Consider the following 56,290-nt stretch of genomic DNA (forward strand, 5'->3'; position numbering starts at 1 on the left):
TGCAGCTGGGCGACGGCGATGGTGACGCCGATGCCGGCGAGCATGCCGTGGACGATCGCGGGGCTCACCGCGAGGGCGGTGCGGGCCACCCGGAGCCGGCCCAGCAGCAGCTGGGTGCAGCCGGCCAGGACCGTGATGGCGCAGGTCGTGCGCCAGCCGTACTGGTGGATGAGGTCGGCGGTGACCACGGTGAGCCCGGCGGCCGGGCCGCTGACCTGGAGCGGGGAGCCGCCGAGCAGACCGGCGACGACACCGCCCACCGCGGCGGCGACGAGACCGGCCTGCAACGGGGCGTCGGTGGCCAGGGCGATGCCCAGGGACAGCGGCAGGGCGATCAGGAAGACGGCGATCGAGGCGGACACATCGGCGCCCGCGATACGGAAGCGGCCGCGGCCCGGCGGCGGGCTGTGCGGGCGGTGGACGCGCCCGGCGGGCGGGGAACCGGCCGAGGACTGCTCCCCTGTGGGCGAGGGGGCGGCGGCCTGCGGGGCGGTGGCGTCGGCGGGCTGGGTGTGCGGGGGATCGGCAGGCTGTGCGTGCGAGGGGTCGAGGGGCTGCGGATGCGTGGGGACGCTGGCTGACATGTTCCCGTCTCCTCCGGGGCGGCGCGGTCGCGGAACAGGTGGCCCCCGCCTGGGCGGCGGGGTCGCGGCCGTGGGTCACGGCGTGCAGCGGCGGGATGAATCAACGCTCGGTAAACGGATCGTAATGCAGAGTAAAGGCCCAGCATGGTTTTTCCGTGCAAATGGACTAATACATCACTCGGCTGAGTGAATCGGCCTTTTGGTCGGCTTGTCGTACTAATTCCTTCTCTGTCTCGTGCGACGTTGTCCGGACTGTCGGCTCGTCCCGGCAGCGCAGCTCGCAGTCGTCGTCATCAGCGTTGGCCGAGAGAAGGAAGAAGGTGGGCGGAAGATGGCCGCCACCCAGAGGATCGCCGCGGGCGCCGTGGCCGTCGCGGCCTGTGCCGCGTCACTGGCCGGTTGCACGACCGGTAATGACGGTTCCAAGCAAGGGACGCCTGGGCCGCACAAGGTGAAGCCGGCTCCCGCACCCAAGAGCGTGGTCCGCCTCATCGGTGACGGCTCCACCGCCTACACCGGTGCCCAGCCGCACCTGCCGAGACCGGAGCGGCTGAAGCCCGGTCAGCGGCCGCCGCAGTTCGTGGTGTTCTCCTGGGACGGGGCCGGTGAGGACAGTCAGCGGCTGTTCTCCCACTTCCGCAAGGTCGCCAAGGACAACAACGCCACCATGACCTACTTCCTCAGTGGCGTGTACCTGCTCCCCGAGCACAAGCGCGACCTCTACCGGCCTCCGCAGCACTCTCCGGGCCGCTCCGACATCGGCTTCAACGACGAGAAGGGCATCGCCGACACCGTCAAGCAGCTGCGTCTGGCGTGGCTGGAGGGCAACGAGATCGGCACCCACTTCAACGGCCACTTCTGCGGCAAGGGCGGTGGCGTCGGCGAGTGGTCGGTCGAGGAGTGGAAGGACGAGATCGCCCAGGCCAAGCACTTCGTGAAGTCCTGGAAGACCAACACCGGGATGACCAAGGCGGCCCCGCTCCCCTTCGACTACGACAAGGAGCTCATCGGCGCCCGTACCCCCTGCCTGGAGGGTCAGCAGAACTTCCGCAAGGCCGCCCGCGATCTGGGCTTCCGTTATGACACCAGCGGCGTCAACAACCAGGTGTGGCCCGGCAAGAAGGAAGGGCTGTGGGACCTGTCCATGCAGCTGGTTCCCTTCGCCGGCCACTCCTTCGAGCAGCTCACCATGGACTACAACTTCATGGTCAACCAGTCCGGCACCACCACCCAGGGCGACCCGAGCAAGTACCGCTTCTGGGGCGACCAGATGCGCGACGGCCTGCTCGCCGGTTTCCAGCGGGCCTACGACGGCAACCGCGCACCCCTGATCATCGGCAACCACTTCGAGTCCTGGAACGGCGGCACGTACATGCGCGCCGTCCAGGAAGTCATCGAGCAGGTGTGCACCAAGCCGGAGGTCCGCTGCGTGTCCTTCCGGCAGCTCGCCGACTGGCTGGACGCCCAGGACCCCAGGACCCTGGCCAAGCTGCGCGGCCTCGGTGTCGGCGAGGCCCCGAAGCAGGGCTGGGCGTCCTTCCTGTCGGACCGCCCGGCGCCCGCCCCCAAGGGCGTACCGGGAGCACCGGCCGCCCGGCCGTGACCCCGGGCGCGGCAGCGGCCCCGCGCCCGGCAGCAGTCCCTGTTCCCGGCCGGGCCGGGGTCACGCGGGCTGCGTGACGCTCTCGCCGAGCACGAAGCCGGGGTCGACCTGCGCCGCCAGGTCGGCCCCGGTGCGCTCGTTGCCCCACGACTGGGCGTTCTTCAGGTGGAAGTGCACCATCTGGCGCGTGTACCGCTCCCAGTCGCGCCGCTCGTACGTCGCGTCGGCAGCCGTCTTCAGGGTGTCCAGCGCACGGCGGTTGTCGTCCTCCAGGAGCTCGAACCGGGGCGGCCGGCCCTTCTCCATGGCACGCACCCAGTCGGAGTGCCCCACCGTCACCAGCAGGTCGTCCCCCACCTCGGCGCGCAGGAAGTCGAGGTCGTCCTGGCCCTGCACCTTGTTGCCGACGACCTTCAGCTCGACACCGAAGTCGCGGGCGTACTCCTTGTACTGGCGATAGACGGAGACCCCCTTCCGGGTCGGCTCGGCGACGAGGAACGTGATGTCGAAGCGGGTGAACATGCCCGAGGCGAAGGAGTCCGAGCCCGCCGTCATGTCGACCACGACGTACTCGTCGGGGCCGTCGACGAGGTGGTTCAGGCACAGCTCCACCGCTCCGGTCTTGGAGTGGTAGCAGGCGACCCCCAGGTCGGCTTCGGTGAAGGGGCCGGTGACCATCAAACGGACGGCGCCGCCGTCGAGTTCCACCGGCCGGGCGCAGGCTTCGTAGACCGGGTTGTTCTCGCGCACGCGCAGCAGCCGCGAGCCCTCGCCGGGCGGGGTGGTCTTGATCATCGTCTCGGCGGAGGCGATACGCGGGTTGTCGCCGCGCAGGTAGTCCTTGATCAGCGGCAGCCGGTCGCCCATCGCGGGCAGTCCGGCGGCCTCCGCCTCGTCGAGGCCCAGCGCGGCGCCCAGATGCTGGTTGATGTCGGCGTCGATCGCGATGACGGGGGCTCCGGTGGCCGCCAGATGGCGGATGAACAGGGAGGACAGGGTCGTCTTGCCGCTGCCGCCCTTCCCGACGAAAGCAATTTTCATGTTCAGTAAGCGTAGTGGGACAGGGGAGGCCGAGGTGGGTGGGACGTGAAGAAGACCACTCCTTCGTGGGGTGTGCGCCCCGGTTGCGTACTGTCGTACCCATGAGTACGACAGGCGCGACCGCCGATCCGCTCGCGGCCCTGGGCGCACTGCCCGGCGTGGCCGACTCCGTCGAATCCGTGCGCAAGTCCGTGGACCGGGTCTACGGGCACCGCATCATGCGCCGCCGCAGCAACGAGATCACCTCGGAGGCCGCTCTGCGCGGCGCCCGCGGCACGGCGGCGCTCTCCGGCGCGGACTGGGCCCTGGAGGAGGTGCGCCGGCGCACCGACTTCAGCGGCGACGACGAGGCGCGGGTGATGGGCGGCGCGCTGCGGCTGACCGCCGAGGCGGGCCAGCTGCTGTCGATCTGGCGGCAGTCGCCGCTGCGCGTGCTGGCCAGGCTGCACCTGGTGGCCGCGGCCGACAAGGCCGAGCAGGTGGGTCGCCCGCGCCTGGCAGGCGAGCCGGTCGAGGAGCCGCTGGTGGAGCTGGAGCTGCCGGACGCGGACGAGGTCTCCGCGCGCCTTGAGGGTCTGTCCGAACTGATCGTGGCGGGCAGCTCGGCGCCGGCGCTGGTCACCGCCGCCGTGGTGCACGGCGAGCTGATGGCGCTGCGTCCCTTCGTCTCGCACAACGGGCTGGTCGCGCGCGCGGCCGAGCGGATCGTGCTGGTCGGCAGCGGACTGGACCCGAAGTCCGTGTGCCCGGCCGAGGTCGGCCACGCCGAGCTGGGCCGGGCGGCCTATCTGGCGGCTCTGGAGGGCTATGTCTCCGGTACGCCCGAGGGGATGGCGGCCTGGATCGCGCACTGCGGCAAGGCGGTCGAGCTGGGTGCGCGCGAGTCGACGGCGGTGTGCGAGGCGCTTCAGCGAGGTGCGGCGTAGTCGCGTCCACGCGCGCGGGAAAAGGGTTGCGGCGGTACGAGTCCTCGTACCGCCGCTGGCATGTTCACCCGGTTACCAAGCGTCCTCGATATGTCGCCCATCAGGTCGGGGTCTTTGCCCGTCACCTGGTGCGGCTGGCCCGTAATCGACGGGTCGACGTCGCGTGGGTGCCGGATGTCCATGCTCGGTCCGTGGGGCCACATGCGTATGGAAGGTGATCCTCTCGGATGTCCTTTGGTCTCGCGGGCCGTTGACTCCTTTGTACTCCAGGCGGGGACCAAGCGGAAGTCCTGCCCGCACTTCTTTACTTTTAGGTTCAAAGAGTAAGTAAACGGACGCGTGTCGGGCGGGTGGAGTGGGGCCCGGTCGCCCCTGGTGGTCGCCTGAGCGCGCCGCCCGGTCAGGCCGTCGTCGCGCGTCGGCGGCTGGCGTACCAGACGAGGCCCGCGGTGGCCGCCGCCGCCCCGATGGCCGCCGCCGCGACGAGTGCGGGCCGCGGCGGTACGGAGAAGTCGGGCAGCCGCTGCTTGAGTCGTACGGGACGGTGGAAGTCGAGAACCGGCCACCCGCGCCCGAGTGCCTCCCGCCGCAGCGCGCGGTCCGGGTTGACGGCGTGCGGATGGCCGACGGCCTCCAGCATCGGCAGGTCGGTCGCCGAATCGCTGTAGGCGTAGCACCGCGAGAGGTCGTAGCCCTCGGACTCCGCGAGCTCCCGGACCGCCTCCGCCTTGGTGGGCCCGTAGGCGTAGTACTCCACCTCTCCGGTGAAGCAGCCGTCGTCCCCTACGACCATCCGGGTGGCGACCACCCGGTCCGCGCCCAGCAGCTCGCCGATCGGCTCGACCACCTCCGCGCCCGAGGTGGAGACGATCACGACGTCGCGGCCGGCGAGGTGGTGCTCCTCGATGAGCGAGGCGGCCTCGTCGTAGATGATCGGGTCGACGATGTCGTGCAGGGTCTCGGCGACGATCTCCTTGACCTGCTGGACGTTCCAGCCGCGCACCATCTTGGAGAGGTACTCGCGAGTACGTTCCATCTGGTCGTGGTCCATGCCGCCCACGAGGAAGACGAACTGGGCATATGCGGTACGCAAGGCGGCCCGGCGGTTGATCAGACCGCCTTGGTAGAAGGACTTGCTGAAGGTGAGCGTGCTCGACTTCGCAATGACCGTCTTGTCCAGGTCAAAGAAGGCGGCTGTGCGGGGCATCGAGTGGTTTTCCACAACCCTGAGCATAGGGGCAGCCCATTCGGCGTAAGGTGGGGCGTGTGGGTTTGCCTGAGAAGGCTCTCGGGTACACCATGGAAGTCACGGATCGTTCGCGACCGTGCTAACCCGGTCCGACTCCTCCCCCCCCGAGTCGGCCGTGGGGACGACCCCCGCTCTCCCCCCCGGCGGGGGTCGTCGCATGTCCGGGTGGGTTTTCTCCTCAGTGCGCGGCCGTCGGGCCGTATCGGGGCGGCTGCGGCCGCCCTTTCGTCATGCCCATGATTCGTTACCGTGAGTAGCCGTCGGACTCCTCTGCGGAACTCGCACAGGAGATGGCGCAGGGGTCACCGGTATGGGTGACGGCGATATTCACAGGCTTCTGGTCGTCCACAGATATTGACCAAGATCCACTTCATTTCCGGGATCGCTGCACCGTGATTCCAGCGCGGCCCGATCGCGGCGAGTTCGTGACCTCTTCCGTTTGTCGGACGCGTTTGGCCGGTTTCTTCCGGCCGTTCATATGGAGGCCGGTCGACCGGTTCTTCACACGGATGGGAATCGCGTGGCCGCAGAGGCCACGCGGACGCGCAGCGAAGGGGGAAGGCCCGCCATGGCCGACGTCATCACCCATGATCCACCGCCCGCCGCCTCGGGGCGGCAGAGCGGACCGCTCATCGTCACCGAGGACCCGCAGCTCCTCGACGACCTGCTGCGGCTGTGCGCCGCCGCCGGCGCCACACCCGAGGTCCACCCCGCGCTGCCGGAGCGCCGGGGCGGCTGGGAGGCCGCACCGCTCGTCCTGGTCGGCGACGACGCCGCCCGCAGGGTGCGCGGGGCCGCCCGCAGACGCGGAGTGGTGCTGGTCGGCCGCGATCAGGACGACTCCGGCGTCTGGCGGCGCGCCGTCGAGATCGGCGCCGACCACGTCCTGATGCTCCCCGACGGCGAACAGTGGCTCGTGGACCGTATCGCCGACGTCGCCGAGGGCGTGGGCCGCCCCGCCCTCACCGTCGGGGTGATCGGCGGACGCGGCGGGGCCGGGGCGTCCACGCTCGCGTGTGCCCTCGCCGTCACCGCCGCGCGGGAAGGGGTGCGCACCCTGCTCGTGGACGCCGACCCCCTCGGCGGCGGGCTCGACGTGCTGCTCGGCGGGGAGACCACGGAGGGCCTGCGCTGGCCCGCCTTCGCCGGCTCGCGCGGCCGGGTGGGCAGCGGGGCACTGGAGGAGTCGCTGCCCGAACTGCACGCGCTGCGGGTGCTCAGCTGGGACCGCGGCGACCGCGTGGCCGTCCCGCCCCAGGCCGTCCGCGCGGTGCTCGCCGCCGCCCGGCGCCGCGGCGGCACGGTCGTCGTCGACCTGCCCCGCCGCTTCGACGACGGTGTCGCCGAGGCACTCGCCCAACTGGACCTCGGTGTCCTGGTGGTGCCCGCCGAACTGCGCGCCGTCGCGGCCGCCGGCCGGGTCGCGTCCGCCGTCGGCATGGTCCTGCGCGATCTCCGAGTGGCGGTACGCGGGCCCTACGCGCCCGGACTCGACGAGCGTGAGGTCGCCCGGCTCCTCGGGCTCCCTCTGGTCGGCGAGATCCCCCTGGAGTCCGCCCTGCTGCGGCCCAACGGCGGAAAGACCCCGCCGGCCGCGGGCGGACGCGGCCCCCTGGCCCGCTTCTGCAAGGAGTTCTGGGAGCGGGCGCTGATCGAGGCGAGGGCGGCATGACGACGTACGTTCCCGACCTCGATGGTGTGCCCCCGAGTGAGGTGTCGTCGGCCGGTGGCGGGGGCGGGCTCACACCCGCACTGCTGGAAGGGGTACGGCGGCGGCTCGCCGAGAGCGGTGCCGAACCGACGCCCGCGCGGGTCGCACAGGCCCTGCGGGAACAGGGACGCGTGCTCGGGGACGCCGAGGTGCTGGGCGCAGCGGAGCGGTTGCGCTCCGAACTGATCGGCAGCGGACCGCTGGAGCCGCTGCTGGCGGACCCGTCCGTGACCGATGTGCTGGTGTCGGCGCCCGACCGGGTCTGGGTCGACCGGGGCGGCGGCCTGGAGCTGACACGGGTCTCCTTCACCGACGCCGCGGCGGTACGGCGGCTCGCGCAGCGGCTGGCGGCGGTGGCGGGGCGGCGCCTCGACGACGCCCGGCCCTGGGTGGACGCCCGCCTGCCCGACGGCACCCGGCTGCACGCGGTGCTGCCACCGGTCGCCGTCGGCTGCACCTGCCTGGCGCTGCGGGTGGTGCGCCCGCGGGCGTTCACGCTCGACGAGCTGGTGGCGGCGCGGACGGTCCCGCCGGGCGGGGACCGCGTGCTGCGCGCGCTGCTGCGGGCGCGGCTGTCGTTCCTGATCAGCGGGGGCACCGGAAGCGGCAAGACGACGCTGCTCAGCGCCCTGCTCGGGCTCGTCGGGCCGGGGGAGCGGATCGTGCTCGCCGAGGACTCGGCGGAGCTGCGCCCGGACCATCCGCACGTCGTCCGTCTGGAGACCCGGCCCGCCAACCAGGAGGGCGCCGGTCTGGTGACGCTGGAGGACCTGGTGCGCCAGGCGCTGCGGATGCGGCCGGACCGGCTGGTCGTGGGCGAGGTGCGCGGACCCGAAGTGGTCCATCTGCTCGCGGCCTTGAACACCGGCCACGACGGCGGCGGAACCGTGCACGCCAACGCCGCCGCCGATGTACCCGCCCGACTGGAGGCCCTGGGCACGGCCGCCGGGCTGGACCGGGCCGCGCTGCACAGCCAGGTCGCGGCGGCGCTGTCGGTGGTGCTGCACCTGGCGCGCGACCACGCCGGACGGCGGCGGATCGCCGAGGTGCACGTCCTGGAGCGGGACGCGGCAGGGCTGGTGCGGACGGTGCCGGCGCTGCGCTGGGGCGAGCGCGCGTTCGTGCGGCAGCGAGGGTGGCCGCGGCTGCGGGAGCTGCTGCGGGAGGACTGCCTGGCGGGTTCCGCCGGCGAGGACGAGGGCGAGGGAGAGGGCGCGTGAACGGGATGAGCGAGATGGGGGTCGCGGCGGCCCTGGTGTGCGCGGCGGCGGCCGCCTGGCTGGCCGGCGAGTGGCAGTCCGGGGCCCGGCGGGCCCAGTTGTTGCTCGGGGGAGGCGGGGTGGTGGGGACGGGGCCGCCCGGGGGACTGGTGCTGGCCCTGCTGGGGGCGTCGGTGCTGCCGGCCGCCGCGGGAGCGGCGGGGCTGCCGGTGCTGCGGCGGGTACGGCTGGCCCGCGAGGCGCGACGGGAGCGGGAACGCCGGGGCGACGCGGTCATCGCCCTGTGCGGGGTGCTCGCCGGGGAGGTGCGGGCGGGGCGGCAGCCGGGCGAGGCGCTGCTGCTGGCCGCGCACGAGTCGGGTGGCCTCGGCGAGGCGCAGTCGGCGGTGCTGGCGGCGGCCCGGTTCGGCGGGGACGTGCCGCAGGCGCTCACCGTCGCGGCACGTCGGCCCGGCGCCGAGGGACTGCTGGGCCTCGCCGCGTGCTGGAAGGTGGCCGTCGACCAGGGCGCGGGGCTGGCCGCCGGACTCGACCGGCTCGAAGGGGCGTTGCGGGCTCAGCGCGACCAACGGGCCGATCTAAGGGCGCAGTTGGCGGGAGCGCGCTCCACCGCCGTGATGCTCGCCGGGCTGCCCGTTCTCGGGTTGCTGCTGGGCACGGCCCTCGGCACGGATCCCCTGCGGGTGCTGCTGCACACCGGCGCCGGGCTGGGCTGCCTGCTGGTCGGTGGGCTGCTGGAGGGCGTGGGCCTGTGGTGGGCGCTGCGGATCGTGCGGGGAGCGGAGGCGACATGAGCCAGGAGATCGTCCACAGGCTGTGGGTTGTGCTGGGGGTGGGCCTGGCGATGGTCTGGGCGGCGCACCGGCTGGCGGGAGTGCGGCGGGACCGCAGAGCCCGGCGCCGACTGGCTCAACTGCTCGCCGTGGAGCCGGTGGTGAGCCGTGGCTCACGTCCTCTCGTGCCCCTGGCGGTACGGCCGTGGCTGGCACCGGTCGGCGTGCTGGCCGCCGGGTGGGTGCTGGTCGGAGGGCTCGCGGGGGTCCTGGTCGGAGTCGTCGGCGCGGGCGTGGTGTGGCGGAGGTGGCTGCGGCGGGCGCGGTCCGGCGGTGCCACGCGCGGACGGGAGCCCGGACAGGGCGGCACACAGACCGGTCAACTGCCCCTCGCCGCCGATCTGCTGGCCGCCTGCATCGCGGCCGGCGGTGCCCCGGTGGCCGCGGCGCAGGCGGTGGGCGAGGCGCTGGGCGGGCCCGTCGGGGAGGCGCTCGCGCGCGGCGCCGCGGAGGTGCGGCTCGGTGGCGAACCGGCCGAGGCGTGGCGCGGGCTCGCCGCGCTGCCGGACGGGCAGGGCCTGGCGCGGCTGCTGGAGCGCGCCGACGTGTCCGGGCTCCCGGCGGCCGGGCCCGTCGCCCGGCTCGCGGCGGACGCCCGCGCCGACTGGGCACGCGCCGCCACCGCACGGGCGAGACGCGCGGCAGTCCTGGTCACCGCGCCCGTGGGGCTCTGCTTCCTGCCCGCCTTCATCGCGGTGGGCGTGCTGCCGATGGTCATCGGACTCGCGGGCGGGGTGCTGGCAGGAGGCGGATGACGGCAGGCGGCGACCACGGCGGTCGATCGGATCAGACGGACGGAACGAATCGAGAATCACCGGAGGTTGGGATGAACAAGGCGGTACGGGCGCGACTGGGCGCCCTGATGTGCGGGATGCGTGACTGGTGCCGGTCGCGGCGGCGCGACGCGGGAATGGTGACCTCGGAGTACGCCCTGGGCATCGTGGCGGCGGCGGCGTTCGCGGTGGTGCTGTACAAGGTCGTCACCAGTGGGCAGGTTGCCGCGGAGCTGCAGGCCATCGTGAAGAGGGCGCTCGATGCGGGGGCTTGAGCGAGGGTGGCGGTCGGACCGGGGGTTCGTGACGGCGGAGTCGGCCCTGGTGCTGCCGGTGCTGGTGGTGTTCTCGCTGGCGCTCGTGTGGGGGCTGCTCGTCGTGGCCGCGCAGATCCAGTGCATGGACGCGGCCAGGACGGGCGCGCGTGCGGCGGCCAGACAGGATCCCGAGGCGTCCGTGATCGCGGCGGCACGCGACGCGGCGCCCAAGGGGGCGACGGTGACGGTCACACGGGCGGGCGGCCTGGTCCGCGTGGTCGTGGTGGCCAAGCCGCGCGCCCTCACCGGGCTGCCCTTCGAGGTACGGGAGGAGGCCGTGGCGGCGTCGGAGGAGAGCGTGGGGACGGCGGGGGACCGCGTGGGGACGGTGGGGGACAGCGTGGGGACGGCGGGGGACAGCGTGGGGCCGGCGGAGGATCGCGTGGGCGCGGTCGGGGAGAGGGCGGGGGCGGTCTCGTGAAGGCGCACGGCGGCGACCGTGGATCGGCCACCGTCTGGAGCCTCGGGGCGATCGCCGTGCTGTGTGCCGTGTTCGGGATCGTGCTCGCCCTCGGACAGGCCGTCGTGGTCCGCCACCATGCGGCGCGCGGTGCCGACATGGCGGCGCTGGCCGCGGCCGACCACTGGCCCAAGGGCGGTGCGGCGGCCTGTGAGCACGCCGACCGGGTGGCCCGGGCCCAGGGCGTACGGCTCGTGCGGTGCGTCCTGGACGGTGAGATCTCGGATGTGACGGCCGCGTCCTCACGGGGGCCGTTCACCCTGGAGTCCAGGGCGCGAGCGGGGCCGGCGGGGGTGGATCCGGTGGGGGTGTTGGGCAGGGGGCCTACGGACCCTCCGGGGCGGAGCGTCCAGGGCCCGAGCTTTCAAGGCCCTCCGTCGTCCGGCCCTCCGCGTCCCCCTCGCCCGGCTTCTCCGGCGGAGCCCCCCGCAGCAGCACCGTGAGGAGCCGTACGGCCCCCCGTTTGTGCAGCGGGTCGTTGCCGTTGCCGCACTTGGGGGACTGGATGCAGGAGGGGCAGCCGGCGTCGCACTCGCAGGAGGCGATGGCCTCGCGGGTGGCGGTGAGCCAGGCGCGGGCGGTGTGGAAGGCGCGCTCGGCGAAGCCCGCGCCGCCGGGGTGGCCGTCGTAGACGAAGACGGTGGGCAGAAGGGTGTCGGGGTGGAGCGGGATGGACACGCCGCCGATGTCCCAGCGGTCGCAGGTCGCGAAGAGCGGCAGCATGCCGATGGAGGCGTGCTCGGCGGCGTGCAGGGCGCCGCCGAGGATCTCGGGGTTGATCCGTGCCTCGTCGAGCTGGTCCTCGGTGACCGTCCACCACACCGCGCGGGTGCGGAGCGTACGCGGAGGGAGGTCGAGCTTGGTCTCGCCCAGGACCTCGCCGGTGATCAGGCGCCGGCGGAGGAAGGAGACGACCTGGTTGGTGACTTCGACGGAGCCGTAGCACAGGCGGCCGTCGCCCCAGGGGATCTCGACGTCCGTCTCCAGCACGGAGATGGCGGTGGTGTCGCGGGCGACCGTGGAGTAGGGCGGGCTGGCCTCCTCGACCAGGGCGACCGAGTCGTCCAGGTCGAGGGAGCGGACGAGATAGGTGCGCCCCTGGTGGAGGTGGACGGCGCCCTCGTGGACGGTCGCGTGGGCGGAGCCGGCGTCGACCGTGCCGAGCAGGCGTCCGGTGCCCGCCTCGACGATCTGCACGGGGCTGCCGCCCTCGCCGCGGATGTCGGTGAGGTCGGCGGCCCGTTCCCGGCGGGTCCAGTGCCAGGCCCGCGTACGGCGGCGCAGCAGCTTGGCGGCCTCCAGCTGCGGCAGAAGATCGGCGCAGGCCGGTCCGAAGAGCTCAAGGTCCTCTTCGACCAGCGGGATCTCGGCGGCGGCCGCGCACAGGTGCGGGGCGAGGACGTAGGGGTTGTCGGGGTCGAGGACGGTCGACTCGACCGGGCGGTCGAAGAGGGCCTCGGGATGGTGGACGAGATACGTGTCCAGCGGGTCGTCGCGGGCGATCAGGACGGCCAGGGCGCCCTGGCCGGAGCGGCCCGCGCGGCCGGCCTGCTGCCACAGGGAGGCGCGCGTGCCGGGGTAGCCGGCGATCAGGACCGCGTCCAGGCCGGAGACGTCGACGCCGAGTTCGAGGGCGGTGGTCGCGGCGAGGCCGAGGAGCTCGCCAGAGTGCAGGGCGCGTTCGAGGGCGCGGCGCTCCTCGGGGAGGTAGCCGCCGCGGTAGGCCGCGACACGCCCGGCCAGCGAGCGGTCGATCTCGGCCAGCCGCTCCTGGGTGATCACCGAGATCAGCTCGGCGCCGCGCCGGGACCGCACGAAGGCGACGCTGCGCACGCCCTGGAGGGTGAGGTCGGTGAGCAGGTCGGCGGTCTCGGCGGTGGCCGTGCGGCGCACCGGGGCGCCCTTCTCGCCCTGGAGCTCGGTGAGCGGCGGCTCCCACAGGGCGAACACCAGTTCACCGCGGGGTGAGGCGTCGTCGGCGACCTCCACCACGGGCAGCCCGGTGAGGCGGCGGGCGGCCACCGCGGGCTCGGCGGCGGTCGCCGAGGCGAGCAGGAAGACGGGGGAGGAGCCGTAGCGGGCGCACAGGCGGCGCAGGCGGCGCAGCACCTGGGCGACATGGGAGCCGAAGACACCGCGGTAGGTGTGGCACTCGTCGATGACGACGTACTTCAGCGTCTTCAGGAAGGAGGACCAGCGGGGGTGGGACGGGAGTATGCCGCGGTGCAGCATGTCCGGGTTGGTCAGGACGTAGTTGGCGTACTGGCGGATCCACTCGCGTTCCTCGAACGGAGTATCGCCGTCGTACACGGCCGAGCGCACCGCGTTGCCCAGCGGCTGGGACAGGGCGCGCACGGAGCGGCACTGGTCGGCGGCCAGAGCCTTGGTGGGGGCGAGGTAGAGGGCGGTGGCGCCGCGGCCGTTCGGGGCCCTGGAACCCTCCAGAAGGGTGGAGAGCACGGGGGCGAGGTAGGCCAGCGACTTGCCGGAGGCGGTGCCGGTGGCGACGACCACCGAGCGGCCGTCCAGGGCGTGCTCGGCGGCCTGGGCCTGGTGCGCCCACGGGTGCTCGATGCCCGCGGCCTGCACCGCCGCCACGACCTCGGCCGAGATCCGGTCCGGCCAGACGGCATGGCGACCCGCGCGCGGGGGCAAGTGCTCCGTATGAGTGATGCGCGCAGCCCGGCTCGGACCCGAGGCGAGCCGGTCCAGGACCGTGCCAGGAGACAGGCGCGGCGCGGGGTCTGCCAGGGGTCGATCGGATCGGTGATTCTTGGCCATCGGCACCGAGTGTGTCACTGGCGTGACGGACAATGGGCTCAAGGCGTCGTGCACGCCCGCCCGTAAGTGATTGAATGCCATCGCGGCTGGCGAACCGTCCTGGGGGCTTCAAGCCGAGATGCCCCGAGGGGCGACCGCTCGATAGCAAGGTGCTGGAGGATCCGTGGACCTGTCCCTGTCGACCCGTACCGTCGGCGATCGTACGGTCGTCGAGGTCGGTGGCGAAATCGACGTATATACCGCGCCCAAGCTGCGCGAGCAGCTGGTCGAGCTGGTGAACGACGGGAATTTCCACCTCGTCGTCGACATGGAGGGCGTGGACTTCCTCGACTCCACCGGGCTCGGCGTGCTGGTCGGTGGTCTCAAGCGTGTGCGTGCCCATGAGGGCTCGCTGCGCCTGGTCTGCAACCAGGAGCGCATTCTCAAGATCTTCCGCATCACCGGTCTGACCAAGGTGTTCCCGATCCACACCTCGGTCGACGAAGCGGTGGCGGCCACCGACTGATCACCGGCGCCGGGCCGCAGGGCCCGGCGCGGCACAGTTCAACCGGGGGCCCGGACGCTCGGCGGACCGGGCCCCGACAGCACGCCCGTAGCCTTCGAGGGGGATGCATGGCCACCGTCGAACTCCGCTTCAGCGCGCTGCCCGAGCATGTGCGGACCGCCCGGTTGGTGGCGGCCGCGGTGGCACGCAGGGCCGGAGTGGACGAGGCCGTCCTGGACGAGGTGAGACTCGCCGTGGGCGAGGCGTGCAGCCGTGCGGTCGGGCTGCACCAGAGTTCCGGGATCACCGCGCCGGTGCAGGTGCTGCTGATCGAGGAGGAGAAGCAGTTCTCCATCGAGGTCGGCGACGAGGCGCCCCACGCCGTGCCCGGTGAACGGTCCTCCGGGGCCGACGGCGACGACACCGAGACCGAGGAGGACGAGATGGGCCTCGCGGTCATCAGCGGCCTCGTCGACGATGTGGAGGTCACCGCCGGCGAGCACGGCGGGCAGATCCGCATGACCTGGCCGACCACTCCGCCCGTGGTGACACCCCTGTCCTGACCCGCTTCACCCGAAGAGCCCCGCCTCGGCGGGGCTCTTCTGCGTGTGCGGGTGTCAGTGCCCCCGCCTACAGTGGTTGCGTCAGGAGTTGCTACCGATCCGTACTGTTCCCGGCGAAGCATGTCGTGAATTCCTTCACGATCTCGTGGGTCAATAAATGGATCACCCGGCAATGCTTTCAAGGCATTACTGAGTGAATGCAAATTCCATTTGCGGCGCACTGTTTTGATCAGGTCCGGGTACCTACAATCCGTCCACATCTTGAGCTCAGCCCAAGCGTCAAGGAGGACGAATGGCGGGGCTTTCTACCCCTCATCAGCTGGATCACCCCACAACCTTCGCGGCCGCGGTCCTGACGGACGGCAACCGCGTCCTCGTGGTGGTCATCGCGGCCGTTGCGCTGGCCGCCCTGGTGGTCGCGGGGATGTTGTTGCGCCAGGTACTCGCGGCGGGCGAGGGCACCGACAGCATGAAGAAGATCGCGGCGGCGGTCCAGGAAGGCGCGAACGCCTATCTGGCCCGGCAGTTGCGCACACTCGGCGTATTCGCCGTGATCGTCTTCTTCCTGCTCATGCTGCTGCCCGCGGACGACTGGAATCAGCGTGCCGGACGATCGGTGTTCTTCCTGATCGGCGCCGCGTTCTCGGCGGCCACCGGTTATATCGGCATGTGGCTCGCCGTACGGAGCAATGTGCGCGTCGCCGCGGCGGCGCGCGAGGCGACACCGGCGGAAGGCGAACCGGAAAAGGATCTCACCGAGGTCTCGCACAAGGCCATGAAGATCGCTTTCCGTACGGGTGGCGTCGTCGGCATGTTCACGGTGGGGCTCGGTCTGCTGGGCGCCTCCTGCGTGGTGCTGGTGTACGCGGCCGACGCGCCGAAGGTCCTGGAGGGCTTCGGTCTCGGTGCCGCCCTGATCGCGATGTTCATGCGGGTGGGCGGCGGCATCTTCACCAAGGCCGCCGACGTCGGCGCCGACCTGGTCGGCAAGGTCGAGCAGGGCATTCCGGAGGACGACCCGCGCAATGCCGCGACCATCGCCGACAACGTGGGCGACAACGTCGGCGACTGCGCCGGAATGGCCGCCGACCTCTTCGAGTCGTACGCCGTGACCCTGGTCGCCGCGCTGATCCTCGGCAAGGCGGCCTTCGGCGACTCCGGGCTCGCCTTCCCGCTGCTGGTGCCCGCGATCGGCGTGCTCACGGCCATGATCGGCATCTTCGCGGTCGCCCCGCGCCGGTCCGACCGCAGCGGCATGTCCGCGATCAACCGGGGCTTCTTCGTCTCCGCGGTGATCTCGCTCGTCCTCGTGGCGGCGGCCGTCTTCATCTATCTGCCGAGCTCGTACGCCGATCTGGACGGCGTCACCGACCCGGCGATCCTGGACAAGGGCGGCGACCCGCGGATCCTGGCGCTCGTCGCGGTGGCCATCGGCATCCTGCTGGCGGCTGTCATCCAGCAGCTGACCGGCTACTTCACCGAGACCAACCGCCGGCCGGTCAGGGACATCGGCAAGACCTCGCTCACCGGTCCGGCCACCGTCGTCCTCGCCGGTATCTCGGTCGGCCTGGAATCGGCCGTCTACACCGCGCTGTTGATCGGCCTGGGCGTCTACGGCGCCTTCCTGCTCGGCGGTACGTCGATCATGCTGGCGCTGTTCGCGGTGGCGCTCGCCGGCACCGGACTGCTCACCACGGTCGGTGTCATCGTCGCCATGGACACCTTCGGGCCGGTCTCCGACAACGCGCAGGGCATCGCCGAGATGTCCGGGGACGTCGAGGGCGCGGGCGCGCAGGTGCTCACCAACCTCGACGCCGTCGGCAACACCACCAAGGCCATCACCAAGGGCATCGCCATCGCCACCGCGGTCCTCGCGGCGGCGGCGCTCTTCGGGTCGTACCGCGACGCGATCATCACCGGCGCGCGGGACGTGGGGGAGAAACTCGGCGGCGAGGGCGCGGAGATGACGCTGTCGATGGACATCTCCCAGCCCAACAACCTCGTGGGTCTCATCGCGGGCGCCGCGGTCGTCTTCCTCTTCTCGGGGCTGGCGATCAACGCCGTGTCGCGGTCGGCGGGTTCGGTGGTCTTCGAGGTGCGCCGGCAGTTCCGGGAACGGCCCGGGATCATGGACTACAGCGAGAAACCGGAGTACGGCAAGGTCGTCGACATCTGCACCAGGGATGCGCTCAGAGAGCTGGCGACACCCGGTCTGCTGGCCGTGATGGCGCCGATCTTCGTCGGGTTCACCCTCGGTGTGGGCGCGCTCGGCGCGTATCTCGCGGGCGCGATCGGCGCGGGCACCCTGATGGCGGTCTTCCTCGCCAATTCCGGTGGCGCGTGGGACAACGCCAAGAAACTGGTGGAGGACGGTCACCACGGCGGCAAGGGCAGCGAGGCCCACGCGGCGACCGTCATCGGCGACACCGTCGGCGACCCCTTCAAGGACACCGCCGGTCCCGCCATCAACCCGCTGCTGAAGGTCATGAACCTGGTGTCGCTGCTCATCGCGCCGGCCGTCATCAAGTTCTCCTACGGCGCCGACGAGAACCTCGGTGTGCGGATCCTGATCGCCGGGCTGGCGTTCGTGGTGATCGTGGGGGCGGTGTACGTGTCGAAGCGGCGCGGCATCGCCATGGGTGACGAGGACCCGTCAGGGACCCCGTCCAAGTCGGCCGACCCGGCGGTGGTTTCGTAGTCCGTCGTACGGCATCCGCGCCAAGGGGCGGGCGGAGGGAGCGCTTTGACGCTCCGTCCGCCCGCCCCGCTGTGCGGAGTGGTGCCCTCCGGTGCCTGGTGAGCCTTCTCTCGCTTCGTGCAAATGGCTGCAATACCGGATAGAACGGATGCTTGTCATGCGGGTGTCGCCCGTTTGGCGTGTATGTTCCGGGGCCGAGAGCCATGGAAGGGACCAATCCGGTGAACAAGAAGCTCGCGGCCGCACTGTCCGGCGGTGCGGTACTGGTACTGGCGCTGTCGGGGTGCGGCGGTGACGACGGCGACGAGAAGCTGAACGCCTGGGCCAAGCAGGTCTGTGACGCCGTACAGCCGCAGGCCAAGAAGATCGAGGCCGCCAACGCCGCGATCAAGAAGGAAGCCTCGGACAACAGCACGCCGGAGGAGGTCCAGCGGGCCGACTCGCAGGCCTTCCAGGACATGTCCGACGCCTACAAGGCGATCGGGGCCGCGGTGAGCAGGGCCGGTGCGCCCGACGTCGAGGACGGCGAGAAGAAGCAGCAGGCCGCGGTCAAGGAACTGAACGCGATCTCCGCCTCCTACGCCTCGCTGAAGAAGCAGGTCGACGGTCTGAACACCAAGGACCAGGCGAAGTTCGCCGACGGTCTGAAGGACGTCGCCACCGAGCTGGACAAGCTCAGCAAGAGCGGCAACGACGCCCTGACGAACCTGGAGGAGGGCGAGGTCGGCCAGGCGATGGCCAAGCAGCAGAGCTGCCAGCGCGCCTCCGCCCCGGCGTCGTCCCCGGCCGCGAAGAGCTGAGCGTGCGGCGGAGGGCCGTCACAATGGGGACGTGAGTAACGCCACCCTGTCCCCCCTGCCCTCCGCCGATCGCACCGACATCGCCACCCGGCTGCGCGATGCCCTGCTCGCGGCCGACTTCACCGCCGACGGGCTGCTCGAACTGCTCGGCGCCCCCGCCTACGCGGCCCTCGCCCGCAGCGAGACCGTGCCCGCGCTGCGGGCGACCCGCGGGGACACTCCGCTGGAGCTGCTGACCCGGCTGTTCCTGCTCCAGCAGCCGGTTCCGCGGGCCCGCCTGGAGAGCGTGCTGCCCCTCGCCGAGTGCCTGGGCAGCGGATGGCTGCGGCCGGCCGGCGACGGCGAGGTGGCCGCCGCCGTGGACGTGCGGCCGTACGGCGGGCCCGGCGGCGAGGACTGGTTCATCGTGTCCGACCTGGGCTGCGCGGTCGGCGGAGCGGGCGGCATCGGCAGCCGGCACGAGGGCGTCGTGCTCGGCGTCGGCGGTGCCTCCACCACCCTGGCCGGCATCACCGTCCGTACGCCGGTCGCCTCCGCGCTGGACCTCGGCACCGGCTCCGGCATCCAGGCGCTGCACGCCGCGCAGCACGCCACGCGGGTGACGGCGACCGACCTCAACCCCCGTGCCCTGCACATCACCGCGCTCACGCTCGCGCTGTCCGGCGCGCCCGCCGCCGATCTGCGGGAGGGCTCGCTGTACTCCCCACTGCGGGACGACGAGACGTACGACCTGATCGTCTCCAACCCGCCGTTCGTGATCTCGCCCGGCGCCCGGCTGACGTACCGGGACGGTGGCATGTCCGGGGACGATCTGTGCCGCTCGCTCGTTCAAGGGGCGGGGGAACGGCTGAACGTGGGCGGGTTCGCGCAGTTCCTCGCCAACTGGCAGCACGTCGAAGGGGAGGACTGGCAGGACAGGCTCAGGTCATGGGTGCCGCGCGGGTGCGATGCCTGGATCGTGCAGCGCGAGGTGCAGGACATCACGCAGTACGCCGAGCTCTGGCTCCGGGACGCCGGTGACCACCGCGGCGACCCGGCCGAGTACCAGGCGCGGTACGACGCGTGGCTGGACGAGTTCGAGGCGCGCAAGGTGCGGTCCGTCGGGTTCGGCTGGATCACCCTGCGCAGGACGGACGCCGCCGAGCCCTCCGTCACGGTGGAGGAGTGGCCGCACCCGGTCGAGCAGCCGCTCGGCGACACCGTGCGCGCGCACTTCCGGCGACTCGACTATCTGCGGGAGCGCGACGACGCCGCGCTGCTCGAGGATCGCTTCAGGCTGGCGGCAGAGATCGTGCAGGAACAGGTGGGGCTGCCCGGCGCCGAGGACCCCGAACACGTCGTGCTGCGCCAGAACCGCGGCATGCGCCGGGCCACCAAGGTCGACACGGTCGGCGCGGGCTTCGCCGGCGTGTGCGACGGCTCCCTCAGCGCGGGCCGCATCCTCGACGCCATCGCCCAGCTGGTCGGCGAGGACCCGGTCCTGCTGCGCGACCGCACGCCCGCCCAGATCCGGCTGCTGGTGGAACAGGGCTTCCTGGAGCCCGAGGTCTGAGGTCCGGGGGCTTCCGGGTCCGGGGCACGGGTGCAGGGCTTGGGGGACCGAGCCCCAGGGCCCCAGGGCCCCAGACCCCCGGAGCCCCAGGGCCCCAGACCCCCGGAGCCCCGGCGCCCAGCGGCTTCCGCGTTCGGCCGACAGGGCGACGCACACCCCCGGCACCGTAGAGATCGCGTCGATCTGCGCCGCGAAGGGGTATGCATCGCTCCGTCGGCCGCCCGTTCACCTGGGCTTCGCCTGGGCGCAGCCCGGGCGTGTCAACCTCACGGCGGCTGGGCACGCGGCACGGAGAAAAGGGGCGAGGCGGCCATGGAGAGCGGACCGGCGATCTTCGCGGGAGTGGTGTTCGCCCTGTTCGGTGGCGGCCTGCTGGTGTGGACGGGGGTGCGGGTGAGCCGCGGCGAGCCGGTGGCGCACGGTGTGCGGCCCGCGGTGTCGGCGAGCGTGTCCGGCGCTGTCGCGGTGTGCGCGCTGGTTCTCGGGGTGTGGTGTTTCACTCGTATGTGAGGAGCGGTGCCCCCGGTCCGCGGCGGCACGCGGAGTGAGGGCGCCGCGTCGGTCATACGTGCAGGTCCGGGCGTCGGGGAGGTGTCCGGGAGATGGCGTGCGGAGGTCGCGGAACTGGCGGCTCCGCAGATATAGGGGAGACGCGTTCCGGAACGCCCGGAATGAGCCGGTGGGGAGTCCGGGCGGCAGGAAGGGCGGTAGTCGGGTTACCGTTCGAGTGGCCGTTGCGGGCTTTTCCCGTTTGACACGGGGGCGGGATGTACCGTCACACTCCGCAGCGTGACCACCCGACCCCGGGAGCAAGGCCTGGGGAGGCCCCAGCGTCGACCGGAGAGAAGAGCGAAGTTGTCCCCGACCAGCGAGACCGCGAAGGGCGGCCGCCGACTCGTCATCGTCGAGTCGCCTGCCAAGGCGAAGACGATCAAGGGCTATCTCGGCCCCGGATACATCGTCGAGGCGAGCGTCGGGCACATCCGCGACCTTCCGAACGGCGCCGCAGAGGTGCCGGAGAAGTACACGGGCGAGGTCCGCCGCCTCGGCGTGGACGTCGAACACGACTTCGAGCCGATCTATGTCGTCAACGCCGACAAGAAGGCCCAGGTCAAGAAGCTCAAGGACCTGCTGAAGGAGTCCGACGAGCTCTACCTCGCCACCGATGAGGACCGCGAGGGCGAGGCCATCGCCTGGCACCTCCAGGAGGTGCTCAAGCCCAAGGTCCCGGTCAAGCGGATGGTCTTCCACGAGATCACCAAGTCCGCGATCCAGGCCGCCGTGGCCAACCCGCGCCAGCTCAACCAGAAGCTCGTCGACGCCCAGGAGACCCGCCGCATCCTCGACCGCCTCTACGGCTACGAGGTCTCGCCGGTGCTGTGGAAGAAGGTCATGCCGAAGCTGTCGGCGGGCCGCGTCCAGTCCGTCGCGACACGCCTTGTGGTCGAGCGGGAACGCGAGCGCATCGCGTTTCGTTCTGCGGAGTACTGGGACCTGACGGGCACCTTCGCGACCGGCCGCGCGGGGGACCCGTCGGACCCGTCGTCGCTGGTCGCCCGCCTGCAGACCGTCGACGGCAGGCGGATCGCGCAGGGCCGCGACTTCGACTCCCTGGGACAACTCAAGAGCGCGAACACCCTTCACCTCGACGAGGCGACCGCCCGCGCCCTGGCCGCCGCCCTGGAGCAGACGCAGTTCTCCGTCCGCTCCGTCGAGTCCAAGCCGTACCGCCGCTCGCCGTACGCCCCGTTCCGTACGACGACGCTCCAGCAGGAGGCGTCGCGCAAGCTCGGCTTCGGCGCCAAGGCGACCATGCAGATCGCCCAGAAGCTGTACGAGAACGGCTTCATCACCTACATGCGTACGGACTCCACGACGCTGTCGGACACCGCGATCGCGGCCGCCCGCGCCCAGGTCACGCAGCTGTACGGCGCCGAGTACCTGCCGGACGCCCCGCGCACCTACGCGGGCAAGGTCAAGAACGCGCAGGAGGCGCACGAGGCGATCCGCCCCTCGGGTGATCGTTTCCGCACGCCCGCCGAGACCGGCCTGACCGGTGACCAGTTCAAGCTGTACGAGCTGATCTGGAAGCGGACCGTCGCCTCCCAGATGAAGGACGCCACCGGCAACTCCGTCACCGTGAAGATCGGTGGCACCGCCGCCGACGGCCGGGACGTCGAGTTCAGCGCGTCCGGCAAGACGATCACCTTCCACGGCTTCCTGAAGGCATACGTCGAGGGCGCCGACGACCCGAACGCCGAGCTCGACGACCGCGAGCGCCGGCTGCCGCAGGTCACCGAGGGCGACCGGCTCAGCGCCGAGGAGATCACCGCCGACGGCCACGCCACCAAGCCCCCGGCCCGCTACACCGAGGCGTCGCTGGTCAAGGAGCTGGAAGAGCGCGAGATCGGCCGCCCGTCGACGTACGCGTCGATCATCGGCACGATCCTCGACCGCGGCTATGTCTTCAAGAAGGGCACGGCCCTGGTGCCGTCCTTCCTGTCCTTCGCCGTGGTCAATCTGCTGGAGAAGCACTTCGGGCGGCTCGTCGACTACGACTTCACCGCCAAGATGGAGGACGACCTCGACCGCATCGCCCGCGGCGAGGCCCAGTCCGTGCCGTGGCTGAAGCGCTTCTACTTCGGTGAGGCCAACGGCATCGGCGGCGCGGCCGAGGCGGGCAACGGCGACGGGGACCACCTCGGTGGCCTCAAGGAGCTGGTGACCGACCTGGGCGCGATCGACGCCCGCGAGGTGTCGTCGTTCCCGGTGGGCAACGACATCGTGCTCCGCGTCGGCCGCTACGGCCCGTACATCGAGCGCGGCGAGAAGGACACCGAGCAGCACCAGCGCGCCGACATCCCGAACGACCTGGCGCCCGACGAGCTGACCGTCGAGCTGGCCGAGGAACTGCTGGCCAAGCCGAGCGGTGACTTCGAGCTGGGCACCGACCCGGCCACCGGCCACACGATCGTCGCCAAGGACGGCCGCTACGGCCCGTACGTCACCGAGGTGCTCCCCGAGGGCACCCCGAAGACCGGCAAGAACGCGGTCAAGCCGCGCACGGCCTCGCTGTTCAAGTCGATGTCCCTGGACACGGTGACGCTGGACGACGCGCTCAAGCTGATGTCGCTGCCGCGCGTGGTCGGCACCGACGCCGAGGGCCAGGAGATCACCGCGCAGAACGGCCGCTACGGCCCGTACCTGAAGAAGGGCACGGACTCGCGTTCGCTGCAGTCCGAGGAGCAGCTCTTCACGATCACCCTGGAAGAGGCGCTGGAGATCTACTCCCAGCCCAAGCAGCGGGGCCGCGCGGCCGCCAAGCCGCCGCTGAAGGAGCTGGGCGAGGACCCGGTGTCCGGCAAGCCGGTCGTGGTCAAGGACGGCCGCTTCGGGCCGTACGTCACCGACGGGGAGACCAACGCGACCCTGCGCTCCGGCGACAGCGTCGAGACGATCACCCCGGAGCGCGGCTACGAGCTGCTCGCCGAGAAGCGCGCCAAGGGCCCCGCCAAGAAGACGGCGAAGAAGGCGCCCGCGAAGAAGACGGCGACGAAGAAGACCGCCGCCAAGAAGACGACCACGGCCAAGAAGGCCACGGCCGCGAAGACGACGGCGAAGAAGACGACGACGGCGAAGAAGACGACGACGGCGAAGAAGACGGCCGCCGCCAAGACGTCCGCGGAGGACTGAGGCCGTACGGCCTGAGCAGGGGGCTGGGCCGGCCCCGAGCCTTCGCTGAGCGAACGCCCCGGTGCCACCGCGCGCCGGGGCGTTCGCGTGTTCGGGCGCCGCCTTTCGGTGTCGGTGCGTCCCGATAGGCTGAACGCATGACGCGAGCCGAGCAGCCAACGGCCCCCCACCCCGCCTCCGACGACGCCCTGGTCGCGGACTCCCGCGAGCGCGCGGTGCGCGCCCTGCTGCGCACTCCGCAGCTGAAGCGGCTGTGGAGCGCGCAGCTCGTGGGAGGTGTCGGCGACACCCTCGCCCTGCTGGTGCTGGTGCTTCTCGCGCTCCAGGCGGCCATCGCCGAGGGCTCCTTCGGCGGCGGCTACCGGGGCGTGGCGTTCGCAGTGGCGACCGTTTTCGCGACACGTGTGTTCGCGACGCTCCTGTTCGGCGCGGTCCTGCTCGGACCGCTCACCTCCCTCACCGGGAAGGACGGCCCGCTCGACCGCCGCTGGACCATGGTCGGCGCCGACGGAGTGCGGGCGGCGCTGCTGATCGTCGCGCCGCTGTGGATCGACTGGACGCCGGAGAACGCACTGGCGGCCCTGCTCGTCACGGTCTTCCTGACGGGCGTCGCCGAGCGCCTGTGGACGGTGTGCCGGGAGAGCGCGGCGCCCGCCCTGCTGCCGGCCCCGCCGCCGGAGGGCGCGACGGTACGGCCGCTGCCGGACCACATGGAGGCCCTGCGCCGCCTGTCCCTGCGCACCGGCGTCGTGGCGGTCCCCCTCGCGGCCGCCGCGCTGGTCCTCGCCGCGCTGCTGAACAACCTGCTGGGCTCGGGCCTTGAGTGGTTCGCCCAGCACCAGGCGGCCCTCGGCTCCTACGTCGCGGCCGGACTGTTCGCCGCGTCCCTGTCCGTGGTGACCTTCCTGGAGCTGCCCGACACCCGCACCCCGCGCGCGCGGTCGCCGCTGGAGGGGCTGCGCCGCCCGCGCACCGCCGAGGGCGCCGACAAGGGCCGTACCGGCGCGATCCCGCTGCTCGTCCTCACCTGCGCCGCCGTCGCCGGAGCGATCGCGGCCGCCGTCGCCGTCGCCGTGCTGCACGCCAAGGACCTGGGCGGCGGCCCGGTGACGTACGGCCTGCTGGTGCTGGGGCTGACCGGCGGAGTCGTCGTCGGTGTCCGTACGGCGCCCAAGGCGCTGGTGTCGCTGTCGCGGCGGCGCATGCTGGCGCTGGCGACCGCCTTCACCGGCGTCGCGCTGCTGGCCGCGGGTCTCGTGCCGGACGTGGCCACCGTGCTGCTGATCGTCGCCCTCGCGGGCGTGGGCGCGGGCATGGCCGCCAACATCGGACACGCGCTGCTCGACCAGGAGGTGGAGGACTTCCGCCGCACCCGCACGACCGAGCATCTGCACGCGGTGGTCCGGGTCCTCGTGGCGCTGGGCGTGCTGATCGCGCCCGTGGTCGCGGCGCTGATCGGGCCACACCGGCTGGAGAGCGGCAGGTTCGTGTTCGCGCACGGCGGGGCCGCGTTCACCCTGATGCTGGTCGGCGCGCTGCTGCTGCCGGTGGCCGCGCTGGTGCTGGCCAAGCTCGACGACCGCTCCGGTGTCCCGCTGCGGCACGATCTGCGCGACGCGCTGCTCGGCGGCGACGACCCCGTGCAGGCGCCCACCGGCAAGGGCTTCTTCATCGCCCTGGAGGGCGGTGACGGCGCCGGCAAGTCCACCCAGGCCGAGGCGCTCGCCGAGTGGATCCGGGCCAAGGGCCACGAGGTCGTGCTCACCCGCGAGCCGGGCGCCACACCGGTCGGCAAGCGGCTGCGGTCGATCCTGCTGGACGTGTCCTCGGCCGGCCTGTCCCACCGTGCGGAGGCCCTGCTGTACGCGGCCGACCGCGCCGAGCACGTCGACACCGTCGTACGGCCCGCCCTGGAGCGCGGCGCGGTGGTGATCTCCGACCGGTACATCGACTCCTCCGTGGCCTACCAGGGCGCGGGCCGCGACCTCTCGCCGGTCGAGATCGCGCGGATCAACCGGTGGGCGACCCATGGGCTCGTCCCGCACCTCACCGTGCTGCTGGACGTGTCGCCGGAGGCCGCCCGCGAGCGGTTCACGGAGGCGCCGGACCGGCTGGAGTCGGAGCCGGCGGAGTTCCACGCGCGCGTGCGGGCCGGTTTCCTGGCGCTGGCCGCCGCCGACCCCGGGCGCTACCTGGTGGTGGACGCCGGGCAGGAGCCCGAGGCCGTCACCACCGTGATCCGGCACCGGCTCGACACCGTGCTGCCGCTGTCCGAGGCCGAGATCGCCGCCCGGGAGGAGGCCCGCCGCAAGGCCGAGGAGGAGGCCCGCCGCAAGGCCGAGGAAGAGGCCGCCCGCAAGGCCGAGGAGGAGCGCCTGGAGCGCGAGCGCCAGGAGCAGCTCGCCAAGCTGCGCGCCGAGGAGGAGGAGCGCAAGCGGCGCGAGCTGGAGGAGGCCCAGCGCCGCGAGGCCGAGCGGCAGGCCGAGGAGGCCCGGCTGCGCGCCGAGGAAGCGGCTCGCCGCGCGGAGGAGGAGCGGCAGCGGCTGCTCGCCGAGGAGAAGGCCCGCGCGGAGGCCGAGGCCCGCCGCAAGGCCGAGGAGGAGCGGCGCCGGCAGCAGGCCGAGGAGGAGGCCCGGCTGCGTGCCGAGGCCGAGGCACGGCGGCTGGAGAAGCAGCGCAAGGCCGAGGAGGCCCTGCTGCGGGCCGAGCAGGCACGCCGGGCGGCCGAGCAGGCCGCGGCCGCCGCTGCGGCCGGTCCCAGGCCGCCGGCGCCCGCGGTGCCCTCGCCGGAGGCGGTGACCGTGCCGACGCCGGTGGTGACACCGGAGGAGGCGCGCGCGGCTCGGGAGGCGGCGGGCGCGGACGAGCGTTCGTCGCGGGCGGCTGAGGAGACGACGGTGCTGCGGGCGGTACGGGACCGGGCGGACCGGGCGTCCGGGGCGCCGGCGGAGGGCTCGGCCGGGTCCGCCGACGGCTCCGGGGCCGGGAGCCCCGACTCCGAGGTGACGGCGGAGCTTCCGCAGCCGCCGCTGCCGCATCCGGGGGTGGCGGAGGAGACGGCCGTGCTGCCTCCCGTTGCTCCGGGTGCGGCGGAGGAGACGGCCGTGCTGCCGCCCGTTGCTCCGGGTGCGGCTGATGAGACGGCCGTGCTGCCGCCCGTGGGGCCGGATGCCGGGGACGGGACCGGGACCGCCGTAACGCCTCCGGGTGCTGCGGACGCGACCGCTGGGCCGCATCCGGGGGCCGCGGACGAGACCGCTGTGCTGCCGCAGGTGCCGGGTGACGATCCGGCGGACCGTGTTCCGCCGGGGTTCTTCCGGGACGAGCGGCCGGTGTCCGGGCCGGACGGCTCCCAGGACCGTACGCGGGAGCTGCCGCAGGTCGACGCCGAGGGCGTGCCGCGCCGGCGCCCCCGGTCCGACTGGGCCGAGGAGACGCCGCTGGACGATCTGCCGACGCTGGCGGACGAACTGCTCGGTCCGCGCGAGGACGAGGAGCAGGACGACGAGCGGGGGCGGGGAGGCCGGGGTCGGCGGGGCTGAGGGCGCCCGTCGCCGACCCCGTGACGGCGGCCGGACCCCGTTGTCAGTGCGTGCCCCCACAATGGATGCAGCGATACGAAGCGTGACGGAAGGGGCGGGTGACCCATGAGCGTGTGGGACGACCTGGTGGGGCAGGAGAAGGTGAGCGAGCAGCTCGCCGCCGCCGCCCGGGACGCCGATGCCCTGGTCACCGCAGCCGCCACCGACGCCCCGCCGCCCGAGGCGTCGAAGATGACGCACGCGTGGCTGTTCACCGGCCCGCCGGGAGCGGGGCGTACGCAGACGGCGCGGGCGTTCGCCGCGGCGTTGCAGTGCGTGAGCCCCGACCGCGCCCTCGGCGGAGTCCCCGGCTGCGGCTTCTGCGACGGCTGTCACACGGCCCTGATCGGCACGCACGCCGACGTGACGACGGTCGCCGCCGTCGGCACGCAGATCCTCGCCGACGACATGCGCGACACGGTCCGCAAGTCGTTCACGTCCCCGGCGAACGGCCGCTGGCAGGTGATCCTCGTCGAGGACGCCGAGCGGCTGAACGAGAAGTCGGCGAACGCCGTCCTCAAGGCGGTGGAGGAACCCGCCCCGCGCACGGTGTGGCTGCTGTGCGCGCCCTCCATCGAGGACGTCCTGCCGACCATCCGCTCCCGCTGCCGTCACCTGAACCTGCGCACACCGTCCGTGGACGCGGTGGCCGACATGCTCGTACGACGGGAGGGCGTCGAGCCCGACGTGGCCGCCGCCGCGGCCCGCGCCACCCAGGGCCACGTCGACCGGGCCCGCCGCCTCGCCACCGACCCCGCCGCGCGCGAGCGCCGGGCCGCCGTGCTCAAGCTGCCGCTGCGGGTGGAGGACATCGGCGGCGCGCTCAGGGCCGCTCAGGAGCTCGTGGACGCGGCGGCCGAGGACGCCAAGCAACTCGCCGAGGAGCTCGACGCCAAGGAGACCGAGGAGCTGAAGGCGGCCCTGGGCGCGGCCCAGGGCGGCCGGCTGCCGCGCGGCACCGCCGGTGTCATGAAGGACCTTGAGGACAAGCAGAAGCGCCGCCGCACCCGCACCCAGCGCGACAGCCTCGACCTGGCCCTGACCGACCTGACCGCCTTCTACCGCGATGTCCTCGCCCTCCAGCTGGGCTCGCGCGTGGCCCTGGCCAACACCGACGCCGAGGACGTCCTGCAGCGCCTCGCCCGCTCCGGCACCCCCGAGTCCACCCTGCGCCGCATCGAGGCGATCACCGCGTGCCGTGAGGCGCTGGACCGCAATGTCGCGCCGCTGCTGGCGGTGGAGGCGATGACGATGGCCCTCAGATCGGGCTGACCCGCGCCGGGAGTCAGGTCCTGGCAGGTTGACGGCGGTAACTCGTCCGGGGCACCTTGCACACGGAGCGCATCCGGACGATCGCGGGCGGTTACGCTCGGTGGATGCACTCAAGGCGCCCCGCTCGCAGCTTCCGTACCGCCGCGCACCGCAGGCCCCGTACCGCCGCCGCCCTCCTGGCCGCCGCCGCCCTGCTGGTCTCCGCCTGTTCCAGCGGCAGCGCGTCGGGTTCGGCCTCGGCGGCGCAGGCGGGGCTGGCGGCCCTGCCCGCGGCCACCCCGTCCGCGCTGGCCCCGTACTACGGGCAGCGGCTGAGCTGGCGCAGCTGCGGTGTGCCGGGCTTCGAGTGCGCCACGCTGAAGGCGCCGCTCGACTACGCCGAGCCCGGCCGCGGGGACGTGCGTCTTGCGGTGGCCCGCAAGAAGGCCACGGGACCGGGCAAGCGGCTCGGGTCGCTGCTGGTCAACCCCGGCGGGCCCGGCGGCTCGGCGGTCGGCTACCTCCAGGCGTACGCGGGGATCGGCTACCCGGCCCCGGTCCGCGCCCGCTACGACATGGTCGCCGTGGACCCGCGCGGGGTGGCGCGCAGTGAGCCCGTCGAGTGCCTGGACGGGCGGGACATGGACGCGTACACGCAGACGGACAGCACACCGGACGACGGCAGGGAGGTGGACACGCTCGTCGGGGCGTACAGGAAGTTCGCGGAGGGGTGCGGGGCGGACGCGCCGAAGCTGCTGCGGCATGTCTCCACCGTCGAGGCGGCACGGGACATGGACATCCTGCGGGCCGTCCTGGGCGACGAGAAGCTGACCTATGTGGGGGCGTCGTACGGGACGTTCCTCGGCGCGACGTATGCCGGGCTGTTCCCGAAGCGGGCCGGGCGGCTGGTGCTGGACGGCGCGATGGATCCGTCGCTGCCCGCGCGCCGGCTGAACCTGGACCAGACGGCGGGCTTCGAGACGGCGTTCCGGGCGTTCGCGAAGGACTGCGTGCGCCGCGCGGACTGCCCGCTCGGCGGCCCGGGGACGACACCGGAGCGGGCGGGGCGCACACTGAAGGCGTTCTTCGACAGGCTGGACGCGCGGCCGATCCCGACCGGTGACGCGGACGGCCGCCGGCTCGGCGAGTCGCTGGCCACGACGGGCGTGATCGCGGCGATGTACGACGAGAGCGCCTGGGAACAGCTGCGGGAGGCGCTGACGACGGCGATGCGGGAGAACGACGGCGCGGGTCTGCTGGTGCTCTCCGACAGCTACTACGAGCGCGACGCCGACGGCGACTACGCGAACCTGATGTCCGCCAACGCCGCCGTGAACTGTCTCGACCTGCCGCCCGCCTTCGAGCGCCCCGACCAGGTGCGCGAGTCTCTGCCCGCCTTCGAGAAGGCATCCCCGGTCTTCGGCGAGGCCCTCGCCTGGGCCGCCCTGACCTGCGCGTACTGGCCGGTCGCCCCGACCGGCGAGCCGCACCGCATCGAGGCGAAGGGCGCGGCGCCCATCGTCGTGGTCGGCACCACCCGCGACCCGGCGACCCCCTACCGCTGGGCCCGCTCCCTGTCCCGCCAGCTCTCCTCCGGCCGCCTGCTCACCTACGACGGCGACGGCCACACCGCCTACGGCCGCGGCAGCGCCTGCATCGACTCCACGATCAACGCCTACCTGCTGCGCGGCACCCCGCCGAAGGACGGAAAGCGCTGCTCATAGCCCCTCCTCCGGCTTCCGGAACCCCCTCCTCCGGAGCTGGTACGAAGCACCCCCGGAAACTGTGTAGACTTACCGACGTTGCTGATCGCACCATAGTGCGGACAGCGCGCCGCCTTAGCTCAGATGGCCAGAGCAACGCACTCGTAATGCGTAGGTCTCGGGTTCGAATCCCGAAGGCGGCTCCACTGGAACCCCAGGGCAGAAGATTCTGACCTGGGGTTTTTTCGTGCGTGAGGTGCGGCGGTGGCGCCGGGAGCGGGGAATGCGGGGGTCCGTGGTCCCGGTCGTGGGCCCTGGGGGCCGGCGGGCGGGGCGGGCTGGGGTCCGGGTGCCGTGCGCTGGCGGGAGGCCGACGGGGACGGGGGTGCGAGAGGGAGGGACGAGAGCCCCGGTCGTTCACCTCCGCCGACCGGGGCTCTCTTGCGTCCCCGGATCCGGCCGCGGCGGCGACACTCCCCCGAGCAACGCGATGAACGCGCGCACCGTCGGGGCCAGATCCGATGAAGTGATCACATCAGGTCGCACCAACGGATCGCTAACATGTGGCCAACGGTTTCCCGCGGCGCTGCCGGTCCGCTGGCGTGAAGTCATCTGTCGCAGGAGGGCGGCAGCGGACGGGTGGCCGGGGTCGCGACGGGAAGACGGCGGAACCACGCCCGATGACACCGACAAACGGCCGTAACGGTAGCGGATCACGACGGAATCCGCTGGGGCGCCGCCGGATTATTGCCGGGCGTCCGCGGCTGTCGGCGCGGGTGGCCGGAGAGCAGTTGGCGGGAAACCGTCGTTGGACAGTGGGAATCGGTCACGGACGGCCGTTTCCCCAGGGGAGCGCGGCCGTTCGGGCGCGCGGAGAGGCAGTGGGCGGCGGGATGGGGGCACCTCCCTGCTCGGACGGACCCGAGAGCCCGGGGGAGCGGCACGGGCCGCCGTTCAGGCTGCGGTTCGGGCTGCTGGGGCCGCCGGTGGTGTACGACGCCTCCGACGCCCCCGGTCCCGACGGGTCGGCCTGCGCCGTGCGCGGCGTGCGCAGCGGCAAGGTGCGGTCCTTGCTCGCCGCGTTGCTGCTGGAGGCCGGGCGCGTCGTGCCCGTCGACTCGCTCAAGGACGCCCTGTGGGGCGGGGAGCCTCCGGCGTCCGCGCATGCCTCGCTGCACAACCACGTCGCCCGGCTGCGGCGGCTCCTCGACGACCCCGAGCGACTGCGCGCGGTCCCGCCCGGCTACCGGCTGCGCGTGGAGCAGGGGGAGTTGGACGTCCATGTCTTCGACGCGCATGTCGCCGCGGCCCGCGCCGCGCACGCCGACGGGGACTGGGCGCGCACGGTGCGCGAGTGCACGGCCGCGCTCGCGCTGTGGCGCGGCACCCCGCTGAGCGGGCTGCCCGCCGACCTCGGCGGGTACGCGTTCGTGCAGCGCCTCACCGAGGCACGGCTCCTGCTGCTCGAATGGCGCTACGACGCCGAGCTCGCCGCGCCCGGCGCCCGCCCGGACGGACTCGTCCCCGAGCTCGCCGCTCTCGCCGCCGAGCATCCGCTGCGCGAGGCGTATCACCGTCAGCTGATGCTCGCCCTGCACGCCACCGGGCGGCAGGCCGAGGCCCTCGCCGTCCACCGCGATCTGCGCGCCCGCCTCATCGAGGAACTCGGCATCGAGCCCGGCCCCGCCGTCCGCGAGGCCCACCTCGAGGTGCTGCGGGGGGAGACGGGGACCCCCTCTGCCCACCCGGGCTTCCACACCCTCGGCGGCAGCGCCGCCCACGCCCACAACGCCGTCCACGCCCACGGCGCCGACGCCGGCCCCGGCACCGACGCCGGTCACAGGGCTGCCTCCGCCTCCGCCTCCGGCCGCAGCACGGACGCGGGCTCCAGCACGGACCCCGGCCGCCGTACGGACGCGGCGCCCGGCACCGACCCCGGCCGCCGTACGGACCCCGACCACGCCACCGCACCCCGCCCCCACACCGACCTCACCACCCCCGACACCGACCCCGCCGCCCCCGGCGCCGACCACCCCGCCGTCCCCGCTCACCGCCCCACCCCCGACCGCCGCACCGGCCCCGCCGACCGCCGCAACCCGGGCGTCGCCGACCGCCGCGGCCCCGGCGCCCCCGACCGCCGCACCCCCCGCGTCGCCCCCACCTCGACCCCCGCCCCCGACACCGACCCCACCACCCCCGCTCCCCGGCCTGCCCAACTCCCCCCGCCCCCGGCCCACTTCACCGGCCGCGCCCACACCCGCGACGAGCTTCTGCGCACCCTCGCGCGGCCCTCGGCCGTCACGGTCGTCAGCGGCATGGCCGGCGTCGGCAAGAGCGCCCTCGCCCTGCATGTGGCCCATGGCCTGCGGGAACGTTTCCCCGACGGCCAGCTCTATGTGAACCTGCACGGCGCCACGCCGGGCATGACCCCCCTCACCTCCGGCCAGGCACTCGCCGCCCTGCTGCGCGACCTCGGCACCGAGCCCCGCCGTATCCCCGAACACCCCGACGCGGCCTCGGCGTTGCTGCGCTCCCTGCTCGCACCCACCCGCACGCTCATGGTGCTCGACGACGCCGCGAACGCCGCCCAGGTGCGGCCGCTGCTGCCGGCGGGGCCCGGCTGTGCGGTGATCGTCACCAGCCGCTCCCCGCTGACCGCGCTCGACGGGGCGGTCCGCTTCCCGCTGACCCCGCTGAGCGACGAGGACAGCGCCGCCCTGCTGCGCGCGGTCTCCGGGCGGGACGGGCTCGACGCCGGCCATCCGCTCGTCGGACTCACCGGTCGCCTTCCGCTCGCCCTGCGCGTGGTCGCCGCCCGTCTCGCCGCCCGCAGCGCCCTCACCCCGGAGGTGCTGGCCGGTCAGCTCGCCGCCACCGAGGGGCGGCTGCACCACCTGGAGTACGACGACCTGAGCGTGCGCCGCTCCCTCGCCGTCGCGCACGAGGCGCTGGCCGCCTCCGACCGGGAGGCGGACCGGGACGCGGCCGTCGCCCTCGGCCGGATCGGCGCGCTCGACCTGCCCGGCTACGGCGCCCCGCTCCTCGCCCGCCTCCTCGGCACCGACGAGCGGCGCGCCGAGGCCGCGCTCGACCGGCTGGTCGACGTGGCGCTGCTGGAGGAGACGGCGTACGGGCGCTACGCCCCGCACGACCTGGTGCGCGACTTCGCCCGCGAACTGGCCCCCACCGGACAGGACGGCGACACCACCGGAACCGCCCTGCGCTGGTACGCGGCCGTCGCCGAACGCATCCTCACCGCGATCGTCGAACCGGGCGTCGACCAGGACGACCGCCGCCGCCCCACCGCCGCGCAGCCGCCGGAGCACGCGGCCGACGTCACCGTCGTACCGCCCTTCGACAGCCCGGAGGAGGCGTTCGCCTGGGCGGACGGGGAGCTGGACAACATCGTGGCGCTGGCGGAACGGTACGCCGGTGAGGACGCCGAGGACTCCGGCCGGCTCACGCACCCCTGCCACCTCGCCCGTCTCTCCACCCTGCTGCGGCTGCTGTTCCCGTGTCTGCACCGCAGCGGCCGGGTCGCCGAGATGGAGGTGCTGGGGCGGGCCGCGCTCACGGTGGCGGGACGGCTCGGGGACGCGGCGGCCGAGGCGTACGCGCTGGGCGATCTGGCCGGCCTGTACTTCCTCACCGGCCGGCACACGGAGGCGCTCGCCCTCAACGACCGCTCCCTGGAGATCTGGCGGCGGCTCGGCACGCCCACCCGGATCCGGCGCTGCCTGAACAACCGCGGGCTGCTGCTCGAAGGGCTCGGCCGGCACGCCGAGTCGGAGCAGGCGCTGCGTCAGAGCCTGGAGTGCTCACGGCAGTTGAACGACCCGCAGGGCGAGGCGGTGACCTACAGCCACCTCGGCAACCTCTACGAGCACACCGACCCGCGCGCGGCCATCGAGCAGCACCGGCGTTCGCTCGCCATCGGCGTGGAGATCGGCGCCGTGATCGTGCAGCACTCGGCGCACTGCAACATCGGCTACGCCCACCTCTCCCTCGGCGAACCGGACGCCGCCCTGCCGCACTTCGAGGAGAGCCTGCGCATCCTGGGCGGCCACGGCGACTGGCACGGCGAGTCCCAGACACGGCTCGGCCTGGTGCGCGCGCTGCGGCTGCTCGGCGACACCGCGCGGGCCGACCGGGAGTGCGCGGAGCTGCTCGCCCGCGCCGACGCCCGTGCCGACGGCTACACCGGCGCCCTGGCCCGCCACCAGCACGGGCTCCTGCTGCGCGAGCAGGGCTGTACGGAGGAGGCGCGCGAGCAGTGGCGCACCGCGCTCACCGCCCTCGACGGCACCGACGAGAAGGCGGTGCTGAGGGAACTGCGGGATCTGCTCGACGAGCAGGACTGAGTCCGCCGCCCCTCCGACGCGCGTACGCCCGGCGCCCCTGTCCGGCGTCCCGCTCTGTGGCGTCCGGCGCTGCTATTTGGCGTCCGCATAGCACTCCACCACCGCCGTGGTGAACGGGAACCGCACCGGCGTCTCCCCGAACGTCAGCCGGCCGGCGAGGTCGGCGGCCTCCCTGATGGCCTGGACGACGGTCTCGGCCTCCTCCTGCGGGCAGTGCACGATCACCTCGTCGTGCTGGAAGAAGACCAGCTCGGCCGCGAGCGAGGCGCAGGCCCTGCGCAGCGCGGCGAGCAGCAGCAGGGCCCAGTCGGCGGCGCTGCCCTGGACGACGAAGTTGCGGGCGAAGCGGCCCCGGGCGCGGGCGTTGGTGGAGGCGTAACCCGGCACCCACTCCTGGCCGGCCGCTGCCGGGGCCTCCTCGTCCTGGGGGAGACCGGCCTCCTCGGCGCCCTCGCCCGCCCCGGCCGCCGGGGGACAGGTGCGGCCCAGCCAGGTGCGCACCAGCCGCCCCTCCTCACCGGCCCGCGCCGCCTCGTCGACGTAGGCCACGGCCCGCGGGAAGCGGCGTCTGAGGGCGGCGAGGTTCTTCAGGCCGTCCCCCGAGGTCTGGCCGTAGATCGCGCCCAGCACGGCGATCTTGGCCTGGTCGCGGTCGCCGGAGAAGGCGCGGTCGGAGACGGCCTGGTAGAGGTCGGTCGCGCGGCCGGCCACCTCCATCAGGCCGGGGTCGCGGGAGATCGCCGCCAGCACGCGCGGCTCCATCTGGTCGGCGTCGGCGACCACCAGACGCCAGCCGGGGTCGGCGACGACGGCCCGCCGGATGACGCGGGGGAGCTGGAGCCCACCCCCGCCGTTGGTGACCCAGCGGCCGGTGACCGTGCCGCCGGCGACGAACTCCGGGCGGAAGCGGCCCTCGCGCACCCAGTCCTGGAGCCAGGACCAGCCGTGGGCGACCCAGATGCGGTAGAGCTTCTTGTACTCGATCAGCGGTTTCACCGCCGGATGGTCGATCGTCTCCAGCTCCCAGCGGCGAGTGGAACCGACCTTGATCCCGGCCTGGGCGAAAGCCTTGATCACATCGGCGGGCAGATCGGGGCGGACCCTGCGGCCGAAGGCGGCGGAGACCTCGTCGGCCAGCTCGGCGAGGCGACGCGGCTCGCCTCCGCCCGCGTACCGCTCGCCGAGCAGTTCGTGCAGCACCCGGCGGTGGACCTCGGCGCTCCACGGCAGCCCCGCCGCGTTCATCTCGGCGGCCACCAGCATGCCCGCCGACTCGGCGGCGGTCAGCAGCCGCATGCGCTCCGGGTGCGCGGTGGCGTCATGGCGGCGCTGCTGCTCGGCGTACACGTCGATCAGGTCCCGCAGGGGCACGTGCGCGCCGCGCGGTTCGAACAGCGGGGACTGCGCGCCCGGTTCGGCGGCGCGCTGGGGCGGGTCGGGCGGGACGGGGCCGCCGCGCAGCCGGGCGAGGGCCGCGGCGGCCGAGCGCGGTTCGCCGTACCGCCCTTCGTGGCCGAGCAGGAGGGTCTCGGCGTCCTCCAGGTCGTAGCACCGCTCCACTCGCACCCCCGCGGCGAGCAGGCGCGGATAGACCTCGGCGGTGGAGCGCCACACCCACCGGGCGACCTCGGGCCGCCCGCGCACGGCCCCCGCGAGGTCCGGCTCCCACCGCACCGGCCCGGCGGGCAGCCCGTCCGGACCGAGGGGGGCGAGGTCCACGCCACCGTCCTCGGCCGGAGCGAGTGCCCACCGGTCGGTCATGCTGCGAGTGTGGCACCGGGGTCTGACAACGGCCCCGGACAGCTGTCCCGACCCGCCCGCCCGGCCACCGGCTGCACGAGATCTCGCCGGCCTGCCGGGCGCAAACGCAGGCCCTCGGCGCGGTGGCGTCCTGGCGGTGTCGACCGGCGCGGTGGCGTCCTGGCGGTGCCGGTCGGTGCGGTGGCGTCCTGGCGGTGCCGGCCGGCGCTGCGGCTGCCCGACGGCGTCAACCGCCGCCGCCACGCCCCGGCGGCGTCAACCGGCGATTGACGCCTGTCTCGGGTGCCGGGTGTCTTCGGCAAGGTGCGACCATCGAGCCGTGAGTACGCCCACCACCGTCGACCGCGCCTTCGAGCTCGCGCTGTACGGCGACACCGCCGACGCCGCCCTCGACACCGCCGCCTCCCTGCTCGCCGCCGACCCCGCCGCCGACGCGGAACTGGACCGGCGCGGGCGGGAGTTCGCGGCGGCGGCCTGGCGGCGCGGCTGGCAGCCCGCCGACGTCGTACGGATCGTGCGCCGCGAACTGGACGACGTACATCTGCGGCTGGTGGCGGCGCTCATCCGCGCGCAGGCGCCCGACGACCGGCCGCGCGGCCCGCGCTGGGCCGCCCAGATCGAGGAACTGCCCGGGGAACTCCCGCGGCGGACCGACCGTTTCTCGTACGCCACCGCCGTGCTGGAGCTGTACCGCCTGCTGCTGAGGCTGCCCGCCCTCGAACCCCTCGACCGCCCCGAGGGCCCGCCGCGGGCCGAGTCGCGCATGCTCGCCAGGATCCGTGCGCTGCTCGCCAAGGCCGAGGCGACCGGCTATCCGGAGGAGGCCGAGGCGCTCAGCGCCAAGGCGCAGGAGCTGATGGCCCGGCACAGCGTGGACGAGGCGCTGCTGGCCGCGCAGGCGCCCGACCCGGACGCGCCGGCCGCCTGCCGGATCGGCGTCGAGCCGCCGTACGAGCAGGCCAAGGCGGTGCTGCTGGACGCGGTCGCGACGGCCAACCACTGCCGGGCCGTGTGGAACGAACCGCTGGGCTTCTCCACGGTCGTCGGCTTCGAGGCCGATCTGGAGGCGGTCGAACTGCTGTACGCCTCGCTGCTGGTGCAGGCCACCTCGGCGATGACCAGGGCCGAGGCCGCCCAGCGCGCGGGCGGACGCAAGCGGACCAAGACCTTCCGGCAGTCGTTCCTGGCGGCGTACGCCCATCGCGTCGGCACCCGTCTCGCCGCCGCCGCGGAGACGCAGGTCAGCGAGGACCTGCTGCCGGTCCTCGCCTCCCGCGAGGTCGCGGTGACGTCCGCGACGGACCGGCTGTTCCCCGAGACCACCACCAGCCGGCTGCGCGGGATCAGCGACGAGGCCGGCTGGGCGGAGGGTGCCCGCGCCGCGGAGGCCGCGGAGGTCCGCTCCCGGCGCCGGCTGGCCTGAGGCGGGCGCCCCGGAGCCAGGGGTGGTCAGTCGCCCGTCCGCTGGAAGCCGCTGACCGACGCCTCGGGGGCGTCCGCCCCGGCCACGGGCCCGTACTGCGCCAGCGGCCAGTCGAAGCTCCGCTGCTCGTCCGAGCCCGGCAGGGAGATCCGCAGCGTACGGACGGCCAGGCTGCCGGCGCCCGCCTCGCCGCGTACGTAGGTGACGGCGAAGGAGGTGGTCGCGCCCTCGGCGAGCCTCACCTCACCGGGCTGAGCCGCCTTGTCCCGCGGGACGTCGACAGTCTTGTCGCCGGTGTCCAGGACGACTCCGGGGAAGCCCTTCAGGGTGCACTCGGGGCCGGGGTTGGTCACGGTGACCGGCACATTGCCGGTGTCCCCGGCGGCCGGTGCGGCGTTCGCGGGCTCGACGGCGATACGGACCGTCCCGATCGCGCAGGGTTCACCGGCCCGCGGCTTGGCGTCGTCGCCGCCGTCTCCGTCTCCGCCGCCGCAGGCGCTCAGCGCGAGGGCCGCGGCGAGGGTGGTGAAGGGGAGGAGGGGGGAGCGAAGGGTGCGCATGGCTGGGTCCTCGGGGGCTCAGTGCTTCGGTGCTCGGTGCTCGGTGCCTTGCTGGTCCGGGCTCGTTGCTTGGTGCTCGGTGTCTCGGCGGTCCGGGCTTGGTGCTCGGCGCCTCGGCGGTCCGGGCTCCGCGCTCGGTGCTCGGATGGTGCGGAGGGATCATGCCGCACCACGCCGCGCTCCGCTCGTACGGCCCTCGTACGGCCCTCGTACGGCCCACCCGTGCCCCGTATGCCCCTTCTGCCCCCCCTCACTCCCTTACGCTGACAGAATGAGCTGGTTCCGGGCGCTGAAGGAGACCTCGCGCTCGGGGCTCAGCGTGGAGCGGACCCGGTTGGAGCCGCTGGTCGCGCTGCGGGGTGCCGTGGGGCTCGGGATCACGATCGGGCTGAGTCTGTGGGCGCTGGGCGCGGAGGCCGCCGTGAGTTCGGCGTTCGGCGCGTTCCAGGCGGCGATCGCCACCTTCCAGCGCAGCTGGCGCCCGCGGCCGGAGCTGGCGCTGGCCTCCGGTGCGAGCCTGGCGGTGTCGACGTTCCTCGGATATCTCACGGTCACCCACCTCGCCCTGTTCCTCGCGCTGCTGGCGGTGTGGACCTTCGCGGCGGGGCTCAGCTGGGCCGCGGGCCCGACGACCGGCCTGATCGCCTCCTCGAACGTGGCGATGATGCTGATCACCGTCACCCTGCCGACCTCGGTCGCCCAGGCGGGCGTGCACGCGGCGACGATGGTCGCCGGTGGTCTGATCCAGGCGGCGCTGATCGTCCTCTTTCCGGTACGGCGCTGGGGTGCCCATCGCGACGCGCTGGCCGACGCGCTGGCCGCCGAGGCCGACTACGCACGCCGACTGCGGCACGACCCGGTCGCGCCGTTCGACCCGTCGGCGCTGATGGAGGCGCGGGCCGCGGCCGCCCTGACCCCGCGCCAGGCCCGCCGCCGCCCCGCGGAACTGCGCGGCACGCGCGGGCTCGCCGAACGCATCCGTCCGGTTCTCGCCTCCCTCGCCGACCCGGCCGTCGGCGTCCCGCCGGAGGGCCCGGAACGCGACCGCGCGCGCGAGCTGCTCGGCGCGGCGGCCGCCGTCCTCGACGCCGCCGCGCACGCCGTCCGCCACGGCACCTCCGTCGATCTGCCGCCCGCCGCGGTCGCCGCCTTCCGCACCCCGGACACCGGTTCGATCCTCACGGGCGCCCCCTACCGCGCCGCCACCCGCCTCGGCCGCCTCCTCCAGGACGTGGTGGAGACGGCGCAGGGCTCCGGCGAGGCCGCCCCGGCAGCGCACCTGCACCGCCCCTCCCTCCTGGCCCTCGCCCCCGTCGCCCTGCGCGCGATGCGGGACGAGCTGCACCGCTCCTCACCCGTCGCCCGGCACGCCCTGCGGGTGACCGTCGTCGCGTGCGCCGGCTACCTCCTGGGCACCGCGCTGCCGTTCGGCCACGGTTACTGGGCGCCGCTCGCCGCGGTGATGGTCATGCGGCCGGACTTCTCCCAGACGTACAGCCGCGCGGTGGCCCGCTTCGCGGGCACCCTCGTCGGGGTGGCCGTGGCGACCGGGGTCCTCCAGATCACCGGCGCGGATCCGGGGGCGTCCGGCGCGCTGGCGGTCGGCAGCGCCGCGCTGATGTACCTGCTCATGCGCACCGGCCAGTTCGCCGCCCAGGCGTGCATCGGCGCCTACGTCGTCTTCCTGCTCGGCATGGGCGGCGAGCAGTGGACCCAGACCGTGCCGGAACGCGTGCTGCTCACCCTGCTGGGCGGGGTGCTGGCGATGGTGGCGTACGCGGTCTACCCGGCGTGGGAGACCCCGCGGCTGCGCACCTACCTCGCCGACTGGCTGGCCGCTCAGGGCCGCTACGCCGCCGCGGTCGTACGGCACCACGCCGAGCCCGCCGGGCGTTCCGCCCCCGATGTCCGCGAGGCGCTCCTCGGCGCCCGGGCCGCCCGCGCGGCCTGGCACGCCGCGGTGGCTCGCGCCGCGGGCGAGCCGGTGCGCCACCGCGGTCTGTCCCGGGTCGCGGCCGACGACGCCGAGGACGCGCTGACCCAGACGGGTCGTGTGGCGATGCTCATGGAGGCCCACCTCCCGGAGCGCGGAGCCCCGCCGCTCCCGCCGGCCGGCCGCCTCGCCGACGCCCTGCGCACGGCCACGGAAGCGGGCGCCCGCGCGGTACGGGAGCGCCGGGTGCCCGACTGGACGGCCGTACGGGACGCCCTCCAGGACCCCGGCTGGGCCGACGCCGACGACACCGTCGTACGCCAGGGCGGCCGCCTGCTGCTGCGGCACCTCACCGAACTCTCCGAGGCCCTCGACACGGCCGTACCACCGATGACCGCCGGCAGGGACGCCAACGGCCGGATCACCAAGGGTGACGCGAACGGCCCGATCACCGGGGAGGACGCCAACGGCCGGATCGCCAAGGGGAACGCGGACGGCACCGCCACCGGCGGGAACACGAACGGCACCGCCACCGGCGGGAACGCGGACGGGCCGCGGAACCCGGGAGATTCCGCGGCCCGTTGAGGCGGCCTCAGGAGACCGGCCGGCTCACTGCCCCAGCCCCGCCGTCGGCAGCCCCGTCGGCAGCTTTCCGCCCTCGGCGCGCTGGTAGGTCTCCCTGGTCCCGCCGGACCAGGTGACCTTCAGGGTGGAGCCGTCGACGGAGTCGACCGTGCCGGAGGTCCGCTGGTCGTCGCCGTCGGCGCAGGTCAGCCGGATGGACCCGGATCGCGCCGTGCCGCTGCACACCGAGCCCTTGGAGCCGAACAGCGCGGCCTGCTCGCCGGTGACGACCAGCGCGACCGCGTCGCCGTCGGCGGTGGTGAGCCAGCTGCCCTCCAGCCCGCCGGCGGGGGCGGTGGTGGCACCGCCGGTCGCGGAGGGCGCGGTGGCGCTCGGCGTGGGGCTCGTGCTGGGGTAGGCGTCGTCCTCGGAGCCGCCGTCGTCGCTGCACGCGCTCAGCACGAGCGTGCCCGCCAGCGCCGCGGTCACCGCCCCCAGCCGGACCCGCCGTACCCGCCTGCGCGCCACGCGCGCGTACGCCACCGTATGCACTGCAATCCCCCAGGGTGAGCCGGTCGGTCGCCAGAACGCGCAGCAAGCTACCAGCCCGTAACCGCGGGCGGGCCTATGACGTCGGGCACACCGGCGGCTACCAGGACGACTTGCGCACCCCCGGCAGATACCCCGCGTGCGCCTGCTCGCGCAGGGACACACGGGAGAGCCCGAAGGCGCGGAAGTATCCGCGCGGGCGGCCGTCCACCTGGTCCCGGTTGCGTACGCGCGTGGCGCTGGCGTCGCGCGGCTGCCGGCGCAGCTCCTGCTGGGCGGCGAGCCGTTCGGCCTCGGTCGACGACGGCCTGCGGATGATCTCCTTCAGCTCGGCCCGCCGGGCGGCGTACCGGGCGACGGTCTGCTGCCGCTTCTCGTTCTTCGCGATCTTGCTCTTCTTGGCCATCAGATCTTCACCCCGCGCGCGCGGATGCGGGCCACGGCCGCCTCGACGCCGATCGTGTCGACCGTCTTGATCGCCCTCGCGCTCAGCCTCAGCCGTACATGGCGGCCCTCGCTCGGCAGCCAGTAGCGCTTGGTCTGGATGTTGGGGTCGAAGCGGCGGGAGGTCCGCCGGTGGGAGTGGGAGATGTTGTTGCCGAAGCCGGGCTGTGCGCCGGTCAGCATGCAGTGCGCGGACACGGGTGATGCACCTCTCTCGGAGCCGTTGTGTAAATGGGAATCATTTTCAGTAGCATAGCGGCATGGCACGCAACGAACTCCGCCCGGTCATCAAACTCCGGTCCACGGCCGGGACCGGCTACACCTACGTGACCCGCAAGAACCGCCGCAACGACCCGGACCGCATGACCCTGCGCAAGTACGACCCGGTCGTCGGCCGCCACGTCGACTTCCGAGAGGAGCGCTGATCACCGCCATGCGCGAGGGAATCCACCCGCCCTACGGCCCGGTCGTCTTCCGCGACCGCGCCGCGAACCACGCCTTCCTCACCCGCTCGACGATGACGAGCGAGAAGACGATCGAGTGGGAGGACGGCAACACCTACCCGGTCGTGGACGTCGAGATCTCGAACGTCAGCCACCCCTTCTACACCGGCACCGCCCGCGTCCTGGACACCGCGGGACGCGTCGAGCGCTTCGAACGCCGGTACGGGAAGAAGGGCTGATGCTGTCCGTCGTGATCGTCGGCGGGCTGCACGCCGACGCCCGCAAGGCCGCCGTCGACCAGCTCCTCGCCGACGTGCCCGGCAGTGTCGTGCTCCACCACGACCTGGCCACGGCCCCGGCGGGCACGGTCGTACGGACCGTCCGGGACGCCACCGGGCTGCTCGACAGGGGCGAGACCCCGCTCGTCAACGACTGCGCCTGCTGCGCCCTGCGCGAGGACCTGGTGCCGGAGCTGGAGCGCATCCGGGACGCGGGCACCGCCCCGCTCGCGGTCGTCGAGCTGTGGGACTCGGTCGAACCCAAGGCGATGGCGGAGGTGATCACCGCCGGCGGCCTCACCGTCACCGGCGTGATCACCGCCGTCGACCCGGCGCTGCTGCTGCCGTACCTCGGCAACGGCGACGACCTCGCCGAGCGCGGCCTCGCCGCGGCCGCCACCGACCAGCGCACCGTCGCCGACACCTTCGCGCGCCAGCTGGAGTACGCCCCCGTCCTCGCCGTGGCCGACTCGGAGGAGGCCGACGACGAGGACCGCGAGCTGCTGGCCCAGCTGCATCCGACGGCCCGGCGGGTGCGGATCGGCCCCGCGCAGGCACAGGAAGCGGCACCCGAATCCGCACGTGCATCCCAGCTCCCCGCACCCGACCCCACCGCCACCCCCACCCCCGCCCCCGCGTCCGCCCCTCGCTCCCCGCTCGCCCGAGCCGCCCTCGCGGGCTTCGACGTGGAGGCCGCGGCCGCCGCCCAGCACCCGGCCTGCGCCCTGCTGCCCGCCGAGGCCGACGCGCACGGCGTGTCCACCTTCGTCTGGCGCCGCCACCGCCCCTTCCACCCGGAGCGGCTCTACGCGGCCCTGGAGGACCTGACCTGCGCGGCCGCCCGCAGCCGGGGCCGGTTCTGGCTCGCCGACAAGCCGGACACGCTGCTGCACTGGGACGCCGCCGGCGGCGCCCTGTGCGTGGAGAGCGCGGGCCCGTGGCTGGCCTCCCTGCCCGACGCGGCCTGGGAGATGGTGCCGCCGGTGCGCCGCGCCGCCGCCGCGCTGGACTGGCACCCCGAGCACGGCGACCGCTGCCAGCACCTGGTGTTCACCTCTCCCGGCCTGGACCGCGACGGCCTGGCGCACCTGCTGGAGTCCTGCCTGCTCACCGACGCCGAGTACGCGGCCGGACGCGACGCCTGGCGGCAACTGCCGCACCCCTTCGACACCCTTCTGGAGGTTTGAACCCCCATGCCCCGCAAAGGCGAGCGCAAGCCCGCGAAGAACCGCCCCAACCCGCTGGACCAGGCCGGCGTCACCTACATCGACTACAAGGACACCGACCTGCTGCGCCGGTTCATCTCCGACCGCGGCAAGATCCGCAGCCGCCGGGTGACCCGCGTCTCCGCGCAGCAGCAGCGGCAGCTGGCCCGCGCGATCAAGAACGCCCGGGAGATGGCGCTGCTGCCGTACGCCGCCAGGTGAGGCGCTGACGGCCCCGCGGACCACAGGCGGGAGGCCCCCACGGACGACACGTGGGGGCCTCCCGCCTTCGTCATGGACGCGGACGCGGCGCCTCCGCCGCCCCGAGGGGGACACCGACGCCGATCCGGACAATCCGGCGGACAGAACACCCACCCGGACCCTGGAACAGGAAGGCCGCGAAATGCGTCTCTTCCTAGTGCGCGAAGGATTCGATCCGGTCGATCCGGCACAGCTCATGACGCGGAAGATCACGGACGGGGGATGGAGGTCGCATGCCGTGCGATCCCTGGGGAAGGCGCTGAAAGGCCCGGCATGAGGGGCCCGGCGAGGCTGTAACCGCAGGACCACCCCGCGTGCACGTGCATCTGCCCATGCATCTGCACATGAACAACGTTATGATCCGGCTCAGTTGACCACTGCATCAATGGCCACACCAGCCAGTGCACCACCGGGGAGCGATCTGTGGACCACGACGTGTACAACGGCATGGCGGCGACGAAGCTGCGGGACGTGGCCTGGCAGAAGAGCCGCCACAGCAATTCGCAGGGATCGTGCGTGGAGTTCGCCCGGCTGCCGGGCGGCCGCGTGGCGGTGCGCAACTCCAACTACCCCGACGGACCGGCGCTGGTGTACACCCGCGCCGAGATCGAGGCGATGCTCCTCGGGGTCAAGGACGGGGAGTTCGACCACCTGATCGCGGGCTGAGGAACGATGCCGAAGGATGCGGGCTGAGGAACGGGTGCCGAAGGAGTGCTGGGCGCCCTGACGCGCGTAGAGCCGCGACCGTGGACGTGCCGCGGCGCCTCACGCGTCCGGCTGAAGCCGGAACAGCGCCCAGACCACCTTTCCGCTCAGCGTGCCGGCCAGCGGGTGCCAGCCCCAGCTGTCGCTGAAGGAGTCGACCAGGAACAGCCCGCGCCCCGACTCGGCCGAGAAGTCGTCCGTGGCGCGTGTGACCGGACCCTCGGTGCTGGGGTCGCGCACCGCGCACACCAGCCGCTCGGTCCACCGCATCAGATGCAGCCGCACGGAGGGGTCCTGCTGCTGCCCGGCGCACGGACCGCCCTGCGGCAGCGCGTGCCGCAGGGCGTTGGTGACGAGTTCGGAGACCACCAGGCAGACGTCGTCGAAGCGTTCGCCGAGCTCCCACTGGTCGAGGGTGCCGCGGGTGAACTGCCGTGCCTCGCGCACCGCTTCGTAGCGGGCGGGCAGAGCGCAGGAGGCGGCGCTGGACACAGCTGCCGGATCCAGTGGTGGAAGGCCCTGCCTTAACGGCTCGAGCATGGTCGATCCATTCGTCCCCATGCGAGGCACTCCCCCGGTAATTCGCGGTCGTTGCGATGCAGCGGTGGCGCGGGACCATGGTTTCGGATGCTCAGAGCAGATGCAAGGGCAGATGCACGTGCACGTGACCGAATTGGTCAGCCCCGTACCGCTTCTTGGCCATTTTTTCTGCCACCTTCCGGCCGCCTCCCGGTCACCTGCCGCACTGGTTCGCAGTTGAATCTTTGGCTTCTTTCCGTCTCCGTAATCGGGCGAGTACTGCTCGGAGTGTTTTAGTGGCAGACTGCGGGCCCTGAAGACGGTTGGGGAGGCGGCGAACGTGAGCGCGGGAGAGCCCGGATCGGTGGTGCGGCGGATGCTGCTCGGCTCGCAACTCAGGCGACTGCGCGAGGCGCGCGGGATCACCCGCGAGGCGGCGGGTTACTCGATCCGCGCCTCCGAGTCGAAGATCAGCCGGATGGAGCTGGGCCGGGTGAGCTTCAAGACGAGGGACGTCGAGGACCTGCTGACGCTGTACGGCGTCACCGACGAGGCCGAGCGCAATGCGCTGGTCTCGCTCGCCCGTGAGGCCAATGTCGCGGGCTGGTGGCACAGTTACTCCGACGTGCTGCCCAACTGGTTCCCGACCTACGTGGGGTTGGAGGGCGCGGCCTCGCTGATCCGTGCCTACGAGGTGCAGTTCGTGCACGGACTGCTGCAGACCGAGGACTACGCGCGCGCGGTGGTGCGGCGCGGCATGAAGGGCGCGAGCGAGGCGGACGTCGAGCGGCGCGTGGCCCTGCGTCTGGAGCGGCAGAAGCATCTCGTCGCCGAGAGCGCCCCCGACTTCCACATCGTCCTCGACGAGGCCGCCCTGCGCCGCCCGTACGGCGACCGCGCGGTGATGCGCGGCCAGCTCCAGCACCTCATCGAGATCTCCGAACGCCCCAATGTGCGGCTCCAGATCATGCCGTTCAGCTTCGGCGGGCACTCCGGGGAGAGCGGCGCCTTCACCATCCTCAGCTTCCCCGAGTCCGACCTGTCGGACGTGGTCTACCTGGAGCAGCTCACCAGCGCCCTCTACCTCGACAAACCGGAGGACGTCGCCCAGTACGAGTCGGCGCTGAAGGAGCTGCAGAACGACAGCCCCGGACCGGACGAGAGCCGGGATCTTCTCCGAGGTCTCCTTCAACTGTCTTGAAACACAAGTACGATGACGCGTGATCAGACCGTGAGGCCGTTCGGGTGTCCGCGCCTTCTGCCGTGACCGCTCGACCGCTTCGACTGCTTCAGCGGCAGGGGATTGAGGGATCACATGTCGTCCTGGTTCAGCGACCTGGCTCAGCAGTACATCGACGGCGAGTGGCGTCCGGGCTCCGGCTCCTGGGACATCATCGACTTCAACCCGTACGACGGTGAGAAGCTGGCCTCGATCACCATCGCCACGGTCGACGAGGTCGATCAGGCGTACCGCGCGGCCGCGCGGGCGCAGCGGGAGTGGGCCGAGGCGGGCGCCTTCGCCCGGCAGGCGGTGCTGGAGAAGGCGCTGCGGCTGGTGGAGGAGCGCGAGGCGGAGATCGCCGAGGTGATCGTCGCCGAGACCGGCGGCACCCGGGGCAAGGCCGCCTTCGAGCTCCACCTCGCCAAGCAGATGCTGCGCGAGGCGGTGGGCGTGGCCACCCGCCCCGAGGGCCGGATCGTCCCCTCGCCCGCCGACGGCAAGGAGAACCGCCTTTACCGCGTCCCCGTCGGCGTGGTGGGCGTCATCAGCCCCTTCAACGTCCCCTTCTTCCTGTCGCTGAAGTCCGTCGCCCCCGCCCTCGCGCTCGGCAACGGCGTGGTCCTCAAGCCGCACCAGGACACCCCGGTCACCGGCGGCACCCTGCTCGCGAAGATCTTCGAGGACGCGGGTCTGCCGGCCGGGGTGCTCAACGTCGTCGTCACCGACATCGCCGAGATAGGCGACGCCTTCATCGAGCACCCCGTACCCAAGGTCATCTCCTTCACCGGCTCCGACAAGGTCGGCCGCCACGTCGCCACCGTCTGCGCCTCCCACTTCAAGCGCACGGTCCTGGAGATGGGCGGCAACAGCGCGCTCGTCGTCCTCGACGACGCCGACATCGACTACGCCGTCGACGCGGCCGTCTTCAGCCGGTACGTCCATCAGGGCCAGGTCTGCATGGCCGCCAACCGGGTCCTGGTGGACCGGTCGGTGGCCGAGGAGTTCACCGAGAAGTTCGTCGCCAGGGTCAAGGGCCTGAAGGCGGGCGACCCGCGCGACCCCGAGACCGTCATCGGCCCGGTGATCAACTCCTCGCAGGCGGAGTCGATCACCGGGGTCGTCGAGCAGGCGGTCGCCGAGGGCGCCACCGCGCTGGTGCGCGGCACCACCCGCGAGAACCTCGTCGAGCCCTCCGTCCTCACCGACGTCCCGGCGGACTCCTCGCTGCTGCGGCAGGAGGTCTTCGGCCCCGTCGCCTTCCTCGTCCCCTTCGACGGCGAGGAGGAGGCCGTACGCCTGGTCAACGACACCCCCTACGGCCTCAGCGGCGCCGTGCACACCGCGGACGTCGAGCGCGGCGTGCGGTTCGCCCAGCGCATCGACACGGGCATGTTCCATGTGAACGACGGCACCGTCCACGACGAGCCCCAGGTCCCCTTCGGCGGTGAGAAGAGCTCCGGGGTGGGACGCCTGAACGGCGAGTCCACGGTCGACGCGTTCACGTCCCTGAAGTGGATCTCGGTGCAGCACGTCAGGAGCCGGTTCCCCTTCTGAGCGGCGCCCCGGCGTCGCAGGGCGTCGGGCGAAGCGTCTGCGCGGCGGTCTTTCCCTTCGACACGGACCCTTGAGGACAGAACCTGACCGCAAGCACCCGTAGCGTCGTGGTTGTTCCGAAGAACCGCACCGACCGCGAAAGGTGGCCGCCCATGCCCACTCACGTTTCCGCCGAGGCCCACGGTGACGAGCGCGGCGCGCTCCTGGCCTTCGTCGAGGCACAGCGCGGCGGGGTGCGCCGGGCGCTGCTCGGACTGACCGACGAGCAGGCGGCGCGCACGCCCAGCGCCAGCGAGCTGTCCCTGTCCGGGCTGCTCAAGCATGTCGCCGAGGTGGAGCTGACCTGGCTGCGGATGGCCCAGCAGAAGCCCAACGAGCGGGCCCGGACCGAGGACACCTGGGCCGAGGGCTTCCGGCTCGGCGAGGGCGAGACGGTCGCGGAGACGCTGGCCTTCTGGGACGGGGTGGCGCGGGAGACGGAGGAGTTCATCCGTTCGGTTCCGTCGCTGGACGACACCTTCCCGCTGCCCCGCGCGCCCTGGTTCCCCGAGGACGGCCGGGTCTCGATGCGCTGGCTGATGCTCCACCTCGTCGAGGAGATCGCCCGGCACGCCGGCCACGCCGACATCATCCGGGAGTCCCTGGACGGCAGGACGGCCTTCGAGCTGGTGGCCGAGGAGCAGGGCACATCCTGGGGCTGACCGCAAGCCGCCGGGGCCAGGGGCTCTACGCTGGCCCCATGTCAGCGATCCGTCTCCTCGTGCTCGGCGCGGTCCGCCAGCACGGGCGGGCCCACGGCTACCAGGTGCGCAACGACCTGGAGTACTGGGGTGCGCACGAGTGGTCCAACGCCAAGCCCGGCTCGATCTACCACGCCCTGAAGCAGATGGCGAAACAGGGGCTGCTGCACGCGCACGAGATCGCCCCCTCCACCGCGGGCGGCCCGCCGCGCACGGAGTACGAGATCACCGACCGCGGTGTCGAGGAGTACCTCGGCATGGTCCGCGAGGCGCTGGCCGACTATGACCAGAAGATGGACATCAAGTCCACCGCCATCGGCTTCATGGTCGATCTGCCGCGCGCCGAGGCGGTCGCCCTGCTCAAGGAGCGCATCCGCCGGATCGAGGAGTGGCGCGGGGCCGTCACCGAGCACTATGTGCCCGAGGACGGCCCCGAACAGCTCGGTCACATCGGCGAGATCATGAACCTGTGGATCCACACGGCCGACGCCGAGGCCGAGTGGACGCGCGGGCTCATCGAGCGGATCGAGGGCGGGGCGTACACCTTTGCGGGCGAGGGCGAGCCGTTCGTCGGCATCCTGGCGGAGGATCAGGAGAACCCGCACGCGACGGGTGAGGCGCATCCGGGAGATGCGCGCTAATCAAGTTTGACTTCTGCGCCTCTCGGGGATACCTTTCCCCGAGTAGTCAACTTTGACTAGCGAGAGAGTGGGTGGCCAGTGACCGATGCGGCGATCGCCGTCGAAGGCGCGCGCAAGGCATACGGAGACAAGAAGGCGCTGGACGGGCTGGACCTCGTGGTGCCGCGCGGCACGGTGCGCGGGGTGCTCGGTCCCAACGGCGCCGGCAAGACGACCCTGGTGCGGATCCTGTCCACGCTGCTGCGGCCGGACGGCGGCCGCATCCAGGTGGCCGGCCACGACGTGGTGACCCACGCGCGCGAGGTCCGCCTGCGCATCGGCCTGCTCGGCCAGCACGCGGCCCTCGACGAGGAGCTGGGCGGCCGCCAGAACCTGGAGATGTTCGGCCGCCTCTACCACCTGGGCGCCCGGCACGCGCGCGTGCGCGCCGACGAGCTCCTGGAGCGCTTCGGCCTCACCGACACCGGACGCAAGGCGGTCAAGCAGTACAGCGGCGGCATGCGGCGCCGCCTCGACCTCGCCGCCTCCCTCATCACCGACCCGGAGGTGCTCTTCCTGGACGAACCCACCACCGGCCTCGACCCCCGCGGCCGCGCCGAGGTGTGGAGCGCGGTCCGCTCCCTCGTGGGCGGCGGTACGACGGTCCTGCTCACCACGCAGTACCTGGAGGAGGCCGACCAGCTCGCCGACCGCGTCTCGGTCGTCGACTCCGGCCGGGTCGTCGCCGACGGCACACCCGACGAACTCAAGTCGGCCATCGGCGCCGACCGCATCGACGTCGTCCTGCGCGACGCCGGACAACTGGGCGCGGCCGTCGCCCTGTTGCCGGCCGGCATCGACAAGGGCGCCGTCTGCGTCGACCCCGACCGGCGCCTGCTCAGCGCCCCCGTCACCGACCGCATGACGGCACTCTCCGGCGTCGTACGGGCCCTGGAGGCGGCCGGCGTCGACGCCGAGGACATCGCCCTGCGACGCCCCACGCTCGACGAGGTGTTCCTGCACCTGACGGGCGACGAGAACCGAGTGAAGGAGGCCGTGTGAGCGCGTACGGATACGTCGTGGCCGACTCCTGGACCATGACCCGCCGCGAACTCGCCCACTGGGCACGGCAGCCGGCGCAGGTCGCGGTGAACCTGGCCTTCCCCGTGATGCTGCTGCTGATGTTCGGCTACCTCATGGGCGGCGGCCGGGGCGTCAGCGGCTCCTACGTCGACTATCTGATCCCCGGCATGCTCGCCCTCACCATGGCCTTCGGCCTGGAGGGCACGATGATCGCCGTCACCCAGGACCTCGACAAGGGCGTCATCGACCGCTTCCGCTCCATGCCGATGGCCGACGGGGCGGTGCTGGTGGGCCGGTCCGCAGCCGACATGCTCCAGTCGGCGCTGGTGCTCGCCGTCCTGTCGGGCGTCGGGTACGCCCTCGGCTGGCGGGTGCACGGCGGCCTCGGGGGCTTCTGCGCGGCCATGGGCCTGCTGCTGCTCTTCCGGTTCGCCATGCTCTGGATCGGCATCCACCTGGCCCTCGTCGCCGGGAAGCCGGAGATGGTCCAGGCCGTCCAGATCCTGGTCTGGCCCGTCGGCTTCCTCTCCAACGCCCTCGCCGCACCCCACTCCATGCCCGACTGGCTGGGCACGGCCGTCGAGCGGAACCCCCTGTCCCACACCGCGAGCGCGGTGCGCGACCTGTTCGGCGGCGGCCCGGTCGACACCGGGCACGTCTGGGCGGCGGTGGCGTGGCCGCTGGCACTGCTGGCGGTGTTCTTCCCCCTGGCGGTACGGCGGTTCGGGCGGCTGAGCAAGTAGGCCGACTGAGCCGCGGCCCCCGGCGGGGGGCTGCCGGGACACGCGTTTCGAAGTCCTCGCCGGAAACCGGGAACCCCGAGCCGGTCCGCGGTGTACCAGAAGCAGCGACCGGGCCATCGCGGACCGGAGCGGATCGGAGGGGGACATGACCGGTGGGGACATGACCGGTGAGGAGACGCGGCCACGAGGACCAGGGCCGTGGGCGAGGCTGTGGACGGCGTGCGGTGTGCTGCTCGCGCTGCTGGCGCTGTGCGCGGCCTGCACACCGCCCGACGGGGGCGGGCAGCGGGCGGGGAGCCCCCGAGGCCAGGGCAGTCGCGGCAGCCCGGTCGGGCCGACCGACGCGGGCGCGCTGCCGCGGATCCCGTCGGCCACCGGCCTGCCCGGCTGGTCGCACGCGACCGGCTTCGCCGCCGACGGCAGCGGCTTCACCCTGCTCGCCGACTGCGGCGGCACCGGATGCCGTCAGGGGGTGGCCGTACTGGACGCGGGTGCCGGCGGATGGCGCACGGCCGAGTCACCGCTGCCCGTCCTGCCGCCCGACGCGGGCGTCACCGCCGGGCTCACCGTGCTGGGGCCGGGCCGGGCGCTGATCACCGAGGGCACCGCGCGGCCGGGCCGGGCCGGCCCGACCGCACCTGGTTCACCCGCGACGCGGGCCGCACCTGGCAGCGCGGCACGACACGGCCGACGGGCGGCACGGCCTCCGTCCCCGTGGGCGCACCGCTCGTGCCCCAGTGCCTGGAGCCGGACGAGGACGGCGACGGCTGCGCCCGCAACCGGCTCCTGGCCGTCCTGCCGGACACCGGCGAGCACCGCGTGCTGCGCGGCCGTCCACCGCTGACGGGCATCCTGTCCCCGGCGGGTGACATCGCGCCGGACGCGCTGTTCGTGGCCGCCGAGGACCCGGACACCGGCCTGCCCGCCCTCGCCCTCAGCGACGACCGCGGCCGCACCTGGCGCCCGAGCCGCCTCACCGACCCGGCGGCCACGGGCCGGGCGCCCTGGGTGGTCGCGGGCCCGAACGCGCTCTACGCGGTCCAGTCCGGCCCGCTGCCGGCCCGCGAAGGCGTGAAGAACGGCCTGCTCGCCCTGCACCGCAGCACCGACGGCGGCACCACCTGGACGCGGGTGTGGAGCTACCGCGCGGGTGTCGAACCGCTCTCCGTCCTCGGCGTCGTCGCCGCCGACGACCACAGCCTCACCGTCCACTCCGAAAGAGGCGTCTGGCACAGCACCGACGGCGCCCGCACCTTCCGGGGCACCCGCGGCCGAGGCCCGTCCGGCGCGGCGCACCGCACCCCGCTCGGCTGGCTGTGGACCGACAGCTACGGCAACGGCGCCCACCGCATATCCGCGGACGGCGTCCACTGGCACGCCTTCCGGCCGGGAGGGGGATGAGCCGACGCGCGGCGCCGCAGCGCGGGAGGCCGGGCATCCGCAGGAAAAATGCGGCTTGCACCTCACGTCACGTGAGGGCGCACCGTGGAGTGCGTACCGAGAAGGGAGCGGAAGTGAGCTACTCCGTGGGACAGGTCGCCGGGTTCGCCGGGGTCACGGTGCGCACGCTGCACCACTACGACGACATCGGCCTGCTCGCCCCGAGCGAGCGCAACCGCGCGGGTCACCGGCGCTACAGCGACGGCGACCTCGACCGGCTGCAGCAGATCCTGTTCTACCGCGAGCTCGGCTTCCCGCTCGACGAGGTCGCCGCCCTGCTCGACGACCCGGACGCGGACCCGCGCGAACACCTGCGCAGGCAGCACGGACTGCTGACCGCCCGGATCGAGAAGCTGCGCAAGATGGCGGCGGCCGTGGAGCACGCCATGGAGGCACGCACGATGGGAATCAACCTCACGCCCGAGGAGAAGTTCGAGGTGTTCGGGGACTACGACCCGGACCAGTACCAGGACGAGGTCCAGCAGCGCTGGGGGAACACCGACGCCTACCGGCAGTCGCAGCAGCGGGCGGCCTCGTACACCAAGGAGGACTGGCAGCGGATCCAGCGCGAGTACGACGAGGTCAACCAGCGGTTCGTCGCCCTGATGGAGGCCGGTGAGCCGGCCGACTCCCCGGCGGCGATGGACGCCGCCGAGGAAGCCCGCCAGTGGATGTCCCGCAACCACTTCGAATGCGGTTACGAGATGCACACCTGCCTGGGTGAGATGTACGTCTCGGACGAGCGCTTCACGCGGAACATCGACAAGGCCAGGCCGGGCCTCGCGGTGTACATGCGGGACGCGATCGTCGCCAACGCCGCCCGTCACTCCGCGTAGACCGTCCCGGCCCGGGAGTGGCACAGGGGATCACTCCCGGGTCAGGACCACCGCCGTCCCGTACGCGCACACCTCGGTGCCGACGTCCGCCGCGTCCGTCACGTCGAAACGGAACGCGAGTACGGCGTTGGCACCCCGCGCGCGTGCCTGCTCCACCAGGCGTTCCATGGCCTGGTTGCGGGTCTCCACCAGGGTCTTGGTGAGCCCCTTGAGCTCACCGCCGACCAGTGACTTCAGCCCCGCGCCGATCTGGCTGCCCAGATGGCGGGAGCGGACCGTCAGGCCGAACACCTCGCCGATCACCTGCTCGACGCGGTATCCGGGAACGTCGTTCGTCGTCACGACCAGTACGTCCGGCTGGGGGCCCTGGCCGCCGCCGTAGTCTTCGATGCCCATGGTGCACAGCTTGGTGCCCGTGCCCGCGCGGTGCATCCTGGAGGTCAGGTGGAACCCGGGGCGGGCGCTGGGCGTTGATAGCGTTGACCGGCCGTACCGCACGCCGCCGTACTTCCCCTCACCCCTCTGGAGCCCGGAACCGTGACGACGCTCGCCCTCGGACCGAGCTGGCTCGATCCGAACTACCTGCTCGACACCTTCGGCATCTGGGGCCTGCTCCTGATCGTCTTCGCCGAGTCCGGGCTGCTCATCGGCTTCTTTCTGCCGGGCGACTCCCTGCTGTTCACCGCGGGCCTGCTGATCACCTCCGAGCAGCTGGACTTCCCGCTGTGGGCGGCGATCGTGCTGATCTGCATCGCCGCGATCCTCGGCGACCAGGCGGGCTACATGTTCGGCAAGAAGGTCGGCCCGTCCCTGTTCAACCGCCCCGACTCCCGCCTGTTCAAGCAGGAGAACGTCACCAAGGCGCACGAGTTCTTCGAGAAGTACGGCCCGAAGTCGCTGGTCCTGGCCCGCTTCGTGCCCATCGTGCGCACGTTCACGCCGATCATCGCCGGCGTCAGCGGGATGCGGTACCGCTCGTTCCTGATCTTCAACGTGGTCGGCGGCATCCTCTGGGGTGCCGGAGTCACCCTGCTCGGCTCGTGGCTGGGCGGCATCGACTTCGTCAAGAAGAACATCGAGGCGATCCTCATCCTGATCGTCCTGCTCTCCGTCGTGCCGATCATCATCGAGTTCCTCAAGGCCCGCTCCCAGGCCAAGAAGAACCCGCAGCGCCCCGCCGAGCCGGCCCGCCGGCACGCGACCCCGCAGCAGGCGGCCCCCCAGCAGCCGTACCAGCAGTACCAGCCCATGGACGACGCCACGACCCAGCTGCGCCGCGTCGACGAGGCTCCCGAGCAGCAGCCGTACGGCCACTACGACCCGCAGTACGACCAGCAGCAGTACGACCAGCAGCAGTACGACCAGCAGCAGTACGGCCGGCACCAGGGCGGCTACGACCAAGGCGGCTACGACCAGGGCGGCTACGACCAGCAGCAGTACGCGCAGCAGCCGTACGACCCGTACCACCAGCAGAATCCCCAGCAGCAGCAGTACCCGTACCCCTACAACCAGGGGGACCAGCAGTACCGCTAGGCGAGCCGGTCGCTAGAACCCGCGGGTGCGCTTGGCCGCCTTGCGTCCGCCCCCGGCGCCCGCGGGAACCCGCAGGAACAACCGCGACACCTCGGCCCCCAGATTCACGCCGATCGCGATCGCCATGGCCAGGGCCGCCGCCTTGGTCAGCGACCCGAGCCCCTTGTCCACCTCGTTCTGCGCGATGGACAGCAGCCCGAAGTAGGTCGCGGAACCGGGCAGCAGCGGCCCGATCGCGGCGGTCGTGTACGGCAGCGCCGAGGCGTACCGGTAGCGGGACAGCAGCTGCCCGAACAGGCCCACCACCCCCGCGGCCACGGCGGTGGAGGCCACCGGCGACAGATCACCGGCGTAGTGCATCGCGCCGTACACCGACCAGGCGACCCCGCCGTTCAGCGTGACCGCGACCACGGTGGACCGTTCCTGCTGGAGCAGCACGGCGAAGGTCAGGGACAGCAGCATCGAGGCGACGATCTGCACGACGGGCCGCTCGCTGATGCTGAGAGCGGCGTCGGGGTTGAGCTGGGCGCCGAGCTGGACGCCGAAGTACAGCATCACCAGCACGCCGACGACGATGCCCACGAAGAGGTACATGACCTCCAGCAGACGCGCGGCGGCGGTGATGTAGAAGCCGGTCAGCCCGTCCTGCACGCCCGCCACCAGCGCCCGCCCGGGCAGCAGCGCGAACAGCCCACCGGTGATGACGGCGGATGCCTTCACATCGACGTGGGCCAGCGTCAGAGCGACCCCGATCGCCGCCGGGGGCATCGCGGCGACCGTGAACTGGTAGAACTCCGGCAGCCCGCGCCCCGCGCACAGCCATGCCAGCCGGTCGCCGAGCATCGCGCCCAGCGCGGCCGCGAAGAACACGATCGCGTCACCGCCCACCAGCATCGAGGCCGCGCCCGCCAGCAGCCCGCTCGCCAGGGTCAGCGCCCAGGTCGGATAGGGGTGCCGGTTGCGGCGGATCTCCGCGAGGCGTCCGTATGCCTCCTCCAGCGAGACATGCGTCTCCGGATCGCAGATGTCGTCCACCAGCCGGAAGACGGCCGCGAGCCGCGTGTAGTCGGTGCCGCGGCGCCGCACGGTCCGCGCCGCGGACACCGGGTCGTCCACCAGCGACGGCTGATAGGAGATCGACAGCAGGGTGAAGGTGACGTTGGGCTCGCAGCGGTCCAGGCCGTAGGAGCGGCACACGGCGAACATCGCCGTCTCCACGTCCTCGGCGCTCTCGCCGCCCGCGAGCAGCAGCTCACCGAGCCGCAGCGTCAGGTCGAGCACCCGCGGGACGGCCGGGCCGCCCTCCTCCGTCCGCTGCACCGGCTCGGGCGCGGGACGATCGGCCACCGGCATCCGCAGCATGGTGCGCATCCGGTCCTGCCAGGGCACGCCCTTGGTCAGGCTCACCACCGGTATGCCGGTCGCCGGGGTGAACGCGGGCGGCGCGGCCTTGGCGTTGTAGGTGCGGGGCAGGCTGAACGCCGACCCCTCGGGTTCCGCCTCGCCCGGCGGCTGGACGTCGAGTCCCCGTGGGACGGCGAACTCCGACGTCGTCGACGACTCCGAGTCCGAGACGCCGGCCGGTTCCACGCCGGGCGGCGGTGTGAACGCGCTCCTCGCCTCGTCCGACTGCGGTTTGCGGTCCTCCGCTTCCGTCACTTAAAGCAGCGCTCCCTGTACGACACCGAAC

General features: G+C 72.9%; 49 protein-coding genes and 1 tRNA gene (1 of these 50 running past the window's edge). 38 read left to right on the plus strand and 12 right to left on the minus strand.

What is annotated here, in order from left to right; translation table 11 throughout:
* Positions 1-584, minus strand: partial view of a SulP family inorganic anion transporter gene (locus ACSU6M_RS18705; protein WP_437070893.1) — the beginning only. 2,380 nt of this gene lie to the left of the window's left edge; only the first 584 of its 2,964 coding nucleotides appear in the window; the start codon lies at positions 582-584; its stop codon lies beyond the left edge, outside the window.
* A gap of 331 nt (positions 585-915) precedes the next feature.
* Here ACSU6M_RS18705 and ACSU6M_RS18710 point away from each other — a divergent pair, with 331 nt between their 5' ends.
* Complete coding sequence (locus ACSU6M_RS18710) at positions 916-2,187, plus strand: hypothetical protein (RefSeq protein ID WP_437070894.1); 1,272 nt, start codon at positions 916-918, stop codon at positions 2,185-2,187.
* 60 nt (positions 2,188-2,247) lie between these two features.
* Here the strand turns inward: ACSU6M_RS18710 and ACSU6M_RS18715 are convergent, their stop codons facing one another.
* Complete coding sequence (locus ACSU6M_RS18715) at positions 2,248-3,228, minus strand: ATP-binding protein (RefSeq protein ID WP_437070895.1); 981 nt, start codon at positions 3,226-3,228, stop codon at positions 2,248-2,250.
* A 101-nt stretch (positions 3,229-3,329) separates the two neighbouring features.
* Here ACSU6M_RS18715 and ACSU6M_RS18720 point away from each other — a divergent pair, with 101 nt between their 5' ends.
* Positions 3,330-4,154 carry an oxidoreductase gene (locus ACSU6M_RS18720; RefSeq protein WP_437070896.1) on the plus strand — a complete coding sequence of 275 codons (825 nt, stop codon included), beginning with the start codon at positions 3,330-3,332 and terminating at the stop codon, positions 4,152-4,154.
* Positions 4,155-4,554: 400 nt separating this feature from the next.
* Here the strand turns inward: ACSU6M_RS18720 and ACSU6M_RS18725 are convergent, their stop codons facing one another.
* Positions 4,555-5,388 carry an HAD family hydrolase gene (locus ACSU6M_RS18725; protein ID WP_437070897.1) on the minus strand — a complete coding sequence of 278 codons (834 nt, stop codon included), beginning with the start codon at positions 5,386-5,388 and terminating at the stop codon, positions 4,555-4,557.
* A gap of 583 nt (positions 5,389-5,971) precedes the next feature.
* Here ACSU6M_RS18725 and ssd point away from each other — a divergent pair.
* The 7 genes from ssd to ACSU6M_RS18760 all read left to right on the plus strand — a co-directional run bounded on the left by ssd (position 5,972) and on the right by ACSU6M_RS18760 (position 11,160).
* Positions 5,972-7,075, plus strand: a complete 1,104-nt coding sequence (ssd, locus tag ACSU6M_RS18730; RefSeq protein WP_437070898.1) for a septum site-determining protein Ssd — start codon at positions 5,972-5,974, stop codon at positions 7,073-7,075.
* The gene (locus ACSU6M_RS18735) at positions 7,072-8,334 is read left to right on the plus strand and encodes a TadA family conjugal transfer-associated ATPase (protein WP_437070899.1); all 1,263 of its coding nucleotides are present in this window, start codon (positions 7,072-7,074) and stop codon (positions 8,332-8,334) included. The genes ssd and ACSU6M_RS18735 overlap by 4 nt, the downstream gene beginning before the upstream one ends.
* Positions 8,335-8,339: 5 nt before the next feature.
* The gene (locus tag ACSU6M_RS18740; RefSeq protein WP_437075210.1) at positions 8,340-9,128 is read left to right on the plus strand and encodes a type II secretion system F family protein; all 789 of its coding nucleotides are present in this window, start codon (positions 8,340-8,342) and stop codon (positions 9,126-9,128) included.
* The gene (locus ACSU6M_RS18745; protein ID WP_437070900.1) at positions 9,125-9,922 is read left to right on the plus strand and encodes a type II secretion system F family protein; all 798 of its coding nucleotides are present in this window, start codon (positions 9,125-9,127) and stop codon (positions 9,920-9,922) included. Before ACSU6M_RS18740 ends, ACSU6M_RS18745 begins: the two co-directional genes overlap by 4 nt.
* Before the next feature lie 71 nt (positions 9,923-9,993).
* Positions 9,994-10,215 carry a DUF4244 domain-containing protein gene (locus ACSU6M_RS18750; RefSeq protein ID WP_437070901.1) on the plus strand — a complete coding sequence of 74 codons (222 nt, stop codon included), beginning with the start codon at positions 9,994-9,996 and terminating at the stop codon, positions 10,213-10,215.
* A 28-nt stretch (positions 10,216-10,243) separates the two neighbouring features.
* Complete coding sequence (locus ACSU6M_RS18755) at positions 10,244-10,678, plus strand: TadE family type IV pilus minor pilin (protein WP_437070902.1); 435 nt, start codon at positions 10,244-10,246, stop codon at positions 10,676-10,678.
* Complete coding sequence (locus ACSU6M_RS18760) at positions 10,675-11,160, plus strand: Rv3654c family TadE-like protein (RefSeq protein ID WP_437070903.1); 486 nt, start codon at positions 10,675-10,677, stop codon at positions 11,158-11,160. Before ACSU6M_RS18755 ends, ACSU6M_RS18760 begins: the two co-directional genes overlap by 4 nt.
* Here ACSU6M_RS18760 and ACSU6M_RS18765 read toward each other — a convergent pair.
* Positions 11,042-13,579, minus strand: coding sequence for a DEAD/DEAH box helicase (locus tag ACSU6M_RS18765; RefSeq protein WP_437070904.1), 2,538 nt, complete (start codon positions 13,577-13,579; stop codon positions 11,042-11,044). The two genes, ACSU6M_RS18760 and ACSU6M_RS18765, sit on opposite strands and share 119 nt — an antisense overlap.
* An 82-nt stretch (positions 13,580-13,661) precedes the next feature.
* Between ACSU6M_RS18765 and bldG the strand changes: the two genes are divergently transcribed.
* From bldG to ACSU6M_RS18825, 12 genes are all read left to right on the plus strand, one after another.
* On the plus strand, positions 13,662-14,003 hold the full coding sequence (gene bldG / locus ACSU6M_RS18770; protein WP_009189842.1) for an anti-sigma factor antagonist BldG: 342 nt from the start codon (positions 13,662-13,664) through the stop codon (positions 14,001-14,003).
* 107 nt (positions 14,004-14,110) lie between these two features.
* Complete coding sequence (locus tag ACSU6M_RS18775) at positions 14,111-14,545, plus strand: ATP-binding protein (RefSeq protein WP_437070905.1); 435 nt, start codon at positions 14,111-14,113, stop codon at positions 14,543-14,545.
* A gap of 292 nt (positions 14,546-14,837) precedes the next feature.
* Complete coding sequence (locus ACSU6M_RS18780; RefSeq protein WP_437070906.1) at positions 14,838-17,243, plus strand: sodium-translocating pyrophosphatase; 2,406 nt, start codon at positions 14,838-14,840, stop codon at positions 17,241-17,243.
* Between the two features lie 203 nt (positions 17,244-17,446).
* Entirely contained in the window at positions 17,447-18,043 is a 597-nt protein-coding gene (locus ACSU6M_RS18785; RefSeq protein WP_437070907.1) for a small secreted protein, read from the plus strand.
* Between the two features lie 31 nt (positions 18,044-18,074).
* Positions 18,075-19,595, plus strand: coding sequence for a DUF7059 domain-containing protein (locus ACSU6M_RS18790; RefSeq protein ID WP_437070908.1), 1,521 nt, complete (start codon positions 18,075-18,077; stop codon positions 19,593-19,595).
* Between the two features lie 312 nt (positions 19,596-19,907).
* Complete coding sequence (locus tag ACSU6M_RS18795) at positions 19,908-20,105, plus strand: hypothetical protein (protein ID WP_437070909.1); 198 nt, start codon at positions 19,908-19,910, stop codon at positions 20,103-20,105.
* Positions 20,106-20,450: 345 nt separating this feature from the next.
* Positions 20,451-23,288, plus strand: a complete 2,838-nt coding sequence (gene topA / locus ACSU6M_RS18800) for a type I DNA topoisomerase (RefSeq protein ID WP_437070910.1) — start codon at positions 20,451-20,453, stop codon at positions 23,286-23,288.
* A gap of 137 nt (positions 23,289-23,425) precedes the next feature.
* Complete coding sequence (gene tmk / locus ACSU6M_RS18805; RefSeq protein ID WP_437070911.1) at positions 23,426-26,830, plus strand: dTMP kinase; 3,405 nt, start codon at positions 23,426-23,428, stop codon at positions 26,828-26,830.
* A 105-nt stretch (positions 26,831-26,935) separates the two neighbouring features.
* Entirely contained in the window at positions 26,936-28,141 is a 1,206-nt protein-coding gene (locus ACSU6M_RS18810; protein ID WP_437070912.1) for a DNA polymerase III subunit delta', read from the plus strand.
* Positions 28,142-28,245: 104 nt separating this feature from the next.
* Positions 28,246-29,844 (plus strand): alpha/beta hydrolase, encoded by a 1,599-nt coding sequence (locus ACSU6M_RS18815; RefSeq protein WP_437070913.1) that lies wholly within the window; start codon positions 28,246-28,248, stop codon positions 29,842-29,844.
* A 108-nt stretch (positions 29,845-29,952) separates the two neighbouring features.
* A tRNA-Thr gene (locus tag ACSU6M_RS18820) sits at positions 29,953-30,029 on the plus strand.
* A gap of 687 nt (positions 30,030-30,716) precedes the next feature.
* The gene (locus tag ACSU6M_RS18825) at positions 30,717-34,184 is read left to right on the plus strand and encodes a BTAD domain-containing putative transcriptional regulator (protein ID WP_437070914.1); all 3,468 of its coding nucleotides are present in this window, start codon (positions 30,717-30,719) and stop codon (positions 34,182-34,184) included.
* Positions 34,185-34,256: 72 nt separating this feature from the next.
* Here ACSU6M_RS18825 and ACSU6M_RS18830 read toward each other — a convergent pair whose 3' ends face one another.
* On the minus strand, positions 34,257-35,945 hold the full coding sequence (locus ACSU6M_RS18830; RefSeq protein WP_437070915.1) for a bifunctional 3'-5' exonuclease/DNA polymerase: 1,689 nt from the start codon (positions 35,943-35,945) through the stop codon (positions 34,257-34,259).
* Between the two features lie 319 nt (positions 35,946-36,264).
* On the opposite strand from ACSU6M_RS18830, the gene ACSU6M_RS18835 reads away from it, so the two are divergent.
* On the plus strand, positions 36,265-37,368 hold the full coding sequence (locus ACSU6M_RS18835; RefSeq protein WP_437070916.1) for a DUF2786 domain-containing protein: 1,104 nt from the start codon (positions 36,265-36,267) through the stop codon (positions 37,366-37,368).
* A gap of 26 nt (positions 37,369-37,394) precedes the next feature.
* Here the strand turns inward: ACSU6M_RS18835 and ACSU6M_RS18840 are convergent, their stop codons facing one another.
* Entirely contained in the window at positions 37,395-37,928 is a 534-nt protein-coding gene (locus ACSU6M_RS18840; protein ID WP_437070917.1) for a DUF4232 domain-containing protein, read from the minus strand.
* 271 nt (positions 37,929-38,199) lie between these two features.
* Between ACSU6M_RS18840 and ACSU6M_RS18845 the strand changes: the two genes are divergently transcribed.
* Positions 38,200-40,446 carry an FUSC family protein gene (locus tag ACSU6M_RS18845; RefSeq protein ID WP_437070918.1) on the plus strand — a complete coding sequence of 749 codons (2,247 nt, stop codon included), beginning with the start codon at positions 38,200-38,202 and terminating at the stop codon, positions 40,444-40,446.
* A gap of 24 nt (positions 40,447-40,470) precedes the next feature.
* Here ACSU6M_RS18845 and ACSU6M_RS18850 read toward each other — a convergent pair whose 3' ends face one another.
* From ACSU6M_RS18850 to rpmB, 3 genes are all read right to left on the minus strand, one after another.
* The gene (locus tag ACSU6M_RS18850) at positions 40,471-40,953 is read right to left on the minus strand and encodes a hypothetical protein (RefSeq protein WP_437070919.1); all 483 of its coding nucleotides are present in this window, start codon (positions 40,951-40,953) and stop codon (positions 40,471-40,473) included.
* Between the two features lie 121 nt (positions 40,954-41,074).
* Positions 41,075-41,380: a 30S ribosomal protein S14 gene (rpsN, locus tag ACSU6M_RS18855; protein WP_437070920.1), complete on the minus strand. Its 306-nt coding sequence runs from the start codon at positions 41,378-41,380 to the stop codon at positions 41,075-41,077.
* Positions 41,380-41,616, minus strand: coding sequence for a 50S ribosomal protein L28 (rpmB, locus tag ACSU6M_RS18860; protein ID WP_437070921.1), 237 nt, complete (start codon positions 41,614-41,616; stop codon positions 41,380-41,382). The genes rpsN and rpmB overlap by 1 nt, the downstream gene beginning before the upstream one ends.
* A 62-nt stretch (positions 41,617-41,678) precedes the next feature.
* Here rpmB and rpmG point away from each other — a divergent pair, with 62 nt between their 5' ends.
* From rpmG to ACSU6M_RS18885, 5 genes are all read left to right on the plus strand, one after another.
* Positions 41,679-41,843 carry a 50S ribosomal protein L33 gene (rpmG, locus tag ACSU6M_RS18865; protein WP_003999141.1) on the plus strand — a complete coding sequence of 55 codons (165 nt, stop codon included), beginning with the start codon at positions 41,679-41,681 and terminating at the stop codon, positions 41,841-41,843.
* An 8-nt stretch (positions 41,844-41,851) separates the two neighbouring features.
* Positions 41,852-42,100, plus strand: a complete 249-nt coding sequence (locus ACSU6M_RS18870; RefSeq protein ID WP_437070922.1) for a type B 50S ribosomal protein L31 — start codon at positions 41,852-41,854, stop codon at positions 42,098-42,100.
* Complete coding sequence (locus tag ACSU6M_RS18875) at positions 42,100-43,326, plus strand: CobW family GTP-binding protein (protein WP_437070923.1); 1,227 nt, start codon at positions 42,100-42,102, stop codon at positions 43,324-43,326. The genes ACSU6M_RS18870 and ACSU6M_RS18875 overlap by 1 nt, the downstream gene beginning before the upstream one ends.
* A 6-nt stretch (positions 43,327-43,332) precedes the next feature.
* On the plus strand, positions 43,333-43,566 hold the full coding sequence (gene rpsR, locus ACSU6M_RS18880) for a 30S ribosomal protein S18 (RefSeq protein WP_437070924.1): 234 nt from the start codon (positions 43,333-43,335) through the stop codon (positions 43,564-43,566).
* A gap of 486 nt (positions 43,567-44,052) precedes the next feature.
* Positions 44,053-44,271 carry a DUF397 domain-containing protein gene (locus ACSU6M_RS18885; RefSeq protein ID WP_437075212.1) on the plus strand — a complete coding sequence of 73 codons (219 nt, stop codon included), beginning with the start codon at positions 44,053-44,055 and terminating at the stop codon, positions 44,269-44,271.
* A 99-nt stretch (positions 44,272-44,370) separates the two neighbouring features.
* Here ACSU6M_RS18885 and ACSU6M_RS18890 read toward each other — a convergent pair whose 3' ends face one another.
* The gene (locus ACSU6M_RS18890; RefSeq protein WP_437070925.1) at positions 44,371-44,871 is read right to left on the minus strand and encodes an ATP-binding protein; all 501 of its coding nucleotides are present in this window, start codon (positions 44,869-44,871) and stop codon (positions 44,371-44,373) included.
* A gap of 334 nt (positions 44,872-45,205) precedes the next feature.
* Between ACSU6M_RS18890 and ACSU6M_RS18895 the strand changes: the two genes are divergently transcribed.
* The 9 genes from ACSU6M_RS18895 (at position 45,206) to ACSU6M_RS18935 (ending at position 53,067) form a co-directional block, all read left to right on the plus strand.
* Positions 45,206-46,030 (plus strand): helix-turn-helix domain-containing protein, encoded by an 825-nt coding sequence (locus ACSU6M_RS18895; RefSeq protein ID WP_437075214.1) that lies wholly within the window; start codon positions 45,206-45,208, stop codon positions 46,028-46,030.
* A 114-nt stretch (positions 46,031-46,144) separates the two neighbouring features.
* Positions 46,145-47,605, plus strand: a complete 1,461-nt coding sequence (locus tag ACSU6M_RS18900; RefSeq protein WP_437070926.1) for an aldehyde dehydrogenase family protein — start codon at positions 46,145-46,147, stop codon at positions 47,603-47,605.
* 152 nt (positions 47,606-47,757) lie between these two features.
* The gene (locus ACSU6M_RS18905) at positions 47,758-48,306 is read left to right on the plus strand and encodes a DinB family protein (RefSeq protein ID WP_437070927.1); all 549 of its coding nucleotides are present in this window, start codon (positions 47,758-47,760) and stop codon (positions 48,304-48,306) included.
* Positions 48,307-48,344: 38 nt separating this feature from the next.
* Positions 48,345-48,986 (plus strand): PadR family transcriptional regulator, encoded by a 642-nt coding sequence (locus tag ACSU6M_RS18910; protein WP_437070928.1) that lies wholly within the window; start codon positions 48,345-48,347, stop codon positions 48,984-48,986.
* A 78-nt stretch (positions 48,987-49,064) separates the two neighbouring features.
* Positions 49,065-50,027: an ATP-binding cassette domain-containing protein gene (locus ACSU6M_RS18915; protein ID WP_437070929.1), complete on the plus strand. Its 963-nt coding sequence runs from the start codon at positions 49,065-49,067 to the stop codon at positions 50,025-50,027.
* A gap of 35 nt (positions 50,028-50,062) precedes the next feature.
* Complete coding sequence (locus ACSU6M_RS18920) at positions 50,063-50,791, plus strand: ABC transporter permease (RefSeq protein ID WP_437075216.1); 729 nt, start codon at positions 50,063-50,065, stop codon at positions 50,789-50,791.
* Between the two features lie 145 nt (positions 50,792-50,936).
* On the plus strand, positions 50,937-51,635 hold the full coding sequence (locus ACSU6M_RS18925) for a hypothetical protein (protein WP_437070930.1): 699 nt from the start codon (positions 50,937-50,939) through the stop codon (positions 51,633-51,635).
* Positions 51,611-52,192, plus strand: coding sequence for a WD40/YVTN/BNR-like repeat-containing protein (locus ACSU6M_RS18930; protein ID WP_437070931.1), 582 nt, complete (start codon positions 51,611-51,613; stop codon positions 52,190-52,192). The genes ACSU6M_RS18925 and ACSU6M_RS18930 overlap by 25 nt, the downstream gene beginning before the upstream one ends.
* A 113-nt stretch (positions 52,193-52,305) precedes the next feature.
* Positions 52,306-53,067 (plus strand): MerR family transcriptional regulator, encoded by a 762-nt coding sequence (locus ACSU6M_RS18935; RefSeq protein ID WP_437070932.1) that lies wholly within the window; start codon positions 52,306-52,308, stop codon positions 53,065-53,067.
* Positions 53,068-53,097: 30 nt separating this feature from the next.
* Here ACSU6M_RS18935 and ACSU6M_RS18940 read toward each other — a convergent pair whose 3' ends face one another.
* On the minus strand, positions 53,098-53,463 hold the full coding sequence (locus ACSU6M_RS18940) for a YbjQ family protein (RefSeq protein WP_437070933.1): 366 nt from the start codon (positions 53,461-53,463) through the stop codon (positions 53,098-53,100).
* Between the two features lie 141 nt (positions 53,464-53,604).
* Here ACSU6M_RS18940 and ACSU6M_RS18945 point away from each other — a divergent pair, with 141 nt between their 5' ends.
* Positions 53,605-54,600 (plus strand): DedA family protein, encoded by a 996-nt coding sequence (locus ACSU6M_RS18945; protein ID WP_437070934.1) that lies wholly within the window; start codon positions 53,605-53,607, stop codon positions 54,598-54,600.
* Positions 54,601-54,612: 12 nt separating this feature from the next.
* On the opposite strand, the gene ACSU6M_RS18950 is transcribed toward ACSU6M_RS18945, so the two are convergent.
* Positions 54,613-56,259, minus strand: coding sequence for a threonine/serine ThrE exporter family protein (locus tag ACSU6M_RS18950; RefSeq protein ID WP_437070935.1), 1,647 nt, complete (start codon positions 56,257-56,259; stop codon positions 54,613-54,615).
* Positions 56,260-56,290: the final 31 nt, after the last annotated feature.

Origin of the sequence: Streptomyces sp. enrichment culture, from assembly GCF_964272895.1 — a bacterium.
Classification (GTDB): domain Bacteria; phylum Actinomycetota; class Actinomycetes; order Streptomycetales; family Streptomycetaceae; genus Streptomyces.

What these genes read in the sequence shown, in the direction of transcription:
- ACSU6M_RS18920 (WP_437075216.1), top strand. Translation starts at nt 50,063, where the DNA reads ATGACCCGCCGCGAACTCGCCCACTGGGCACGGCAGCCGGCGCAGGTC.
- ACSU6M_RS18845 (WP_437070918.1), top strand. Translation starts at nt 38,200, where the DNA reads ATGAGCTGGTTCCGGGCGCTGAAGGAGACCTCGCGCTCGGGGCTCAGC.
- tmk (WP_437070911.1), top strand. Translation starts at nt 23,426, where the DNA reads ATGACGCGAGCCGAGCAGCCAACGGCCCCCCACCCCGCCTCCGACGAC.
- rpsN (WP_437070920.1), bottom strand. Translation starts at nt 41,380, where the DNA reads ATGGCCAAGAAGAGCAAGATCGCGAAGAACGAGAAGCGGCAGCAGACC.
- rpsR (WP_437070924.1), top strand. Translation starts at nt 43,333, where the DNA reads ATGCCCCGCAAAGGCGAGCGCAAGCCCGCGAAGAACCGCCCCAACCCG.
- ACSU6M_RS18900 (WP_437070926.1), top strand. Translation starts at nt 46,145, where the DNA reads ATGTCGTCCTGGTTCAGCGACCTGGCTCAGCAGTACATCGACGGCGAG.
- ACSU6M_RS18905 (WP_437070927.1), top strand. Translation starts at nt 47,758, where the DNA reads ATGCCCACTCACGTTTCCGCCGAGGCCCACGGTGACGAGCGCGGCGCG.
- ACSU6M_RS18815 (WP_437070913.1), top strand. Translation starts at nt 28,246, where the DNA reads ATGCACTCAAGGCGCCCCGCTCGCAGCTTCCGTACCGCCGCGCACCGC.
- ACSU6M_RS18750 (WP_437070901.1), top strand. Translation starts at nt 9,994, where the DNA reads ATGAACAAGGCGGTACGGGCGCGACTGGGCGCCCTGATGTGCGGGATG.
- ACSU6M_RS18785 (WP_437070907.1), top strand. Translation starts at nt 17,447, where the DNA reads ATGGAAGGGACCAATCCGGTGAACAAGAAGCTCGCGGCCGCACTGTCC.
- ACSU6M_RS18875 (WP_437070923.1), top strand. Translation starts at nt 42,100, where the DNA reads ATGCTGTCCGTCGTGATCGTCGGCGGGCTGCACGCCGACGCCCGCAAG.
- ACSU6M_RS18870 (WP_437070922.1), top strand. Translation starts at nt 41,852, where the DNA reads ATGCGCGAGGGAATCCACCCGCCCTACGGCCCGGTCGTCTTCCGCGAC.
- ACSU6M_RS18740 (WP_437075210.1), top strand. Translation starts at nt 8,340, where the DNA reads ATGAGCGAGATGGGGGTCGCGGCGGCCCTGGTGTGCGCGGCGGCGGCC.
- ACSU6M_RS18745 (WP_437070900.1), top strand. Translation starts at nt 9,125, where the DNA reads ATGAGCCAGGAGATCGTCCACAGGCTGTGGGTTGTGCTGGGGGTGGGC.
- ACSU6M_RS18720 (WP_437070896.1), top strand. Translation starts at nt 3,330, where the DNA reads ATGAGTACGACAGGCGCGACCGCCGATCCGCTCGCGGCCCTGGGCGCA.
- ACSU6M_RS18765 (WP_437070904.1), bottom strand. Translation starts at nt 13,579, where the DNA reads ATGGCATTCAATCACTTACGGGCGGGCGTGCACGACGCCTTGAGCCCA.
- ACSU6M_RS18885 (WP_437075212.1), top strand. Translation starts at nt 44,053, where the DNA reads ATGGCGGCGACGAAGCTGCGGGACGTGGCCTGGCAGAAGAGCCGCCAC.
- ACSU6M_RS18825 (WP_437070914.1), top strand. Translation starts at nt 30,717, where the DNA reads ATGGGGGCACCTCCCTGCTCGGACGGACCCGAGAGCCCGGGGGAGCGG.
- ACSU6M_RS18795 (WP_437070909.1), top strand. Translation starts at nt 19,908, where the DNA reads ATGGAGAGCGGACCGGCGATCTTCGCGGGAGTGGTGTTCGCCCTGTTC.
- ACSU6M_RS18710 (WP_437070894.1), top strand. Translation starts at nt 916, where the DNA reads ATGGCCGCCACCCAGAGGATCGCCGCGGGCGCCGTGGCCGTCGCGGCC.
- ACSU6M_RS18725 (WP_437070897.1), bottom strand. Translation starts at nt 5,388, where the DNA reads ATGCTCAGGGTTGTGGAAAACCACTCGATGCCCCGCACAGCCGCCTTC.
- ACSU6M_RS18940 (WP_437070933.1), bottom strand. Translation starts at nt 53,463, where the DNA reads ATGGGCATCGAAGACTACGGCGGCGGCCAGGGCCCCCAGCCGGACGTA.
- ACSU6M_RS18830 (WP_437070915.1), bottom strand. Translation starts at nt 35,945, where the DNA reads ATGACCGACCGGTGGGCACTCGCTCCGGCCGAGGACGGTGGCGTGGAC.
- ACSU6M_RS18925 (WP_437070930.1), top strand. Translation starts at nt 50,937, where the DNA reads ATGACCGGTGGGGACATGACCGGTGAGGAGACGCGGCCACGAGGACCA.
- ACSU6M_RS18910 (WP_437070928.1), top strand. Translation starts at nt 48,345, where the DNA reads ATGTCAGCGATCCGTCTCCTCGTGCTCGGCGCGGTCCGCCAGCACGGG.
- rpmG (WP_003999141.1), top strand. Translation starts at nt 41,679, where the DNA reads ATGGCACGCAACGAACTCCGCCCGGTCATCAAACTCCGGTCCACGGCC.
- ssd (WP_437070898.1), top strand. Translation starts at nt 5,972, where the DNA reads ATGGCCGACGTCATCACCCATGATCCACCGCCCGCCGCCTCGGGGCGG.
- ACSU6M_RS18780 (WP_437070906.1), top strand. Translation starts at nt 14,838, where the DNA reads ATGGCGGGGCTTTCTACCCCTCATCAGCTGGATCACCCCACAACCTTC.
- ACSU6M_RS18715 (WP_437070895.1), bottom strand. Translation starts at nt 3,228, where the DNA reads ATGAAAATTGCTTTCGTCGGGAAGGGCGGCAGCGGCAAGACGACCCTG.
- ACSU6M_RS18890 (WP_437070925.1), bottom strand. Translation starts at nt 44,871, where the DNA reads ATGGGGACGAATGGATCGACCATGCTCGAGCCGTTAAGGCAGGGCCTT.
- ACSU6M_RS18895 (WP_437075214.1), top strand. Translation starts at nt 45,206, where the DNA reads ATGCTGCTCGGCTCGCAACTCAGGCGACTGCGCGAGGCGCGCGGGATC.
- ACSU6M_RS18810 (WP_437070912.1), top strand. Translation starts at nt 26,936, where the DNA reads ATGAGCGTGTGGGACGACCTGGTGGGGCAGGAGAAGGTGAGCGAGCAG.
- ACSU6M_RS18840 (WP_437070917.1), bottom strand. Translation starts at nt 37,928, where the DNA reads ATGCGCACCCTTCGCTCCCCCCTCCTCCCCTTCACCACCCTCGCCGCG.
- ACSU6M_RS18735 (WP_437070899.1), top strand. Translation starts at nt 7,072, where the DNA reads ATGACGACGTACGTTCCCGACCTCGATGGTGTGCCCCCGAGTGAGGTG.
- ACSU6M_RS18775 (WP_437070905.1), top strand. Translation starts at nt 14,111, where the DNA reads ATGGCCACCGTCGAACTCCGCTTCAGCGCGCTGCCCGAGCATGTGCGG.